Source organism: Microbacterium wangyouchuni, from assembly GCF_051546305.1.
Taxonomy (GTDB): domain Bacteria; phylum Actinomycetota; class Actinomycetes; order Actinomycetales; family Microbacteriaceae; genus Microbacterium.
Map to the genome: position 1 here is coordinate 393,135 of NZ_JBPTMA010000001.1, position 56,114 is coordinate 449,248.

Here is a 56,114-nt window from a genome sequence, read left to right on the forward strand (position 1 = left end):
ACTGTGGGTGTATCCGGTCGTGCTCGGTCGGGGCAAGAAGGTGTTTCCAGACGGCTCTGCCGCGGCGAATCTGACGCTGCTCGGTGCTGAGGTTGGCGAGAACGGAGCAGTGAGTCTGCGCTACGCGCCCGCTCCTGGTTCGGTGCGCACCGGCGTCATGGGGGAGTGATTCTGCCTCCCGTCGCCCAGCACAGTCCCGCACGCCGTTGCCCGCCCAGTCCTGCGGGCCGTTGAGCGACGCTTCGACCCGCTCCACTCGCTCAGTGCGGGCCCCGCGAGTCGAAGCCGGCCAGCTCTCACTGAGTTGCGGCGTGCAGCTCAGGGGCCGAGGGCAGTGATCGGAACGACCAGAACGCCGTCGGGACGCCGGTAGGTGAACCGTCCCGCGGTGATCACGATTAGGGCTGACGGATCCCCGTGGCGACTCGTATCGACCTTGCCTGCGAAATGTAGCAGGGACGCGGCGGCGGCATCGGCGGCGACTTCGCCCATCTTGACTTCGACGGCCGCCCAGTTCCCGTCGGGTAATTCGAGGATCATGTCGATCTCGGCGCCGGTCTGGGAATCTCGCCAGGAGGACAGGGTGGCGTTCAATGCCTGCGAGTAGATGCGTAGGTCGCGCAGAGCCAGCGACTCGAAGTGCAGTCCGGCGCCTTCCAGATCGGCGAGCAACTCACGGGCGCCGACGCCCAGGGCAGCTATGCCGATCGATGGATCGACGAAATGTTGCACAGCCGATGCGCGCAGCCTGCTTCGAGAGCGCATGTGCGGGCGCCAAGCTGGCAGCGGCTCGACCAACATCAGCCGGTTTAGCGCATCGAGGTAGTTCGACAGCGTCTCGGTTGCGATCGGTCCGCGCGCACCTCCGACTTCGCCCTCGAGGGCCGTGCCTTTCGTGGGTGTACCGGTTGCACGACCGAGCGCCGCGAGCAGCCGCATCACGTTGCCCGGATTCCTTCGAGGCCCGAGCCCTGGCACGTCGATCTCTGCGACCGTTCGAAGGTAGTCCTCCATCCACGCTCGAGCCTCTGGCTCGTCTTGGTCGAGGAGTGCCGGCCACCCGCCGATGACCATCCTCTCGATGATCTCGGGAACGGTCAGATCAGTCGGCGAGCCAGCAGGTGTATTTCCTTGTAGGAGAGCGGCGAGGCTGACTTCGCCGCTGGAGTGTCCAGTCTCGAACAGCGACATCGGACGCATGCGCAGGCGACCGATGCGGCCTGCACCGGAATGCATTGGCGCAGTGTCGCGAGGTCGCGCTGAGCCGGTGAGCAGGTAGAGGCCTTTGTCCGAGTGGTCGTCGACTGCTCGTCGCACCAGATTCCAGAGTTCCGGTCGCTCCTGCCATTCGTCGAAGAGGATTGGCGTCGGAGCAGTGAAGAGTTGCGCGGGGTGCACCTCCAGCGCTGCGCGAGCAGCACGATCCGTGTCGATGCGCACTACGGTTCGAGCGAGTTGAGAGGCGGTCGCCGTCTTTCCGACGGCCTTGGGGCCATCGATGAGTATCGCGCCCATAGCGGACATTCGCCGATCCAGCTCGGCGTCTACGACGCGGTTCCGATATGTGACCATGATCGAACTCTACACTTTGTCGATTCTGAACTCTACACTTTGTCGGATATGAGTTCTACGTATTGTCGGATCTGTGCCGACGCCCGCCTACGTCTGGCGCCGAGCGCAGTTCCCAGGGGGTGAACAAGGCGCCATTGCCGCACAGTGCCCACTCCTCGAAGCCCGCTCCGTCGGCGATCGCTGGCGATGAGCCGCGGCAGCCGAGTCACGCGAAGATCATCGGCATGTCATCGTCGTCATCGGTGCTGCCGAAGTCGAGATCAACGACCACCGGAACGTGATCGCTGGGCTGGACGCCCTTGCGCTCATCGCGATGGATGGATGCCCCGGTAACAGCGCCGGCGAGCGCGGGGGAGCCCAGCACGAAATCGATGCGGACGCCCTCGTTGCGAGGGAACTTCAGGCGCTGGTAGTCCCAGTAGGTGAAGCCCTCCGGCAGCAGCGGACGCACGACATCGGTGAGCCCAGCATCCTGAAACGCGAAGAACGCGGCGCGCTCTTCGGGTGAAACATGGGTGGAGACGCCCTCGACGATGTCGGGGTCGCCGTTGTCGGCGTCCAACGGGATGATGTTGAAGTCGCCGACCAGGGCCAAGGGCAGGTCAGGGTTCTTCTGCAGTTCGGATGCCGTGTGCTGGCGCAGCGCCTCGAGCCAGTGCAACTTGTACTGGTAGTGCGGATCGTCGAGCGAGCGGCCGTTGGGCACGTACAGGCTCCACACCTTCACACCCTCGATCGTGGCACCGAGCGCACGCGCTTCGAGCGGAGCATCCGGTCCTTCGTGGCCCTTGGCGAAGCCGGGCATCCCGGTGAACGCGGTGTCAATGTCGGTGATCGGCAGGCGGCTCGCGATCGCGACGCCGTTCCACTGATTCAGCCCGTGCACCTCGACGTGGTAACCCGCCTCTTCAAATGGCGCGTAGGGGAACTGCTCGGGCTTGCACTTGATCTCCTGCATCGCGAGCACGTCGATGTCTTCGCGCACGGCGAATTCCACCGTGCGGGTGACGCGGGTGCGGATGGAGTTGACGTTCCAGGTGGCCAGGCGCATATACCCAGCCTAATTGCGGGCAGGGACGTCAGTGTTCGGACGGGTCTGCTGTGCCCATCAGCACGCCGCGTGCCAGCGAATGGAAGTGCCGGTTGAAGCCGAGCACCGCAGGGGTCGATCCGCGTGCGATATCGAGGGTGGGAACGTCCAGGGCGTCGACGACGAAGAAGTATCGGTGCACACCGGTGCCCTCCGGCGGAGCAGCGCCGATGAACCGTTCCGTTTGGGATTCGTTCGGCAGGACTGTGGCGCCAGCGGGAAGGGCCGCCAGATCGCCGGCGCCGCTTGCCAGGGACGTGGTCGCGGCCGGGAGGTTGTATGCCGCCCAGTGCCAGAATCCCGATCCGGTCGGAGCATCCGGATCGAAGCAGGAAATCGCAATGCTCTTCGTGCCGGCAGGCGGCGTCGACCACTGCAATGCGGGAGATCGATCCTCGCCGCCACGATCGGCCGACCAGGCGAACAGCGGCAGCGCGCCATCGGGTTCGAAATCAGGGCTGGTGAGTTCCAGCGGCAGGAAGTCGCGCAGTGTGGCGAGTTCGGCATAGGGATCGTACGAGAACACGGAGGCTCCTTCACGTCGCGGGTTCCGATCAGGCTCGGCTCATCGCCACGATAGACGCTCGCATCCCGTGCTGGCCAAACGCTCGGGGCCGTCGCCGGTGCACAACTCCTGAAGAACCGGCCCGGTCGGCGCCAATTCGGGCTGAATCGACCGATCCGGTTGCATTCTTCAGGAGTTGTGCGCGGGCCGTGCGCCTTACACTGGATGCCGTGACTCTCGACGCCGACCGCCAGTCCCTGCTCGCCCTCATCAAAGATGAGGCGGTGTTCCATGGTGACTTCACGCTTTCCAGCGGCAAGCAGGCGACGTACTACGTCGACATGCGCAGGCTCACCCTCGATCATCGTGCCGCTCCCGCGATCGGCCGCATCATGCTCGATCTCATCGCCGACCTCGATGTCGCAGCCGTCGGCGGGCTGACGCTCGGCGCCGACCCGATCGCCAACTCCGTGCTGCACGCCTCAGTCGACACTGATCGCCCACTGGACGCGTTCGTCGTCCGCAAGGAGCCCAAAGACCACGGCCGCGGCCGTCAGATCGAAGGGGCCGATGTCGCGGGCAAGCGCGTCGTCGTACTGGAAGACACTTCCACGACCGGACAGTCCGCGCTCAAAGCCGTTGAGGTGCTGCGCCGCGAAGGCGCCGAAGTCATCGCCGTTGCCGTGATCGTCGACCGCAAGACCGGCGCGCAAGCCGCCATCGAGGCTGAGGGTCTGAAGTGGCTCGCGGCCTTCGACCTCGACGACCTCGGCCTCGACCCGCAGTGACCCGCTACGCCCTCGCCGTCGACGTCGGCGGCACCAAGATGGAGGCCGCGCTCGTCTCTGACGAGGGCGTGCTGGTCAACGGCAGCCGTTCGCGCAGCGCGACCGGACGTGCCGCGACGCCCGCGTCGTTGGATGCGGCCGTCGTGCAGGTCGTCACACACGCACTGGCGCAGCTTCCCGAAGGTGCCGGCCTCGTCGGAGCCGGTGTCGGCAGCGCCGGTCCGATCGATCGACCGGCCGGGCAGATCCTGCCGGTCAACATGCCTCAGGCGCTCGGCTACCCGTTGGCGGATGCGGTGCGCAACGCAGCATCCGAAATCATCGGAGCGGACGTCCCCACCGTCTTCGGGCACGACGGCGGCGCGCTCGCTCTCGCCGAATCGTGGCTGGGCGCCACCCGTGACGCGAAAGCGTCGCTGTCGATCGTCGTCTCCACCGGCGTCGGAGGCGGATTCGTCATCGGCGGTCAGTACATTCCCGGCGCATCCGGCAACGCCGGACACCTCGGCCAGGTGCGCCGCGAAGGTGGGCTGACGCTCGAGCAGATCGCCTCCGGTCCCGCGAGCGCGGCATGGGCGCAGACCCAGGGCTGGACCGGTTCGACCGGTGAAGATCTCGCTCGGGATGCGGCATCCGGCGATCGGATCGCGCGCGCGGCCATCGAACGCTCCGCGCGCGAGGTCGGTCAGGCGCTGGCGGATGCTGCGACGCTCGTCGACCTCGACATGATCGCCATCGGCGGCGGATTCTCGCGGGTGTCGGACGACTACATCGACCTTGTGCAGCAGGCGCTTGTCGCCAGCGCCGCGCACGACTACTCGCGTCGCGCACGAGTGGTGCGCTCGGGCCTCGGAGACGAGGGCCCGCTCATCGGCGCGGCCGCACTCGTGCTGCGTTAGGCGCCGCTCAGCGCACGCGGTGCAGTCACCGCCGATACCCGAAGGAAGTCGAGCTTCGCCGCGGCATCCGACCCGGTGGCGGCGGTGTACGCGACGATGCGCAGGTCGGTGCCGGCGACGGTGAACACGTCGCAGTCGAGTTCAATGTCGCCCACGGCCTCATGTCGAATCACTTTGCGCTCCGATTGGTGCTCTCCGACCGCGCCGCTATGCCAGAGGGCGCGGAACCGCTCGTTTGATTCGAGAAGCTCATTGACCAATGCCTTGACGCCTTGGTCGTCCGGATAACGCCCGCTCACTCGGCGCAAGTCGGCGACGAGCGATGCTTCGAACACTTCGGGGCTGCCGGACTGGCTGACGACCCTCTTCTTGTCATCGCACTGGGATGTGCCCGTGAAGTGCTGCCTCAAAAGGTTGGGTCGCCCGGTGGCCGTCGAGGAAGGATCGCCCAGCAGCGTCTTCCAGAGCGGGCTCGCGGAAATGAGATCCCATGATGCGCTGAACACTGCAAGTGGAGTCTCGCCGAGCCGGGAGATCAGCCGCTGGATGCTGGGAGAGATGTGCGTCGGGACCTGCCCTGGTGAGGGCGGGAGGAGCCCCGCGACGACGAAGAGATAGTCGCGTTCGGCGTCGCTCAGCTGAAGGGCGCGAGCGAGTGCCGCCGTCACCTGGGCAGAGGGATGCCGAGCCCGACCCTGCTCCAGCCGGACGACGTAGTCGACGCTCAGCCCTGCGAGTGCGGCGAGCTCTTCTCGACGCAGCCCCGCGGCACGGCGGTCATCGCCTGCGTACAGGCCGACATCGACAGGGGACAGTCGATCTCGCCACGCACGCAGCACCCCGCCGAGGTCCGAGATCTGCTTCTGCTGCATCCCATCAGTCTGACAGCGTCTGAAGGAGCTTGGGTGGTACTGCGGGTCCCCCCGCCCATCCGGGCCACGACAGCGCCGCACCGCATCCACAGACTGGAAATATGACAACAACACTGATCACCGGAGCCAACAAAGGCCTCGGATATGAAACCGCCCGTCGACTCATCGAAGCCGGACACACCGTGTGGATGGGGGCGCGCGATGAGACGCGGGGGAAGCAGGCCGCCGATGAGCTCGGCGGGCGCTTCGTCCAGCTCGATGTCACGGACGACGCATCCGTCGACGACGCCGTGCGAAAGATCACGGATGCCGGTGGCCTCGACGTGCTCATCAACAACGCTGGCATCTCGGGGCCGATGAAGCCCGCTGAGCAGCTGACCGCGGAGGATGCCGCTCACGTGTATTCAACGAACGTCGTCAGCATCGTGCGCACGACGTCCGCATTCTTTCCGATTCTGCGCGAATCCAGCGCGCCAACCATCGTCAACGTGACGAGCGGTCTCGGGTCGTTCGCCGCTGTGCATGATCCTGAACGCATCGAGTCGATGCTCGTCGCGCCGCTGTACACCTCATCGAAGTCGGCGGTCACCATGCTTACGGTGCAGTACGCCAAGGCGTTTCCCGAGATGCGGATCAACGCCGCCGACCCCGGTTATACGAAGACGGACTTCAACGGTAATCAGGGCACTCAGACGGTGAGCGAAGGAACCGATGCGATCGTCGAGCTCGCCACCAGCGGAGGTCAGGGTTCGACCGGCACGTTCATCGACCGCTCAGGAGTCGCTCTCTTCTAGAGCGCGACACCCCGGCCCCGTCGGCTGGAGTAGTTTGGTCAGCGTGACCGCTCCTATTGATGCCACCGCCACTTCCGCCTGGGCCGAACTCGAAGCCCGCAAGAGCGGGTTCGTCCCCGACCTGCGCAGCTGGTTCGACAGCGATCCCGGCCGAGTCGAACGGATGACGTTCGACCTCGCGGATCTCCGAGTCGACCTGTCGAAGAACCTCGTCGATGACGGCATCCTCGCCTCCCTCGTATCGCTCGCCGAGCAGACCGGCGTCGCCGAACACTTCGCCGCTATGCAGCGCGGTGAGCACATCAACACCACCGAGGACCGTGCTGTTCTGCACACCGCGCTTCGTCGGCCCGCCGGCATCCAGCCCGCCCTCACGGTGGATGGGCAGGACATCGACCATGATGTGCAGGAAGTACTGGGCGCCATGACGGCGTTCGCCGACCGGGTGCGGTCGGGTCAGTGGCAGGGCGTGACCGGCAAGAAGGTCACGCACGTGGTGAACATCGGCATCGGCGGCTCCGACCTCGGCCCCGTCATGATCTCGGCGGCGCTCGAGCCTTACGCGACCGCCGGCATCCAGGCGCGGTTCGTGTCGAACATCGACCCGTTCGACATCACGGAGAAGACCAAGGATCTCGACCCGGAGACGACGCTGTTCATCGTCGCATCCAAGACCTTCACGACGTTGGAGACCCTGACCAACGCGCGCCTCGCGCGCGACTGGTTGTGGGCCGGTCTCGCCGCCGCCGGCGCGATCGAAGACACAGAAGAGGCGAAGACGGATGCTGTCGCCCACCACTTCGCGGCTGTCTCCACTGCGCTCGACAAGGTGGCCGCCTTCGGCATCGACACCGACAACGCCTTCGGGTTCTGGGACTGGGTCGGCGGCCGCTACTCGGTCGATTCAGCCATCGGCCTGTCCGTGATGATTGAGGCAGGCCCCGAGGTATTCCGGGAGCTTCTCAGCGGATTCCACGCGGTCGACGAACACGTGGCATCCACCCCTCTCGAGCGCAACGTGCCGATCCTGATGGGCCTGCTCAACGTTTGGTACACGAACTTCCTCGGCGCGCAGTCGCACGCCGTACTTCCCTACGCGCAGCAGCTCAGCCGCTTCGCCGCGTATCTGCAGCAGCTGACCATGGAGTCCAACGGCAAATCGGTGCGCTGGGATGGCTCACCGGTCACCACCGACACCGGCGAGATCTTCTGGGGCGAGCCGGGAACCAACGGCCAGCACGCGTTCTACCAGCTGATCCACCAGGGCACGCGCCTGATCCCGGCCGACTTCATCGCCTTCGCGAACCCGGCCTATCCGCTCCAGGACGATGGGCGTGATGTGCACGGCCTGTTCCTGGCGAACTTCCTCGCTCAGACCAAGGCGCTCGCGTTCGGCAAAACCGCGGCAGAGGTCGAAGCCGAAGGCACCACGGGCCCGCTCGTGGCTGCGCGGACCTTCGCCGGCAATCGCCCGACGACATCGATCTTCGCGCCCGCGTTGACCCCGCGCGTGCTCGGCGAACTGATCGCCCTCTACGAGCACATCGTCTTCACGCAGGGCGTGATCTGGGGAATCAACTCGTTCGACCAGTGGGGCGTGGAACTCGGCAAGCAGCTCGCGTTGCAGATCGCCCCGGCGATCGAGGGGGATGCTGCAGCGCTCGACGCGCAGGATGCCTCGACCAAGGCGCTGCTGGCGTACTACCGGGAGCACCGGGCGTAACCCCAGGCGCACCGAACCACCGGGCAGGTGGCGCTTGGGGTCGCTTCGGAGGCGGCCGGGCGGCACGAAGCGACACCTGCGTGGCCCGAACCGGGCATAGGGAACGGCGCGGCGCGCCCGGCGCTCACTTCTTGCGGTCGTCGTCCCAGGGGCCTTCCCACCAGTTGCCGCGGCCGCCCTTACCGCGTCGTGACCTGACGAACTGCACGACGAAGACGACGAGCGTCGACAGCAATATCACGAACATCACCAGGAACATCACGTCGCGCTCACTCATGGCCGCTTCCCCTCTGCTGCGTCGCTGACGATCTTCGCGATGCGGGCGCTTCTGGTTTCAGCGCGCCTCGCCGTCGCGATGTGCGTCAGCCCGAGCTTCTTGACCGACTTCGGAAAGGCGTCCCAGGCCGCACGCGCAGCGGGGACGGCGTCCAGGGCGGCGGCGAGCTCGTCGGGTTCGATGCCGGCCTCTGGTCCGTCGAGCATCTCCCAGGTGCCGTTGGCCTTGGCGATCTCGATGACGCGGATGCCGGCAGGCGCGAGCTGGCCCTGCTGCTCCAGCTCCACGAGGCGTGCCTTGTTCGTCGCAGCCCAGCCGCTCGACGGTCGCCGTGGCGAGAACCACTGCCCCACGCCCTCGGGGAACGTGCGCACCGGTCCGTCGATCCAGCCGAAGCACAGCCCCTGCCGCACCGAATCCTCGTAGCCGACGCTGTCGCCCGTGGCGGCGCGGCGCACGTTCAGCAGCCACACGCCCGCCGAGTCCGCATGGTGTTCTTCGAGCCAGGCGCGCCACGCTGCGGCATCCACCGCCGTGATCCGCTCGCCCTCGTCGAGTACGCCCATGTCAGCCCTGTGTCGGGATCGCCCCGGTGATGGTCGGCAGCAGGTCAGCGACCGAATCGACGATCTCATCCGGGCGGAACGGGTACTTCTCGATCTCGGCCTGATCGCTGATGCCGGTCAGCACGAGCACTGTGTGCAGGCCCGCCTCGATGCCGGCGACGATGTCGGTGTCCATGCGGTCGCCGATCATGCCGGTCTTCTTCGAGTGGGCGCCGATCTTGTTCAGCGCCGAGCGGAACATCATCGGATTCGGCTTGCCGACGACATATGGCTCGCGTCCGGTGGCCTTGGTGATGAGTGCCGCGACAGCACCGGTCGCGGGCAGCGGGCCCTCGGCGCTGGGGCCGGTGGCATCCGGGTTGGTGATGATGAAGCGCGCGCCCTTGTTGATGAGGCGAATCGCCCGCGTGATCGCTTCGAAGGAATAGGTGCGGGTCTCACCGACGACCACGAAATCGGGATTGGTCTCGGTCATCACGAACCCGGCGTCATGCAGGGCGGTGAGGATGCCGGCCTCGCCGATGACGAACGCAGAGCCGCCGGGAACCTGCTGCTTCAGGAAGTCCGCCGTCGCCAGCGCCGAAGTCCAGATGCGCTCCTCCGGAACATGCAGCCCGCTGGAGCGCAGCCGCGCGGAGAGGTCGCGTGCGGTGAAGATCGAGTTGTTCGTCAGCACCAGGTACGGGATGCCGGCTGCCTCCCACCCGGCGAGCATCTCGGATGCCCCGGGGATGGCGTCGTTCTCATGGACGAGCACGCCGTCCATGTCGGTGAGCCAGCATTCGATGTCGTCGCGATGTGCCATGTGCTCAGCCTATTGGTTGGCGCCTCGCCCGTCGGAGCATGTTGCACCCGTCGGAGGTTCTGGTCGAATTCCTCCGACAGGCGTAACAGCCTCCGACAGGTGTAACAGTCAGTGGATGAACACGTCGCCGCTGGCGCGCACGGTGATGTCGCTGATGTTCACGCCCCAGGGCTGATTGATGACATAGACGACGTTCTCAGCGAGATCCTCGGGGGTGAGTGCCCAGTACTCGATGCTGTCGGAATCAGTCTGTTCCGCCGGCAACTCGCCCTTGATGAACTTCTCGGTGCTGTCGGAGTAGTCCTGAGCGTTCTGGCCGGCGAGCCCGGAGATGGCGGTCTCGTTCACGACAGCGCTGGCGAGGTTGGTGCCCGGAACGCCAGTGGGCTTGAGCGTCGTCACCTTGATCTTGCCGTGCGACTCGATGCGCAGCGAGTCGGAGATGATCTTCACCGCAGCCTTGGTCGCACTGTAGACGCCTGATCCCGGCATTCCTGCGTTGCCGTAGATCGAGGAGATGTTGACCACTTGGCCGCGTCCCTGCTCCATCATCTGGTCGTACACGGCGGTGATGCCGTTCACGACGCCCTTGATATTGATGTCGATCGCCTTGTCCCAGGCCTTCGAAGCCTTCTTGTGATCAGACCAGAAAGCCAGCGGCATGATGCCGGCGTTGTTGAGCATGACGTCGATGCGACCGAACTTCTCGACCGCGAAGGATGCCACAGCATCCATCTGCTCCTTGTTAGTCACATCGGCGACGATGTACTCGGCGCTCTGCCCCTTGCCCTGAATCTCGCTGACGACGGCCTTCAGGTTCTCCTCATTGATGTCAGAGGCGACGACGTGTGCTCCGAGTCCCGCGGTCATTCCGGCGACAAGCTTTCCAAAACCGCTGCCGGCACCGGTGATGATGATGACTCGGCCATCGACGTGATTCGTCATTTTCCAACCTCCAGATAAATATGCGTATGTATATAAATACGCTGGAGGGCAGAGAAATATTCCCGATGGGGAATGGGAGCGGATGCTACGCGCTCAGCCAGACGATATCGGCGGTGCCTTCTGCCAACACGACTGCGCGCCCGTCGAGCTCGATGCCACCCGCGGTCACGCGCACGTGAGAGGCCACGGACAAGCCAAGATTCTCCAATGAACGAAGCAGCTCCGGATCCGTGTCGGAAACCCGCAGCACGCGGCCTTCATGACCGACCGGCGCCTCCGCGAGCAGCACGAATGGGCAGCGCTCGACGTGGCCGGTGGCATCCGGAATCGCATCGCCGTGCGGGTCAAACCGTGGTCGGCCGAGCCGAGTATCGATGCCCTCCAGCAGGCGGTCGCTGATGGTGTGCTCGAGCACTTCGGCCTCATCGTGGACTTCATCCCAGGCGTAGCCGAACTCCTGCACGAGCCATGTCTCGATCAGGCGGTGGCGGCGCACCATGCCGAGGGCCCGCTGGGTGCCAGCATCCGTCAACCGCACGGCACCGTAGGGCACATGCGAGACGAGGCCGGCGGCGGCGAGCTTCTTCACCATCTCGGTGACGCTTGACGGCGCGATGCCGAGCTTCGCAGCCAGCGCGGACGGCGTGATGGGCGCATCCTGCCATTCGGTGTGCGCGTACACCGTTTTCAGGTAGTCGTCTGCTGCCGGGGATGCCACGGTTCCAGACTACGCTGACACAGTGACCGAGACTCCTGAACGCACCACCCACGGCCTCGGACCCTGGGTAGGCGACTGGCCGGAGGGCGAGCAGTACGACCCGGAGCTGCTCGAGAACGGCGACACGCGCAACGTCATCGACCGGTACCGCTACTGGCGGATGGAGGCGATCGTCGCCGACCTCGACACCCATCGGCATCCGTTCCATGTCGCCATCGAGAACTGGCAGCACGACATGAACATCGGGTCGATCGTGCGCAGTGCCAATGCGTTCCTCGCCGACACCGTGCACATCATCGGCCGCCGTCGCTGGAACAAGCGCGGTGCCATGGTCACCGACCGCTATCAGCACGTCGTGCACCATGAAGATGTCGCCGCGTTCGCCGCGTGGGCTGCGGGCGAGGGCATCCCGATCATCGCGGTCGACAACGTCGATGGTGCGGTTCCGGTGGACAAAGCCGATCTTCCTCAGCGCTGCGTTCTGCTGTTCGGTCAGGAAGGCCCTGGGCTCACCGAAGAGGCGATCGCCGCGGCATCCGGACACATCGAGATCACCCAGTACGGGTCGACCAGATCGATCAACGCGAGCGCGGCCGGAGCCGTGATCATGTACGAGTGGTGCCGCCGCTACGCGAGCTGAGTCGCGTGGTCATGCCGCCGCACCCAGCCACTTGCCCGTCTTCACACGCCAGCCCAACGTTGCCAACCGGGCGAGCAGGTAGACGCCGAAGAAGGCCACCGCGAGCCAGATGAGCCCGGCGGCGCCGCCGACCCCGATCATCGCGATGAGTAAGAGTGCTGGCAAGAACGGGACGAGGTTCAGACCACCGGCGATGGCCAGGTAGCGCACGTCTCCGGACCCCATCAGCACGCCGTCGAGGACGAACACGATGCCGGCGACCGGTTGTGCGAGGGCGAGCACGATCAAGGCCGGTTGGATGAGGGATGCCAGAGCCGGATCGCCCGTGAATGCGAGGCCGATCACTCCGGACAGCATCCCGATGAGAAGACCGACGGCGACTCCGAACCAGGCGCCCCACGCGACGGTGCGCGCAAGCACCTGCCGGACGCCGGCCATGTCGCCGGCGCCGAGTCCCTTGCCGATCAGTGCCTGCGCGGCGATGGCCAGGGCATCCAGAGCAAAAGCGGCAGCCGAGAAGATCGTGAACACGACCTGCCAACCGGCGAGCTCATCGGTGCCGATTCCGGTGGCCACGCCTACCGTCAGCAGTAGTGCCGCCCGCAGACTGACCGTGCGCAGGAACAGCCAACCGCCCGAGCGGGCAGAGCCCCGCACCCCCTCGCGTTGTGGGCGCACCGAGGCCTCGTGTTTGCGTGCGAGGCGTCCGACCACCACGACGTAGGCGGCGACCATGCCCCACTGAGCGGTGACGGTGCCGACGGCGGATCCGGCGATGCCCCAGCCGAAACCGTAGATGAACAGGAAGTTGAGCAGCGCGTTCGCGCCGAAGCCAGCACCGGCGATCCACAGCGGAGTCATGGTGTCCTGCATTCCGCGCAGAAGCCCGGTCGCGGCGAACACGATCAGCATCGCTGGCAATCCCCAGACGCTGATCACGAGATACGTGTCGGCTTGCTCGGCGACCTCAGCGGATGCCCCGAACAACGACACCAGCCATGGCGACGACATCGCACCCACCGCGGCCAGCACGGCGCCCAGCCCCAGCGCCAGCCAGAGGCCGTCGATGCCGACCGAGACGGCATCCTTGTGCTCGCCTGCGCCGAAGCGTCGCGCGACAGCGGGGGTCGTCGAGTACGCCAGGAACACCATCAGACCGACGATGGTCTGCAGTACCGCGCTGGCGATGCCGAGACCGGCCAGCGGAACGACACCGAGGTGGCCGACGAGCGCGGCATCCACCATCAGGAAAGCGGGCTCGGCGACCAACGCACCGAGCGCGGGGACCGCGAGCCGCAGAATCTCTCGGTTCAGGGTCACCCCGCGCGCACTCACAGTCCGAGCCTACGGGCAATGCCTCCGCCATCGAGAACACTCAGATCGCCGTTCCCGGCGCTGGTTGAGGGCGGTTTGCGCGTTCTCGACCAGAAGCGCGCGCGGGACAGCACCGACATAGGGTGGAGGCATGACAGATGTTCTCCCCGCAGGTCTTGCAACTGAAGAATTCAGCTCCGATGTCCGTCCGCAAGACGACCTCTACCGGTACGTCAATGGCGCATGGATCGATCGCACCGAGATCCCGGGGGACAAAGCCCGCTGGGGATCCTTCCACCTGCTCGCCGAGCAGGCAGAAGCCGACGTGCGAACGATTATCGAAGAGTCGCAGACAGCTGAAGTCGGCACCCTCGAGCGCAAGATCGGGGACCTGTTCGCCAGCTTCATGGACACCGAGCGCATCAACACCGATGGGATCACCCCGCTCGCCGAAACGTTTGCCGAGATCGATCGGATCGACAGCATCCCCGCTCTCCTCGCCGCCTGCGGCGCGTATGAGCGTGACGGTCGTGCGCACCTGATCGGGCTGTACGTCGACGGTGACCCCGGCAACCCCGAGCGTTATTTGCCCATCCTTGTGCAGTCTGCGCTCTCGCTGCCGGATGAGAGCTACTACCGTCTCGACAACTTCGCAGACACCCGCGCCGCCTACCGTGCGCATCTCGAGCGTCTGCTCGCGCTCGCCGAGGTTGCAGATGCCGCTGGCACCGCCGAACGCGCATTCGCGCTGGAGACCGAGATCGCCGGTTACCACTGGGACAACGTCGCCAGCCGCGATGCTGTCGCCACGTACAACCTCAAGAGCTGGGATGAGCTGCAGTCTCTTGCCGGTGTCGACCTCACGCCGTGGCGCGATGCTGTTGCGCCCGCTCAAGGCGCCAGCGCATTCGCTGAGACGGTCGTCGCCCAGCCCAGCGCCCTGGAAGGTCTCGGCACACTGCTGAGCGCCGAGCGGCTGGATGACTGGAAGGCGTGGCTGCGCGCGCAGGTCGTGCACGCAGCGGCGCCGTACCTGACCGACGACATGGTGCAGGAGAACTTCTCCTTCTACGGCACGGAACTCACCGGTGTGCCGACGATCCGTGAGCGCTGGAAGCGGGGCGTCTCCGTCACCGAGGGCGCCCTCGGCGAGGCGATCGGCAAGGTCTACGTCGAACGGCACTACCCGTCCACGGCGAAAGCGGCGATGGATGAGCTCGTCGCCAACCTCACCGAGGCGTACCGGCAGAGCATCACCACGCTGGAGTGGATGAGTCCCGACACTCGCGAGCGTGCGCTGGCCAAGCTCGACGCCTTCACGCCGAAGATCGGTCACCCCGAGGTGTGGCGCGACTACTCGACGCTCGAGATCGACGCGGCAGATCTGTTCGGCAACATCCGTCGGGCGTACATTTTCGAGCACGACCGCAACGTCGACAAGGTGGGTAAGCCGATCGACCGTGCCGAGTGGCACATGCCGCCGCAGATGGTCAACGCCTACTACAACCCGTCGATGAACGAGATCGTGTTCCCAGCGGCGATCCTGCAGTACCCGTTCTTCGACGTCTCGCGTGATGCCGCCGCCAACTACGGGGGCATCGGCGCGGTCATCGGCCACGAGATCGGACATGGCTTCGACGATCAGGGCAGCCGTTATGACGGCACGGGCAAGCTCGAGGACTGGTGGACGGATGCTGACCGCACCGCGTTCGAGCAGCGGACCAAGGCCCTGATCGCACAGTACGACGCCCTGGTCCCGGAGGGGCTGGCAGCGGAGCACCACGTCAACGGCGCTCTCACGATCGGTGAGAACATCGGTGATCTGGGCGGTCTGGGTATCGCCCTGAAGGCCTATGAGCTGTCGCTCGAGGGTGCCGAGGCTCCGGTCATCGACGGACTTACCGGTGTGCAGCGCCTGCTGCTGAGCTGGGCGCAGGTGTGGCAGCAGAAGAGTCGGGATGCTGAGACGATCCGATTGCTCACGATCGACCCGCACTCGCCGAACGAGTTCCGCTGCAACCAGATCGTGCGCAATATCGATGCCTTCTACGAAGCGTTCGACGTCACCGAGGCCGATGCGGCGTACCTGCCGAGTGAGCAGCGGGTGACAATCTGGTGATTGTTGCCGAAATCGCGTGACGCGGGCTCGGGGCGGGGGTTACGATGGCGGTGCCGCTGGGGAGCGCTCCCGTAGAGGCACTCCCGAAGAAGTGATCGTCCTGGGAAGGACTACGCGTGGGCACTCCCCCCGAGCCCGTTGAAGAGACATCGCCGCCAACGCTGCGCCGATCTCGTGGCACCACCCGGCGTTTGCCGCGCCGTGCGGCGATCGGCAAGCGCACGTTCACGTCCACGATGCGCGCTCTCGAGCAGTTAGCGGATGCCGGAGCTCGGGTCTCCGTGCATGTCAGCGACCTCGACAATGGTGGCGAAGTGCTCGCCGGAGATGACCACGTGACGCTGCCGATGGGTGGGGTCGGTGTCGTCCCGCTGCTGATCGAGGTCGCCGCGGGATTCGAATCGGGAGCACTCGATCCGCTGGAGATCATTGATCGGAACTCGGTTGAGGCGGTGGCAGGTTCCGGACTGTGGCGAAACCTTCGAGCACCGGCGCTGCCGCTCTCCGACCTGGCCGTGCTGGCCGCCGCTACGGGGGACCCGCTCGCGGCGAACATCCTGCTGCGCCGGGTCGGGCATCACCGCGTGCTCGCACGCCTGGATTCGCTCGGCCTGGAGCGCACCACCGTGCTCGATCAGTTCCGAGACGAACGCGGCCCGGATGACGCGCCGCATGTCGCAGTCGGCACGACGCGGGAGTTGGCCGCGCTCTTCTCAGCCCTGGTGAACGCTCAGGCGGTCGATGCCGCGGTCAGTTCGCAGGTCGCCGAGTGGTTGAGTCTGAACCACGACCTCACTTTGATCGCCGCGTCGACGGGCCTGGACCCCTTCGCGCATGAGCACGACCGGCACGGGCTGCTGTTCATCAACAAGACCGGCCGCGAGAGCGGAGTCAGGGCCGAGGCCGGGGTACTGGCCGGGCCTCGCGCCGGCATCGCCTACGCCATGATCGTTTGCTTCGACGACCTCTCCATCGCCCACCGGCTGCGCGCGCACGATGCGTTCCGGATTCTGGGGTTGGAGCTCATGGAGTACACCCACTGAGCTGGCCCCCGTGAGGCCCGGTTTCGGTCCCGTTCGGCCCGTTTCCGCCCGCTTTCAGTACAGATGCAGACTGATCGTACGGATGCAGGGGATTCCTCGGCGTTTCGCCCTGCATCCGTGCTTCGGCCCTGCAGGTGTGCCGGGCCGAAGCGCGCCGAACCGAAGCGCGCCGAACCGAAGCGCGCGGGCCCGGGCGCAGGGCCGCTGTCAGACGCGCACGCGCCGGGCGCCCTCGCCGAGCGATTCCAGCTTCGCCCAGGCGATGTCGGCGTGCACGCGTCCGCCCAGCCCGCAGTCGGTCGAGGCGATGACGCGCTCGGGGCCGACGATCTGTGCGAATCGTTCGATGCGCTGGGCGACGAGGTCAGGGTGCTCCACGACATTGGTGGCGTGGCTGACGATGCCCGGGACCAGGACGAGATCGTCCGGCAGGGCAGCATCCCGCCATGCGGTCCACTCGTGTTCATGTCTCACGTTCGCGGCCTCGAATGAGACCGATCCGACATTCGCCTTGAGGATCGCCGGCAGAATCTTGCCGACCGCGACGTCGGTGACGTGCGGACCGTGCCACGAGCCCCAACACAGGTGCAGGCGCAGCAGCTCCTTCGGCAGTCCTTCGATCGCGTAGTTGAGCGCCTCGATGCTCTTCGCGGTGAACGCGAGGTAGTCCTCGATGCTGGGCTCGGGATTGATCTGGTCCCAGTTCTCAGCGAGCGAGGGGTCGTCGAGTTGAACGATGAGTCCAGCGTCGGTGATCGCTTTGTACTCCTCGCGCAGAGCCTCGGCCCACGCCCACAGGTGCGCATCATGGTCGGAGTAGTGCTCATTCCACACCCGCGCGGCAGAGCCCGGTGCGATGGAGGTCAGAAAGCCCTGTTCGCCCTCAGCGAGTGACGCCTTCAGGTGGCGGATGTCGGCGGCGACAGCATCCTGTCCGCGATAGGCGAGCGGGCCGGTGGTGGTCGGGAACTCGGTTGCCGGCTTGCCCGCGAAGGCACCCGAATGCGGGTCACTGTAGACAGCGGGGAACAGGTGGCGGTCGCGACGGTCGGCGAAGCTGGTCAGCTTGATACTGCCGGGGGTGGATACCGCGGTGGGCTGCGTGAACAGGTTGTTCGCGGTGAGGGAGAGGCCACTCACGCGCTGGAACGAGTAGCTCCACCATGCTCCGTAATCGACAGCGTTCGACATCGCCTTACCGAACTCGCCGTCGCCGATCTGGGTGATGCCGGCGGCACGCTGACGCGCGACGACATCGGTCACGGCATCCGAGACCAGAGCTTCGAACTCGGGTGTGGACTCGAGAGTGAAACCATCCTCGGCCACGGTGCGGGCGGCATTCGCGGCGATAAGGGCTTCGGTGCGGGGCAGGCTTCCGGCGGTGGTGGTGGCGATCGTGCTCATGTTCGTGATGCTATCCAGCACCACCGGCACCGACCGATTCGCATGACGAACCGTGACAGGTCAGAACGGTCCGAACCGACGCTGCGGGTCGAGTGCTTCGACGACGGGCTCGAGCGCATCTGCCAGTGCGGTCAGCGCGTCGGGATCGAGGCGATCGAGCACGAGCTCGTGCACCGTTTCGAAGTGTTTAGGCGTCGCGAGCACCAGCTGTCGGCGTCCCCGCTTCGTGATCGTCAGCTGCACCGCACGTCGGTCTTCGGGGTTCTCCTCGCGCCCGACCAGCCCGCGGCGCTGCAATCTGCTGACGACTTTCGATGCGCGGGGGAGCGTCGCATTCGTCGCGGCGGCCAGATCGCTCAACCGCATCGCTCCGCTGCGCTGCAGTGCGCTGAGCAGGATGAACTCGTAATGCGTGAGGTCGGCATCGCGCTGAAGCTGGGCATCGAGAGCTGCGGGCAGCAGTTCAGCCGTGGAGATGAGCGCGAGCCAGGCGCGGGACTGCTGCGCGGTCATGCGGGTGAGGGGGACGGACATGGATCCATTCTGTCCGGAATAGTTGCCCAGGCAAGCACGCCGGCGCGGTGCGCGCGGCATGCGTACGATCGACGGATGGACGATTGGACACCGCACCGCCGCGACGATGGCGAGCTGCTCGGCTGGATCCACCCCGAAGGCGACGACTGGGTCGCCGTCGACGTGCTCGGCCGCCCCGTCTCGGGGGCCATAGAGTGGCTGGACGCCGAGGCCGCCTTGGAAGCGCACGGCCTTGCCTGGCTCGCTGATCCGTGGATGCTGGAGGGGGAGGCCGAACGCCCGCTCCGTGTGCGCATGGTCGAGGTCACCCCGGACGGTGATGGTACGCCTGGCCGTATTGTCGTGAAGATCGATGACTACGGTGACATGTCCGGGTATGCGCAGCAGCACGTATTGCCGTGGCCGTTGCCGGACCGGCTACGGCCATCGCGGGCTGGCGACCCGGACGGCTTCACCTTCTGATCGGCGGCGTCCGAGCCAGTGGTCGGTCAGCTCGGCAGCGACGGTCGCGGTTCGATCGAGCGGTTCTTCGGGATGAGCAGCGACAGCACCAGGGCGATGATCCCGGCGACGATCGCGAGCCAGAAGCAGACATCGAAGGCTTCCCGCGTGGGGATCGCGACACCGTCGACCTCGACGCTCATCGCTGCCAGCACCCCGCCCATGACAGCGGAGGCGCTGGAGGTGCCGACCGAGCGGAACAGGGCGTTGAGGCCGTTCGAGGCTCCCGTCTCACTAGCCGGCACCGAACGCATGATGATCATCGGCATGGCAGCGAAGGTGAACCCGATGCCGACGCCGATGATCGCATTGGCGATGAGGATGTGCATCCACTCGCTCGACCAGACCAGCACGAATACGTACGCGATGACGATCGCGGCCGCGCCGGCGGTGAACAGCGGTCGCGGTCCGATCGTCCGCTCGAGCCAGCCGGACAGCGGTGAGATCACCATCATGACCAGGCCTGCGGGCATGATGATGAACGCGGCGGTGACCATGTCGAGCCCGAAGCCTGAGCCCGTCTCCACCGGCAGCTCGAGCATCTGCGGGAACGTGACGTTGGACGAGAAGAGCGCGAAGCCCATCCCGATCGCGGCGATGTTCGTCAAGAGCACAGCGGGACGAGCGGCAACCCGCAGATCCAGCAGTGGGTCCTTCGTTCGTAGCTGATACCAGCCCCACAGCACGAGGACGGCGACACCGCCGATGACGAGGCTCAGCCCGACGGGTGAGGTCCAGCCCCACTCGGCCCCGCGCGATACATACAGCAGCAGGCCCGTGAGGCCTGCGGCAAGGCCCAGGGCGCCGAGAACATCCAGGCGTCCGGGCGCGAGCAGAACGTCCTCGGGGACGAAGAAGAAGATCAGCACCAGCCCGATCACACCGAGCCCGGCCGCGAGCCAGAACAGCGAGTGCCAGTCGGCATTGAGTGCCAAGTAGGCGGCCAGGGGCATCCCGAGTGCACCACCGACACCCATCGTCGCGCTCATCAGCGCGACGGCGGTGCCCAGATGATTCATGGGCAGGATGTCGCGCATGATGGCGATGCCCAACGGAATGACACCGGTGACAGCGCCCTGCAGCGCGCGGCCGATGATGACGCCGACGATCGACGTCGACAGAGCCGCGATCACGGAGCCGATGATCAGCAGTACCAGCAGGACGAACACGACGCGGCGCTTGCCATACATGTCGCCGAGACGCCCGGAGATCGGCGTGGCGATGGCGGCGACGAGCAGGGTGATCGTGACGACCCAGGTGGTGTCTTCGCGTGATGCGTTCAGCAGATGCGGCAGCTCGGCCTGCAGCGGCACGACGAGCGTGAACATGAACGCCGAAACCAGGCCGGCGAAAGCGAGCGCGGCAACCGTCAGAGCGCGATTCGGGGAGCGGGAGAGTCGCTTTCTCGCTCGCTCATCACCGTCTCGCATCATCTCAGGCTATCGGTGTCCGAAGCGGCGGCGGTCCGTGGCGCTGCAATCAGCTGATCAGTCCTGGCGCAGATTCGGTGGAGCGGTGGATGCGCGCAGGATGAGGGTCGGCTCCACGCGCGGCACTTCCCCCTGGGGCTCGGTGCCTTCGATCTCGGCGATGACACGGCGGGCCGCTGCCGCGCCCACCTCCTCGAAAGGCTGGCGCACCGTGGTGAGGGCGGGGGCCGCATAAGCGGCCAGCGCGATGTCGTCGACGCTCACAATCGAGACGTCCTCTGGTACGCGGCGTCCGGCCTCGTGGAGTGCGCGGATGACACCGAATGCCATCTCATCGCTGCTGACGAACACCGCGGTCGCGCCCGGGATCGCCGCGATCGTGCGTCCGGCGCGGTAGCCGGATTCGCTGGTCCAGTCCGCGGGGATCACGGGCGGGGGCTCGATGCCGTGGCTGCGCAGCACCTGCTCCCACGTCTCGCGGCGCTGGACGCTTTCGGTCCAGTACTCGTCGCCGGAGATGTGCCAGACGGTTTCATGACCGAGTTCCAGCAGATGCTCGACGGCCAGCCGGGCGACCTCGGTCTGATCGACGGCGAACGCGGCGTCTTCTTCGGGGGAGACGCGCACGTTGTGGGTCGATGGGGTGCGCTGTGTTCGCGCTCGCATTCCGGCATGATCGAGCGACACCGGAACGCCGAGGATGATGCCTTCTGCTCCCTGGCGCTCGAGGCGATCGAAGGCCGCGAGAATCTCTTCGATGGGGGCGTGATCCGACACGGATGCTGTGCTGACGGTGAAGTCGTTCTCGGCTGCGACGCGCTCGATCCCGACGCCGAGGGCGGCTGTGGAGTAGCGGTTCGTGCTCAGCACGATCACGCCGAGGACGCGGGTGCGGCCGGATGCGAGTGAGGCGGCTGCCGCATGTACGCGGTAGCCGAGTTCCTCCACGGCATTGAGAACTTTTCGTGCCGTGTCAGGGCGAACATTGCTCTGTCCCGACATGACGCGTGAAACGGTCTGCGCGGAGACGCCGGCGACACGGGCGACATCGTTCTGATTGGGAGCGCGATCAGCGGGATCCCGGCGGGGTGACATGCCCTCCATGCTAGTGATCGCGGGGCTCGAAGGCGAGGCGTTCCTTGGTCATTAGTGCAATAATGTGAACGCAAACAGTTTTTGTCATGCCAGACTGCGCAGTGACGCCTCTCGGGACGGAAGAGCTCTCCAGGTGTGTCGCGCGCAGCCTCGTGCGACAGGCATCCGTCCCCGCTTCGGAGAAATTCCGGATTGGGATAGTCACGCAGGAGTCCCTGATGAATCAAGCATTCTCGCCTTCCCCGGGTCTGAACCCGGCGATCGTCTGGCGGGACGGGCAGCTCTTCCGCAACGGACAGCCGCACCGCATCCTCTCCGGCGCAATGCACTACTTCCGCATCCACCCGGACCAGTGGGAAGACCGCCTCCGTCGACTCGCCGCTATGGGCGCAAACACTGTGGACACTTACGTGGCCTGGAACTTCCACGAGCGCGTCGAGGGCGACATCCGCTTCGACGGCTGGCGCGATCTGGAATCCTTCATCCGTCTGGCGGGAGACGTGGGCCTCGACGTCTTCCTGCGTCCGAGCCCGTACATCTGCGCGGAGTGGTCAAACGGTGGCCTGCCGTTCTGGCTCACCGGGCGCACCTCGGCGATCCGAACCAGCGACTCCGCGTACATCGCCGCAGTCGACCGCTGGTACGACGAACTGATCCCGCGGATGGTCCCTCTGCAGGCGGCCCACGGTGGACCGATCGTCGCGGTGCAGATCGAAAACGAGTACGGCTCGTTCGGCAGTGACAGTGAGTACATCCGCCAGCAGCGCGATGCGCTGACCTCGCGCGGCATCGTCGAGATGCTCACCACCGCCGATGGCACGCAGCGTGACATGGTTACGCACGGAGCTACCGAGGGTGCGATGACCACATTCACCTTCGGCACCGGCGTCGCCGAGGCTGAAGCCCTCCTTCCCGCCGGCCACTCACTGATGTGCAGTGAGCTGTGGGGTGGATGGTTCGATCACTGGGGCGAGCAGCATCACGTGCGTTCGGCCGACAGCATGATGAGCACAGTCGACGAGCTGCTTGCAGCCGGGGGCTCGGTCAGCATGTACATGGCGCACGGGGGCACAAACTTCGGTTTGTGGGCTGGCGCGAACTACGACCGCGTCGTGCAGCCGACGATCACGAGCTACGACTCGGATGCTCCGATCGGCGAAGACGGATCGACCAACGCGAAGTTCGACGCGCTGCGCGCCGCCTTCGCGCCGTTCCACGACGAGGAACTGCCTGCCGTTCCCGCGCCGAACCCGGTGCAGCCGGCACAGGCCGTCGCGCTGACGGCGGCCATCGGCCTGCGCGCGATGCTCGAGACTCTGCCCGCAGTCGGCGGGGCCTCCCCGATGCCGCAGACGTTCGAGCAGCTGGGCGTCGAGGACGGCATCGTCGTCTACCAGGCGCAGATCGACATCCCCGCGGACAGCAAGATCGACATCGACGGCCTGCGAGACCGTGCTGTCGTCTTCATCGATGACGAGCGGATCGGCGTCATGGAGCACGACGGTGAGCACGTGCTCACGGTTCCTGGCGGCGCGCGTCGCGGCATCCTGACGATCCTCGTCGAGAGCCTGGGACGCATCAACTACGGTCCTCTCACGGGCGAGCACAAGGGCATCCTGCGCGGCGTTCGCGTCAACGGTCGCCGGTACATCCACGGCTGGACGCACCGCGCGCTTCCGCTCGAGGTGCCGACGGCGACCGGAACCCCAGACATGGCTGGCGTCGCGACCGCGACCGTCGAGGTCGAGGCCCCGGCCGACTCCTGGCTCGCCTTCCCCGGCGGAGTCAAGGGCATGGTGTGGCTGAACGGCTTCCTGCTCGGCCGCTACTGGTCGCGAGGTCCTCAGCTCACGCTGTACGCACCCGCTCCGCTGTGGAAGGCCGGCGCGAACGAGATCGTCGTGCTCGACACGGATGCGCTCCCGACCGCCGTCGAGCTGCGCGAGACGCCGGAGTACGGCCCTGTCGAGGAATTCATCGGTTCCTGACCGGACACACATAAAGAGGGGGAAGACGCCAGCACGGCATCTTCCCCCTCTTCTGTGTTCTGGCGATCAGCCCTTGACCGCACCGGCGGCCAGGCCCGAGCGCCAGTAGCGCTGCAGGCTGAAGAACAGGATGATCAGCGGGATGACGCCGAGCAATGCGCCCAGCATGACCGCGCCCTTCTCCGGAGCGAAGTAGCTCATCATGCCGTACAGCCCCAGAGTCACCGGCTTCAACTCGGCGCTGGAGATCATCATCAACGGCAGTAGGAAGTTGTTCCAGGTGGCTACGAAGATGAACAGGAAGATCGTGACCATCGCGGGCGACAGCAGGCGCAACACGATGGTGAAGAAGATCCGGGCCTCGCTCGCGCCGTCGATGCGCGCAGCCTCGAGCAACTCGGTCGGCACCGAGGACTCGGCGTAGACCATGCCGAGGAATACCCCGAACGGTGAGACGGCCGAGGGGATGATGATCGCCCACATGGTGTTCGTCAGGCCCAGGGCATGGAACTCCATGTACAGCGGCACGGTCAGCAGCGCGACGGGCAGCAGCAGACCCGCCATGATGACGGTGACAGCGATCTTCTTACCCGGGAAGACGAACTTGGCGATCGCATAACCGGCCATGATCGCAAACAGGGTGCCGATGACACCGGCCAGGGTCGAGTACAGGATGGAGTTTCCCACCCAGCGCCAGAACAGGTCCTGCGTCCAGCTCATGAGGCTGGCGTAGTTGGTGTCGAGGTTCCAGTTCGCGAACCAGAATCCGAACGTGTTCGTCAGGTCGGCGTTGCTCTTGGTAGATGCGACGAAAACCCAGTAGACCGGCATCAGGAAGTACACCAGGGCGAAGACGAGCGCGATGATGCCGAAGGTCTTGGCGACCGGGCCCGGAGCGATTGAACGCGGCGGCATGTCGCCGGACGTCGCCTTCAGCGGCTTGCGCTTGACCGGTGCGGTGATCAGAGAAGTAGTGCTCATATCAGTTCGCCTTCTTACGCTGCGCGAAGGAGTACACGACGGCGAGTGCGCCGGCGATGACTGCCATCAGCAGGGAGTATGCGGATGCGGGACCGCTGCCTGACGGCGAAATCTCGCCCATCATCGAGTTGTAGGTCAGCATCATGGGGGTGTAATCCAGGCCCATCCAGGAGTTCGCGCCCTCCATGATCATCGGCTCGTTGAAGAGCTGGATCGTGCCGATGATGGAAAGCAGGACGGCGAGCAACGCGGCGCCGCGCACCATAGGGACCTTGATCTTCATGGCGATCTGGAACCCGTTGGCGCCGTCGAGGCGGGCGGCTTCGTACAGCTCGCGCGGGATCGACTGGAGGGCTGCGAGGAAGATCAGCATGTTGTAACCGGTGAACGTCCACGTCGTCATGTTCGCCATCGACGCGAGGATCGTGCCCGGGGCCATGAAGTTCGTTCCCTCGGGCAGGAACTGCATGAACGGCGACACCTCGGGGGTGTACATGTACAGCCAGATCATGGCGGCGATGACGCCCGGGATCGCAAAGGGGAGGAAGAAGGCGAGGCGGAAGAACGCCGGGCGCCGCACGATGAATGAATCCAGCAGCAGCGCCAGCGCGAGGGCGACGATGATCATCACCGGGATCTGGAATGCGGCGTACAGGACGACGCGCCCCATGCCTGCCCAGAATGCGCCGTTGGTGGCAGCCGCGGCCAGGTTGTCGAACCCGACGAACGTGTCGACCAGCTCGCCGCCACCGAACAGGCCACCACCGGAGGGAACCTGCGAGAAGAACGCCGAGCGCACCGAGATGATGATCGGAATGAGGAAGACCACGGTGAACAAGATGGCGAACGGGGCCATGAACAGCCAGCCGTTGCGCGCCTCCTGCCGAGCGCGGAAGCCCTTTCTCGTAAGCGGCCGTTGGCCGATGGTCTCAGCGGTAGTGGTCACGGCGTGATCTCACCTTTCGGAAGAAATAGGTCCGGCGGAGGACACACTATCGTCGTGTCCTCCGCCGGAACTGGCTGCTCAGAGAGCGGGGGAGTTACTCGGCGACTGGCAGACCGAGGTCTGTCAGAGCCTTGACCGCGGTCTGCTGCGCGGTGGTGAAGATGTCCGCGACCTGCGCGTCGCCGGCGACGACGGCGGCTGCCGTCTCGTTCATGGCGGCGAGGGTGGAGAATCCGGGAGCGTAGGGGAAGTCCGGGTTCATGTTCGCGGTGGCCGTGGCAAGCTCAGCGAGTACGTCCTGGTCGCCGAACTGGCGCAGCATCTTCTCGCTGGTCTCGGGCGTGCCCTCGGCCGCGACGACGAGACCCTGCGAGGAGAGGTCGTCGATCTGCGTGTTGAACCAGTTGTTGTACTCCATGGCCTCGGCCGGGTACTCGCAGCCCTTCAGGACTGCAACGCCGGATCCGCCGTCGGGGCCGGTCATGGCGCCGGCGCCAAAGTCGGGCAGCTGGGCGATGCGCCACTGGCCTTCGGCCGGGGTGCCATCGAGCGAGTCGAGCAGGAAGCCTGCCTCCCACGCTGCGCCGATGTGGCCAATCAGGCTGCCGTCGTTGAGCGCGATCGTGAAGGGCTCGCCCCAGCGGTCGGCCTTGAGGGTCTGGTTGGTGTCGAGCAGGTTCTGCCAGAAAGCGGCGACCGTCTGCGAGCCTTCGCCCTCAGCGTTGACGACCCACTCGTCGCCCTCGGTCGAGAACCAGGTGTCGCCGGCGGCAGCGGACTGCGCGGCGAGCCAGTGCGTGGCCTCGTCCGGCGAGAAAGCGGTGAGGTACTTGCCAGCGGCAGCTGCCGTGACCGAGTCAGCGGTGAGCTCTTCGATGTTTGCGGGAGCATCGAGGCCGAGAGCCTCGAACTCTGCCGCGTTGTAGAAGTAGACCAGCGGGCCGACATCCTGGGGCAGGCCCACGACGACGTCGCCGACGCGCATGCCGGCGTATGCTCCGCCGGAGAAGTTGTCTGCGTACTTCTCCGCCTCGGCGGTGACGTCTTCGAGAAGACCCTTCACGTAGAGCTGAGGAGCCTCGGAGTAACCGACCTGCGCGAGGCACGGGGCGTTGCCGGCCTTCACATCGGTTTCCAGCTTGAGGATCATGTCGGTCGCGGCACCATCGAACTTGGTCGTCTTGACCTGGATATCGGGGTGCTCTTCGTTCCAGCGCTCGGTGATCTCAGCGACGGTAGCCATGTCAGCGCCGTTGTCGAGGCGGTGCATGTACTCGATCGTGATCGATTCGCCTTCGGCGGTGTTGCCACCGGAGCCGTTACCGGTGTCGGCCGAGCTGCACGCAGCGAGCCCGAATGCCGACATCGCGCCGACGGCGACGACGGCGGCCGTGCGTGTGATTCGTGTGGTTGCCATGAGGTGTTCTCCTCTTTGAGGGTCATGTGACTGACGGTCGAGACGGATGCTGTGACACAAGCGCCGTGGAACCATTAAACCTCGAAATGTTTGCGTTCACAAGCGAGGATTGCCGTGCTGTGACTGGACTGTAATCCAAAGATGTCGTGCGCTGACATTGCTGCCGCGGCGCCGGGATGAGCAGTTCGGGGTCTGTATTGGGTTTTGCGGGGCAGACTGGAGGCGTGCGAACCATACGTGATCTAGACACCGTTGAGCTCATCATTGAGGCGCAGTCCCTGCTGGATGCCATCCGCGGGCCGGAGCGCGTGATCGATGCGGGAACCCTCCGTGCGCTGGAGCAGTCCGGAAACTACGTCGTCGGATTCTTCGACGACGAATCCGGCGTGGAGCGCATGGTCGGAGCATCCATCGCCTTCTTCGGCGTTCCCGGCCAGCGCACGATGCACTCGCACATCACCGCGCTGCTGCCCGACTATCGCGGCCGCGGGTGGGGGCGTGAGCTCAAGGAACACCAGCGGCAGTGGGCGTTCTCGCGTGACGTCGGCAGAGTTACCTGGACGTTCGATCCGCTCGTTGCGCGCAACGCTCACTTCTTCCTCACGGTGCTCGGCGCACGGGTGACGGGATATTCCGTGAACAACTACGGCATCTTCGGCGGCGGCGACGCCGGCGACGAAAGTGACCGTCTGGACGTCGAGTGGATGCTGGCCGACATCGCCAAGCGGCCCGCCGATGACACCATCGCTGCGACGCTGGAGATTCCCTCGGACGTCGAGACGATGCGCGCATCAGATCCGGATGCCGCCCACGAATGGCGTCTGCGCCTGCGCGGGGAGATGGAGGAGCTGCTCGGACGCGGACTTACCCTCTCCGGCTTCGACGCCGAGCGCGGGTACCTGTTCACCGATCCGTCCTGACGGCTTCTGCTTATATGGACGGATGACATCTGACGCGGAGTCCATGCAGCATCCAGCTGACACCGACTGGCATCGTTGGGCGCCGATCGGGCAGACGCTCGACACGAGCGGTGTACCGGGCAGCGGTCCCGCACCGAGCATCGCGGCGTTCGAACTGCTGGAGCTTGCGCCGATGCTGGTTCCCGAGAATCCGCGCCATGGCGAACTCGACCCCTCGCAGTGCCATCACTGCCGACCGTCCGAGTACACGATCTGGCAGGACGATGAGTGGCAGGTCGGCGGAGGCATGCAAGGGCCTACCGGGCTGCCGTTCGTCGGCGCGATCTCGCCGCGGCGGCACGTGACGCTCGAGGATGCCCCGCTCGAGGTGCTCGCCGGACTCGGACCTGTCCTGCGGCGGGTATCCGAGGCTACCAAGGCGATTCCCGCCGTGGCACGCTGCCACTTCTCGCGTTGGAACGACGGCTCGGCGCACCTGCACCTGTGGGCGTATGCGCGTCCGGCCGGCATGATGCAGGGACGAGGGGCGATCCTGCCCTACTGGGAGCAGAGCATGCCGGCGATGCCACAGCAGATGATGAATCAGTACCTTGCCATCGTCGCGAACGCGCTCGCTGCTGGCGGTGGAGAGGCTTTCCCGAACCGCTGAACACCCGGGGCTGATCGTCAGCGACAGCGCGGATAGGATTGAATCGCCCGTATTCACGGGCGCAACCCCCGCCGCATCCGACCATTGGAGCCACCGTGGCCGAACAGTCCCGTCTTGACAAGGTCATTAGCCTCGCCCGCCACCGCGGGTTCGTCTTCCAAGCGGGTGAGATCTACGGCGGCTCCCGTTCGGCTTGGGACTACGGTCCTCTCGGAACCGAACTGAAGGAGAACATCCGCCGCCAGTGGTGGCAGACCTTCGTTCGCGGCCGCGGCGACATGGTGGGCCTGGACTCCTCGATCATCCTCCCGAAGCGCGTCTGGGAAGCCTCCGGGCACGTCGCCACTTTCAGCGACCCGCTCGTGGAGTGCCTGCAGTGCCACAAGCGTCACCGCGAGGATCACCTGCTCGAGGCGTTCGAAGCCAAGAAGGGCCGCCAGCCCGAGAACGGGATGGCCGACATCGCGTGCCCCGATTGCGGCACGCGCGGCAAGTGGACCGAACCGCGGTCGTTCTCCGGTCTGGTCAAGACCTACCTCGGCGTCGTCGATGACGAATCGGGCCTCTATTACCTGCGCCCCGAGACCGCACAGGGCATCTTCGTGAACTTCGCGAACGTGCTCACCGCCAGCCGGAAGAAGCCCCCGTTCGGCATCGGCCAGGTCGGCAAGGCATTCCGTAACGAGATCACGCCCGGAAACTTCATCTTCCGCACGCGCGAGTTTGAGCAGATGGAGATCGAGTTCTTCGTCCCGCCAGCTGACGCGCAGGAGTGGTTCGAGCACTGGGTCGAGGCGTGCTGGGCATGGTTCGTCGACCTCGGAATCGATCCGACCAACATGCGTCGTTTCGATGTTCCCGACGATGAGCGTGCGCACTACTCGGCTGGCACCATCGACTTCGAGTACCGGTTCAACTTCCCCGGCTCCGAGTGGGGCGAGCTCATGGGCGTCGCCAACCGCACCGACTTCGACCTCAGCAGTCATTCCGAGGCATCCGGTCAGAGCCTGTCCTACTTCGATCAGGCATCCGGTGAGCGCTACACGCCGTACGTGATCGAGCCCTCGTTCGGTCTGACGCGCTCGATGATGGCGTTCCTCGTCGACAGCTATGTCGAAGAAGAGGTGCCCAATGCCAAGGGCGGCACCGACACCCGCACGGTGCTCAAGCTCGACCCGCGCCTGGCTCCGGTCAAGGTGGCCGTTCTCCCGCTGTCGCGCAACGAGAAGCTTTCGCCGCTCGCACGCGAGGTGGCCGATTCTTTGCGCGGCCGTTGGGCGATCGACTTCGACGACGCCGGCGCCATCGGCCGCCGCTACCGTCGTCAGGACGAGATCGGCACCCCGTTCTGCGTCACCGTCGACTTCGATTCGCTCGACGACAACGCCGTCACGGTCCGTGACCGCGACACGATGTCGCAGGAGCGCGTTCCGGTTGCCGAGCTGAACGATTACCTCGCCGAGCGGCTGAAGGGCGCCTGACCTCGACAGCATCGTGGGACGATGGCGGGATGGAGACGACGACTTTCGCCGCGACCGACGGCTTCCCGCATACAGCCCTAATCGGCGTTACCGGCCCCGAGGCGACCCTGGCTGTGCAGGGGGATTCGCACACGGTGCTGCCTTTGGCATCCGTATCCAAACCCATCTCGGCCTGGGGCGTGCTCATCGCCGTCGAGCGCGGGCTCGTCGACCTCGATGAACCAGCCGGGCCGGAGGGTTCCACACTGCTGAACCTGCTCGACCACACCAGCGGGCTGCCGTTCGAGGGTGAGCAGACGCAGGCGAAGCCCGGAACGCGACGCATCTATTCGAATGCCGGGTTCGACGCGCTCGGCGCGCACGTGGCCGAGGCCGTGGGCATGCCGTTCGATGAATGGATGACTCGTGAGGTCACAGGGCCCCTCGGGATGACTGACATTGAAGTGGTCGGCCGGCCGTCGGCGGGTTACCGGGCATCGATCGCCGATCTACTGATCTTCGGTCGCGAGGTGCTGCGACCGAAGCTGGTTCCCGTCGAGCTGCGCGACCTCGCGCTCATGGTGTCGAGGCCCGGGCTGCACGGCGTCGTGCCCGGTTACGGCTCGTTCGACGACAACCAGTGGGGACTGGGATTCGAGATCAAGGGTTCCAAGAGTCCGCACTGGCTGAGCGACACGATGCCGCCCGAGACAGCCGGACATTTCGGGGGGCAGGGCAGCTTCTTGTTCATCGACCGCTCCCGAGACATCGCCGCGGCATTCCTCTCGGGGGTCGCCTTCGGTGACGACCATAAGCGCATCTGGCCCGCGCTCACCGAAGAGATCGTTGCACGCTACGGCGGACGCTGACCGGCTTTCGCGCCGGTGAACGGCGGCGGGCGCGTCAGCCGGTGATAGTCAGCTCAACCTCTTCGCTGCCCCCGGATTCCGTCCAGGCGAGCACATTCTCGAGGATGCCACGCAGGACCGTGAGGTCGACCGCCTCGAGATCTTTGATGTACAGGCACCCCTTGCCTGTAGTGTGCGGGCCCAGAATCGCGAGCGCCTCGCCGTGCCGAGAGGTGTCATCGAGGTAGAGCGTCGATGCCGTCTTGCGCGGCGCGAAGGCAAGCACGGGCATATCGCCTTCGCTGCCGGTCGGATAGCGGTAGTGGCAGCTGCCGAAGCCGATGATCGTTCCCCACAGCTCGGGCTCGCGTCCGGAGATCTCCTGCAGCACGGCCGTGAGTGTTTCGGCATCCCGGCGTCGTCCAGCTGGCGTGACATCTGCGATGAAGGCGCCGATGCTGCCTCCGGTCTGCTTCACTTCGCTGCCTTCGCGGCAGCCTTCATCGCTTTCTTGTTCTCGCGCACTTTCGTCAGTGACTCGACCGAGACGATATCGGCGACGCTGCGGAGCGAACCCTCCACACCGTAGTCGCCAGCCGCTTCGCGCCAGCCCGCGCCAGTGAAGCCGTACTGCTTGCCCAGAAGTGCGAGAAAGATCTTCGCCTTCTGCTCTCCGAAGCCGGGGAGCTTCTTCAACCGCTTCAGCACCTCGGGGCCATCAGGGTCGCCCGTCGTCCACAGTGCCGCAGCATCCCCACCCCACTCCTCAACCAGTACCTGGCAGAGCGTCTGCACCCGCGTCGCCATCGAACCGGGGAAACGGTGAACAGCTGGCGTCTGACGGAATGCTTCGAGAAAGGCCTCGGGATCCATGCTGGCGATGGCGGCGGCATCCACAGCGCCGGTGCGCTGCTCGATCTTCAGCGGGCCGGCGAACGCGGTCTCCATCGGAACCTGCTGGTCAAGGAGCATCCCGACCAGCAGCGCGAGGGGGTTGTCTGTCAGCAGCGAATCGGCGGCGGTGTCTCCGGTGATGTGAAGGGCCATGCATCCAGTCTGCCAGGGGTGACCGCCGCCAGACCCCATGGCCTGATGCGCGTGATGGCGCTTCGTACATTGCAAGCGGGCGATGCTGCAGGGGGTGCTCGATGCCCGATTTCTCCCCTTTCCCGGAATCCTTCGGCGCGATATCATCATGATATGAGTGAAGTGTTGCGCGATTTGCGCGAGCGAGCTGGGCTCAGCCAAGCGCAGCTCGCATTGCGCAGCGGTGTTGCGCAGCCAAACATCGCCGCTTATGAGTCAGGGCGGCGGAATCCGTCGGCGGCAATGGTCGATAGGTTGCGGTCGGCCATGCGCCCTTTCCCTCACGAGGCGCTCGAACAGCATCGTGACGAACTCAAGGAGCTCGCTGCGGAGTACGGGCTGAACAACGTGCGCGTGTTCGGCTCCGCCGCGCAGGGCACGGACACTGCGCTGAGCGATCTCGATATCCTTGTCACCCGCTCGCCGAACGTCGGATTGCTGACGATCGCTGAGTTCGCCTTCGCCGCCGAACAGTTGCTCGGCGTTCCGATCGACGTGGTCACAGACGGAGGGCTCCCCGCTGATCATCCGATCCTCCGGACAGCGGTGGCCGCGTGAGCGATAGGGACGAACGGTCGTTGCGTGAGATCGTGCGGTTGTGCGACAACGGCACCCGACTCGCCGGTCGAGGCCGCGAGTGGTACGTCTCGGATGATCTCAACACACCGGGGCTTGCGGCCGAATCGATCATCATCAAGATTGGTGAGAATGTCGCGCGGTTGAGCGATGAAACGATCGTCGCGAACCCGCAGGTGCCCTGGTCGAGCATCAAGCGCATGCGCGATCGGCTCGCGCATCACTACGAGGCGACCGATTATGACGCAGTGTGGGCCACCCTCAACGTCGATCTTCCCCGCGTGCGTGAAGCGATCGCATCGCTTCTCGCCGAAGCGGTCGATGATTGACCAGAGATCTGCATCGCCGGACGATCCCCGTGGTCAGCGCACCTGCTGGTCGAGGACATCCCCTCCAACAGCATGAACGGGTCGTCGATCAGTGGCGAATTGGCGGCGGTGATGTGTAGGACCGTGCATCCGGTGTTGCACTCGGCCGCGCTGACCGCAGGTCAGAATGAATACGGCGGCAGATCCCCCTCGCGGACGACGGCCTCGGTGCCTTCGTCCCAGGTGAAGGTCGAGGCTGCGGACTCGTAGGGTCCGGCGCCCGAGCCACCATCGGGAACCCACGACCGGATGATCTCGATCTCGTCCTCGGAGATGCGGGTGATCTCCGGAGCGCGTCCGTAGACCTCCTCGGTAGCTGTCTGCACGAACTCGCCCTTGTGGAAGAGCATGACCTCGTACGGGTAACCGCCCAGGCAGCAGCCCGTGAGCGGGACGACAATCCACGACAGCGTCGCGCAGGCATCGTAAGTCTCATCTGCCCAGCCCATCTCGTCCTTCAGATCCCACGTTCCGTTGGGAGCTGCGGCCAGTTCACCGCCCCAGGCAGCCAGCGCCTCACCGGCAGTGACGTCCGCGCAGGTTGCTGCGGTGATCTCCGGTGTCGCGACGCGCACGAGCATCGTCCCACTCTGTCCGTTCCAGACGCGGTCCGCGTCGGGCAGATCGGTGCCGGGGTAGTAATCCGGAGTGCCGCCAGCGATCTCTGTGCCCGCCGGGTAGTAGGTGCCGAACGGGGCATCGACGGTTGAGAATGAAAACCCGCCGTCCTCGGTTTCGGCGGGTGAACCGTGCTGAGCGATGTCGATGACGAAACCATCGTCACGGGTGGCGTTCGGGAGTGCGATGGTCACGCAGGGCTCGGTCGCGGGGCTCTCCGCTGTCGGGCACCAGCGGCCGTTGATGTCCTCTGCCGTGGGAGTCGGCTCCGCGGTGGGCTCGGGAGTCGCGGCCGCGGACTCAGCGGCGGGAAGCTTCTCTTCGGTCGCTGGGGGCGCGGCGCAGGCCGACAGGCTCAGAGAGAACACTCCGACGGCAACGAGGGCGAGCAGGCGGGACGCGGGCGAGATCAAAGGCACGTGTTTCACTTCCATACGAGGTTCCGGTCGCAATTGGTGTCGCTCTAACCGCGGAATAGCGACATAAAGTGCGACCGGAGCGGTGGGGTGGTCAGGGGGAGTGCGTTGACCGGAGCGGTGGGTGGTTGACCGGAACGGCGGGGGCGGTCAGGCGGATGCCGCGGCCGCAGGGCCGGCGCCCGCAGCCCCAGCCGCAGCGGGGCTGATGCCGTAAACCGTCTCGAGGGCTGCGATGAACTCCGCACCACGCCCGTCGGCGGCGAGTTCGTGCGCCCTCGTCGTGGGGGTGTGGGTGAGCACTCCGGCCAGATGGCGCATGGCCTGCTCGACCCTGCCATCCTCGTCACCGCGGGCTCGGGCACGTTCGATCTCGGATTCCATGAGCGAGAGGATGTGCGTGCGGAACGCGACCACTGCCGGCGTCACACTCTGTCGGTCGCCGACGACGTTGAAGGTGTCGGCAGCTTCTCGCACGACGCTGCGCGCAGCATCCGTCGCCTGCAGTTCTTCCAGCGGTGCGTGCAGTCGAATGGTCTCGAGGTCGAGCAAGGCGACGCCCTCGAGGTGCGCCACTGCGGGGTCGACGTTGCGCGGCATGCCGAGGTCGATGACGAGTTGCGACGACTGAGCGGCAGCGCCCACCGGGCATCCGCCCGCGACAGCACCGGCTTGTGCTTGCAAATGCTCGGGACCGAGCACAGGCTCGGTCGCCGTGGTGCAGGTGATCAGCAGGCTCGATTCCATGGCGACGCGGGTGTAGTCCCGTTCGGCCACCGCGACGATGTCGTGCTTCTTCGCGAAGAGTTCCGCGCGTCCTGATGGCGAGTACACCGAGATGTTCGTTGCGCCCCGTTCGCGGAGCGTGGCCAGGGTGACGGCCGCGTAAGCGCCGGTGCCGACGAGGAGAACGCGCTCAGCAGTCCAGTCCGCGATGCGGCTGTCGGCAAGTTCCAGCGAGAGGCGCACGAGTGAGCGGCCGGCGCGGCCGATCGCGGTGACGTTCTTCACTTTGCGCTGCGCCTGGCTCGCACGCTGGAACAGGCGCTCCAGCTCCGGAGACGTGGTGCCGTCCTCGCGAGCGACCTTCAGCGCACGCCGGACCTGACCGGCGATCTCGCCTTCGCCGGGGACGACGGATTCGAGACCGGATGCCACGGCGAACAGGTGCTCGGCGACCCGGCGACCCGAATGCACGGCGTACGCACCCTCAAGATCGGATGCCGTGATGCCCGTGGACTGCTCGATCGCCTCGAGCACCGCTTCCACGCCCACGGCGCCGGCAGCAGTCACCGGCTCATCGACTTCGACATACGCCTCGAAGCGGTTGCAGGTCGACACCACGACAGCACCCTGCACGCACGGCGCAATACGCAGAAGATTCGGCGCAAGGTCGTCGGGGGTGCGGCTCAGTCGCTCGAGCATTTCAAAGGAGGCGGTCTTGTGACTCGCCGTCACGCACAGCAGCACACCAGCAGTTTACGTCGCGTGCTGAGGAGTCTGCTGAAAGGGCGGTTCGTGCCGGCTGGTGGGACAATAGCAGCATGCCTTCACCCACAGCCCCGCTGCTGCGCGCGCTCGCCGGAGATCGACCCGAGCACGCCCCCGTCTGGTTCATGCGCCAGGCCGGCCGTTCACTTCCGGAATACCGCGAGCTCCGCGTCGGCACCCGGATGCTGGATGCCTGCCTCACCCCGGATCTTGCCGCCGAGATCACGCTGCAGCCGGTGCGCCGTCACGGCGTGGATGCCGCGGTGTTCTTCAGTGACATCGTCATCCCGCTGCGTCTGGCCGGGGTCGACGTCGAGATCGTTCCAGGGCGTGGCCCGGTGTTCGCCGAGCCCGTGCGCACACGCGCCGATGTCGACCGCATCACGGCGATCGACCCGGAGGATCTCGATCACACCGCGATCACCGCGGCCGTGCGCATCGTCATCGATGAGCTGGGGGAGACGCCGCTGATCGGTTTTGCCGGAGCACCCTTCACCCTGGCTGCTTACCTGATCGAGGGTGGTCCCTCGAAGGAGCACCTGCGCGCTCGGGCGATGATGCACGCCGACCCTGAGGCGTGGAACCGACTTGCCGACTGGCTCTCGCGCGTCTCCCGTCGATTCCTGCAGGCGCAGCGCGATGCCGGAGCATCTGCGCTGCAGTTGTTCGACTCCTGGGCAGGTTCGCTCAACCCCGCTGATTACCGTCAGCACATCGCCCCGCACTCGAAGGCAGCTGTGGTCGATCTCGACGTGCCGGTCATTCACTTCGGTGTCGGCACCGGCCCCTTCCTCACCGACATGCGTCTGGACGGCATAGCATCCGCTGTCGGTGTCGACTGGCGTCAGCCGCTGGACGAAGCCGCCAGCATCCTGGGCCCCGACGTCACCGTGCAGGGCAATATCGACCCGGCCATGCTGCAGGCTCCGTGGGAGGTGCTCGAGCAGCACGTGCTCGACGTGCTCGCGCGCGGCCGTGCTGCGCGTGCGCACATCGTGAACCTCGGACACGGGGTGCCGCCCGAAACCGATCCCGACCAGCTCACCCGAATCGTGGAGCTTGTGCACCGCACGGCGTCATGACCACTGACCGAGACAAAGAAGCAACCGCTGAGCTGGCCGAACGGGCAGCCGAGCGCCACGTCGTCGTCGTCGGCGGCGGGATCGGCGGCCTGGTCGCCGCGCGGGAGTTCGCGAAGGTCGGCATTCGGGTGACCCTGCTCGAGTCGGCAGAAATGCTCGGCGGTGCGATCCGTCGCGCGGATCTCGCCGGACTGACAGTGGATGCCGGTGCCGAGAGCTATGCGACCCGCGGCGGGCACGTGCGCGATCTGATCGCCGAGCTCGGTCTCACCGACCGCATCGTGACTCCGAACCCTGCTGGTGCGTGGCTTGCCGGTGTTCCCGGAGTGAACCCGGCTCCACTTCCCAAAGGCGGCATCCTGGGCATCCCGGCGAACCCATTCGCTGAGGACGTGCGCCGGATCATCGGCTGGAGCGGGGCATGGCGTGCGTACGTCGACCGCTTGCGCCCGCCGCTGACGATCGGCAAGGAGCACAGCCTCGGCAAGCTCGTCGAATCGCGCATGGGGGCGAAGGTGCGCGATCGGTTGGTCACGCCGGTGACGGCGGGCGTGTACTCCGCTCACCCGAACGACGTGGACGTCGAAGTTGCCGCTCCCGGACTGAACGAGGCGCTCACCCGCACCGGCTCGCTCTCCGGCGCCGTCGCACAGTTGGTCGCCGACCGCGCTGATCGCGCGAAGTCCGCTCCCGGCTCGGCCGTCGAGGCATTGGCTGGCGGCATGAGCACGCTGGTGGATGCCCTGGCAGCTGATCTGGTCGATCTGGGTGGAGTCATCCGAACCGGCGCTGCCGTCACAGCCCTCGATCGCACAGGCGACGGCTGGGTCGTGTCGTTCACAACTGCGGACACCGACCCGGATAGTGACGAGTCCGAGTCCGAGCCCGAGCCCGAGCCCGAGCCCGAGCCCGAGCCCGAGCCCGAAATCATTGCAGCGGATGCCGTCATCATCGCCACGACCGAATCGGATGCTCGCGCGCTGCTGCGTGAGCAGATCGATCTCGGTGCGGCTCCCGAGGCGCCGCAGATCGAGATCGTGAGTCTGCTCCTGGATGCGCCGGCGCTGGATGTCTTCCCGCGCGGGACGGGAGTGCTGACCGCACCGGGCAGCCTCGTCGCCAAGGCGCTGACGCATGCGACGGCGAAATGGTTCTGGTTGCGGGAGGCCGCTGGAGGCCGCCACATCGTGCGTGTTTCCTTCGGCTCGCAGGGTGAGCTGCCGGCAACCGCGGAGCTTGACGAGGAGTCCGCGGCCCGCCTGGCGTTGCGGCAGGCTTCGGCGATGCTCGGCGTAGCGCTGCCCTCATCGGCCCTCATCACCGCTCACCGGGCGCGTTTCACCCAGTCTCAGCCGTCATCCCTGATCGGGGCAGGTGAGCGGCGTCGCGCCGTGCGGGCTGCTGTGGAGCAGATCGATGCTCTGGCGGTCGTCGGTGCCTGGGTCGCCGGAACCGGGCTCGCACAGGTCATCCCCGATGCGAAGCTCGAGGCTGACCGCCTGCGCCGCGCTCTGATCTGGGTGTGAATGCTGGGTTGTCAAGCCCCGCTGTTGTAGATGCCGATTTCGGCATATAGCGTTACGCTGGAAACCCTGGCCGACGGCGGCAACGCCAGCGGCTCGACCGGAACAACGTGAGGAGACCCCATGAAGGGGAAGATCGGACTCGTCGTCGGGCTCGGCGTCGGATACGTACTCGGCACACGAGCCGGACGTGAGCGTTACGAGCAGATCAAGACGCAGTGGTTGAAGGTTTGGCACCTCGATCCAGTGCAGGAACAGGTCACCAAGGTCAAGGGCTACGTCGGCGACAAGGCCGCCGCGGTTCCGGGCGCAGTCTGGAACGGTCTGGTGAAGGTTGCGAAGGCCGCAGGCAACGCAGACACCCCGGGCAAGAAGCTCGATTCGGCGATCGCCACCGGCCGCAAGGTCGCGGATGATCTTGAGGATGCCGTAGAAGACGCGGTGGACGAGGCCAAAAAGAATGCCGCGGCCGCGAAGAAGACCTCCACCGGTTCGACCAGCAAGGCCAAGCCGGCTGCCAAGAAGCCCTCGACGAACGGAAAGTGACATGGTTCGCGGCTATCGTGACCGTGCCGATGACAGCCTTCTGACGCTGCTCGGCGATCTTCCGGAGCTCGTCAGCAAACTCGTCAAGGCAGAGATCGACGCGGCGAAGGCCTGGGTGTCTCGCACCGCGAAGGACGCCGGCATCGGCAGCGTATGGTTCCTCATCGCGCTGTTCTTCCTGTTCTGGCTCGTACCGATGATTCTCGTCTTCGCCGTTGCGGGACTGTCATCATGGTGGCCGGTCTGGCTGTCCGCACTGGCGGTGCTCGGGTTGCTGCTGCTGTGCATGGCACTGTGCGTCCTCCTGGGACTGCTGAAATTCCGTAAGGCACTGCGTCGGGAGAACCCCGGGCAGGCCGTTGCTACCGATATTCGACTTGTGAAGGAGGCCGGTGATGACACTGTCTGAGCAGAGCCTGCCCCGTACCGCTGTTCCCGCCGGAATCACCGATCCCGTGGCATCCGCGCGGGCAGAGCTGAAGGCTGCGCTGGCAGCAATCGAGATCAAGGGCAACGTCCCGCGCCGCATCGAGAAGGCGTCCGTGCGTGGAGCCGCCCGGGCTCGTGCGTTCGCCGATCGGAACCCGCTGGGGGCGGTTGCAGCATCGGTCGGCGTTGCCGCCGTGGCCGGTGCGCTGGTGTGGGCGATCGCTCGCGCGATCTCTCGCTGACCCCGCTCGGTCGCACGTTTCGCTCCCGCCTCCAGAAAGAGGCACACTGGAAGCATGTCCGATGCAACCGAACAAAACCCTTCTGGCTTCACACTCTGGGCGGTCTGGCGCCGTAATCCGGACGCGCCCGTCACCGAGACTGATGCGACCGAGCTCGAGACGATCTCCGGTCACATCGAAGACTCCGGAGTCACGATCCGCGGCTTCTACGACGTCTCCGGTCTGAAGGCTGACGCGGACCTGCTGGTCTGGCTGCACGGCGACACCGCCGAAGACCTGCAGAAGGCGCTGCGTCGCCTGCGCCGCACCGAGCTGCTGCGCACCCTGCTGCCGGTGTGGAACGTCATGGGCGTGCATCGCGATGCCGAGTTCAACCGTGCTCACGTTCCCGGGTTCCTCCGCGGCGTCGAGCCCAAGGGCTGGCTGTGCCTGTATCCGTTCGTGCGCACCCCCGAGTGGTACCTCGCACCGGAAGAAGAGCGCCGCGCGATGCTCGCTGATCACGGTCGGAAGGGCGCCGCCTTCACGGGCGTCATCGCGAACACCGTGGCATCCTTCGCCCTGGGCGATTACGAGTGGCTGCTGCCGCTGGAAGCAGACGATGTCACTGAACTCGTCGACCTCATGCGCGACCTTCGCTACACCGAGGCTCGCCGTTACGTGAAAGAGGAAGTGCCGTTCTACACGGGTCGGCGCTTGCGCTTCGACGAGATCGCGGACGTTCTGCAGTAGGTCATGATGAACACTCCTATTCGTCTCGGCACTCGCCGCAGCGCCCTTGCCCAAGCCCAGTCCGGACACGTCGCCGCAGCGTTGGAGAAGATCTCCGGCCGGAAGGTCGAGCTCGTCCCGATCGTCTCGGAGGGTGACACGAACCGTGCATCCCTCTCGGAGATCGGTGGGCTCGGCATCTTCGCCACCCGCTTGCGCGAGGCGCTGCTCGCCGGTGAGTGCGACATCCTCGTCCACTCCCTCAAAGACCTTCCCACGGCCATGCCAGCCGGGCTCGTGATCGGCGCGACCCCGGTCCGGGAGGCGGCGCATGATGTCGCCATCACGCGCGACGGCACACCGCTGCATCAGTTGCCCGCGGGCGCGAAGGTCGGTACCGGCTCGCCCCGCCGCATCGCGCAGGTGCATCGCCGTGCACCCCAGGCCGAGGTGGTCGACATCCGCGGGAACGTCGATTCGCGCCTGGCGAGGGTCGAATCCGGCGAGCTGGATGCTGTCATCCTCGCGGCAGCCGGCCTCTCGCGACTGGGATCTGACACGCCACTCTCCCGTGAAGAGCTGGATCTGACCACCTGGCCCACGGCTCCTGGCCAAGGCTCGCTCGCGGTGGAGACGACCTCCGACGCGCCCGCCGAGCTGCGCGGCTTCCTCGCCCGGCTCGACGATGAAGACACTCGTCTGGCGATCTCCGTGGAGCGCGGAATCCTCGAGGGATTGGATGCCGGATGCCAGGCACCGATGGCCGCTCACGCGGTCGTCGCCGGTGATGCTGTTCGAGTGCGAACGGCTGTCTACGCAGCCGAAGGAGAGCGTGTGATCGACCTCGACGTCACGGAATCCCTGAACCGGGGGTATATTCGTGTGAACGGCAGTGGCAACGGAGCGGATACTGCCGATGGTGCGGACCCGAATCACGCAGCACGCGAGATCGGACTTTCTGTCGCCCGTCGGCTGCTCGATCAAGGGGCGGCCGGACTCGTCTCCTGAGAGCAATTCAATGATCAGCACACCCGAAACGAAGCAAGATAAGCCGTTGACCGGCTGGCGCGTCCTCGTTCCGCGAGGGGGCCCCTGGGGCGACGGTGTCGCCGCGAGCCTGCGTGCGCAGGGAGCAGTCCCTGTCGTCGCGCCACTGATCAACTTCGGCCCGACCAACGACCAGGCAGCGCTTGACGCTGCACTCGCGAAGCTGGCTGCCGGAGAGTTCGACTGGCTGACCGTCACCAGTGCGACGACGGTGGACGTTCTCTTCGCGCACCGCGCCGAGGTTCCCAAGTCGACCAAGATCGCCGCAGTGGGTGAAACCACGGCCGCAGCTCTCCAGGCGGTCGGATACGAAGTCACCCTGGTACCCGAACGCGACAATTCCGCGGCCGGCATGGCACAGCAGCTGATTGCCCTCGAGCCCGAGCCGCGCCGGATCCTGACGCTGCGCAGCGAGATCGCGAAGCCCGTACTCACCCGCTCGTTGATCGAAGCCGGGCACGACGTATCGAGCGTCGTCGCGTACCGCACCGTGGGCGTGCCGGTCACCGATCGCATCCGTCGTGACGTCGACAGCGGGCGCATCAACGCGATCCTCATCACGAGCGGATCCGTCGCGCAGCAGGTGCGCGAGCAGTTCCCTGACATCCCTGATGACACGCTGCTCGCCGCGATCGGACCGCGCACCGCAAGTGATGCTCGTAAGGCCGGTCTTCCGATCACCGTGGTGGCCGACAAGCAGACGGTTGACGCGCTGATCGACGCGGTCTCGCACTTCACGCTTCCGCATGCCGCTGACGAGTTCGCACCGTGAGCTTCCCCGAGATTCGTCCGCGTCGGCTTCGCACCAGCCCGGCCGTTCGTGCTCTCGTTCGGGAGACTTCGCTGGAAGCGCGACAGCTGGTGCTGCCGATGTTCGTGCGCGAGGGGATCGCTGAGCCGACGGCGATCTCATCGATGCCTGGCATCGTCCAGCATTCGATGGACTCGCTGCGCCGAGCGGCAGTGGAGGCGGCTGAAGCGGGCGTCGGCGGGGTGATGCTGTTCGGCGTTCCTGCGGTGCGTGATGCTCAGGGATCCGGAGCGGATGACGCCAACGGCATCCTGAACCGCGCCACCGCCGCGCTGATCGACGAGGTCGGCGACGCGCTCGTCGTGCAGACCGACCTGTGCCTGGACGAATTCACCGACCACGGTCACTGCGGCGTGCTCCGCCCTTCGACCAGCTCAGGGGGCGATCCCGTCATCGACAACGATGCGACGCTGGAGCGCTACGTTTCGATGGCGCTTGCGCAGGCTCGCGCAGGCTCCCACCTGCTGGGACTGTCCGGCATGATGGACGGCCAGGTCACGGCGATTCGGCAGGGGCTGGATGCTGCCGGCTTCACCGACACGCTGCTGCTCGGGTACGCGGCCAAGTACGCCAGCGCGTTCTACGGCCCGTTCCGCGAAGCCGTCGACTCGCAGCTGCAGGGCGACCGCCGCACCTACCAGCTCGATCCCGGCAACCGCCGCGAGGGGCTGCGCGAGGCGCTGATCGATGAAGCCGAAGGGGCTGACGTCGTGATGGTCAAACCCGCGATGGGCTTCCTCGACGTGCTGCGCGAGGTGCGCGATGCCGTGCACGTTCCGGTCTGGGCGTACCAGGTCTCCGGCGAGTACGCGATGATCGAGGCCGCGAGTGCGAACGGATGGATCGATCGCCGGGCCGCCGTGCTGGAATCGCTGCTGTCGATTCGCCGCGCGGGCGCCGATGCGGTTCTGACGTATTGGGCAACCGAGGCCGCTGAGTGGCTTCGGAACTGATCCGGTTTCCTGGCTGAGGAGCTTCTGATGACTGATCGCAACGATGACCTCTTCACCGCCGCGCAGGCGGTCACTCCCGGAGGGGTGAACTCACCGGTACGCGCCTACGGTTCCGTCGGCGGGACGCCCCGGTTCCTGGCATCCGCACAGGGCCCCTATGTAACGGACGCCGCCGGCACCGAATACGTCGACCTCGTCGCCTCGTGGGGTCCGGCCCTGCTCGGGCACACGCATCCAGAGGTCGTCTCCGCGGTGCAGGACGCCGCCACGCGCGGCCTGTCGTTCGGTGCGCCCACCGCGGGTGAGGTCCAACTCGCCCGCGTCATCGCCGAGCGCGTGCGGCTGGGTGACCTCGCACCGATCGAGCGGGTGCGTCTGGTCTCCACTGGCACCGAGGCCACGATGACGGCGATCCGATTGGCTCGGGGCGTTACCGGACGCGACCTGCTGGTGAAGTTCGCCGGTCACTATCACGGGCACTCCGACGGCCTGCTTGCCGAAGCAGGATCTGGTGTTGCGACCCTGGCGCTTCCTGGGTCGGCCGGAGTGCCGGCGCCGATCGCCGCGCAGACGCTGGTGATCGAATACAACGATCGGGATGCCCTCACCGCCGTCTTCGCCGAACACGGCGACCGCATCGCCGCCGTCATCGTCGAGGCTGCCGCGGCCAACATGGGCGTCGTGGCTCCTGACCCGGGGTTCAACCGCTTCATCGCCGACACTGTGCACGCGCATGGCGCACTGATGATCCTGGACGAGGTGCTCACCGGCTTCCGGGTGCATCACGCCGGGTTCTGGGCATTGCAGGCCTCGCTGGGCGAGGAATACCTTCCCGACATCATCACCTTCGGCAAGGTCGTCGGCGGAGGGATGCCATTGGCCGCCCTCGGCGGACGTGCCGAGGTCATGGACCAGCTCGCGCCCGTGGGCCCGGTCTATCAGGCGGGAACGCTGTCGGGGAACCCGCTGTCGGTGGCCGCGGGGCTGGCCACGCTGCGGCTGGCAACCCCGGCCGTTTATGCGCGGGTGGATGCCGCGGCGACACGCATTGCGAACGCTCTGGATGCGGCCCTCACCGACGCCGGAGTCATCCACGCGGTGCCGCGGGCCGGCAACCTGTTCGGGGTCGCCTTCGCGCCTGCGCCTCCGCGCACCTACGCTGAGGCGCTGGCGCAGGAGTCGTTCCGGTACCCGCCCTTCTTCCACGCCATGCGTGAGCAGGGCGTTGCGCTTCCGCCGAGCGTTTTCGAAGCCTGGTTCCTTACCGCGGCACATGATGACGCGGCACTGTCTCGCATCGAGGCAGCGTTGCCCGCGGCAGCGGCGGCAGCAGCATCCGCTCGTCCCTGACTGATTGTTGTGGCACTGTGAGCAAGTTGCCGACAGATTTGCGGCTACCGCTGGCAGACTGGATGCATGGTGACGCTGCTTCTGGATCAGACACAGCTGGAAGTTGTGCTCTCCCCGCTTGAGCGGGCCGCGACGTTTCACCGTGACAACCTGCGGATCTCTCGCGAGACGATCCAGAAGGTTCAGTTGACCGACGACGCCTGGACGTGGTTGCGTGGCGTGCCGGGCCCCGGCACGCACATTCCCGGAATCGTCGCCGCCGGCACCTGGAAGGCCGCGGCCACCACCGACTTCGTCATGGTCCGTGGGCGTCGCCCGAGCGTGGTCATCGACCTGCACGGCGATGAGCAGTTCCACCGGCTGATCCTCACCACCCGGCACGGCCTCGCCCTCACGCAGGCGCTGCGGCTCGATGTCTCAGAAGATCCCGTCGATGTCGTCGAGATTGCCAGCACCGCACCGATTCCGGTGGTGAAGGGGCGTCAGCGTCCGGTGATCCGGCCGCGCCCGGCCTGAGGTCAGCGCTGCTCGGCCGCAGAATCTTCTGCGGCTGGTTCGTCTGAGGCGGGTTCGTCTGCCGCGGGTTCGTCTGGAGTCTGCTCGGCGGACACAGTTTTGTCGTGGCCCGGGGCATCGCTCTCGGGTACTGCGGCCGGCTCTGGCGTGTTGAACGCGCTGGCCATCGCGGCGAGACCTGCGAGGCCGGGGAGCGGACGATCTTCTTCTGCGGGGGCGACCGCAGGCGCTTCGACCGGTTCGGGCTCGGTGACCGGGGCTGGTTCGGCGACGGGCTCGGGTTCGGCGACAGGTTCGGGTTCGGTGACCTGCTCGGGTTCGGTGACCTGCTCGGGTTCGGTGACCGGCTCGGGCTCGGTGACCGGGGCGGGTTCGGCGACGGGCTTGGGTTCGGCGACCTGCTCGGGCTCGGCGACCGGAGCCGCCAGCGGGGCCGGGGCCTGGTAGCGGTCGTTCACGAGGTCGAGGAAGACGTCCTCGAGTGTCGGTCCCCGCTGCTGCAGCGTGGTCAGTGCGACGCCGGCACGGGCCGTCAAGCTGCCGATGGTGGCGGCATCGCTGCCGCGCACAGTCAGACCGGAGCGCAGCACCTCGAACTCATAACCCGCGCCGCTCAGGGTCTCCGACAACGCGGAGCGGTCTTCAGCATCCACTACGACCGGACCGGTCCGCGGGTCGGCGAGATTCTCCATGGTGTCGGCGAATTTCAGCTTGCCGTTCGCGATGACGAGGATCTCGTCGGCCGTCTGCTCGATCTCGGAAAGGACGTGCGATGACACCAGCACGGTGCGTCCCTCAGCGGCCAGGCCGCGGATGAGCGTACGCATCCACCGGATGCCTTCGGGATCGAGGCCGTTGGCCGGCTCATCGAGAATGAGGACGCCCGGGTCGCCGAGCAGAGCGGTGGCCGCGCTGAGCCGCTGGCGCATGCCGAGCGAAAGCGCCGAGATGCGTGTGTCGACGTCGCCGCCGAGACCGACGAAAGCGATGAGTTCGGCCACCCGCGAGGAAGAGATGCCGTTGGCCTTGGCCGCAGCGGTGAGATGACGCTCGACCGTGCGCCGAGGGCGGAAGCCGGGATCCTCCAGCATGGCGCCGACCACGCGAGCGGGATTTCGCAGTTCCGCGTAGCGCGTGCCGCCGAGGGTGGCGGTTCCCGAGGTGGGCTTCTCGAGTCCGAGAAGTACGCGCAGAGTGGTCGTCTTGCCGGCACCGTTCGGGCCGAGGAACCCTGTCACGACACCGGGATTGACGCGCGCGGAGAAGTCGGAGACGGCGGCGACAGCGCCAAAGCGCTTTGTCACGTGGTCGAACTCAATGAGCTGTCCGTCGGGCATCCGAGGCCTTTCCTGCATGGTCGTTCCCCCTATCCTGCCGGAAAACGCACAGAATCTCGCCTTTCGTGGGTGCAGAACGACCAGATCAGCCGTTGTAACGTGGCTTTCGTGACTGACATCGACGAGGCATCCGCCGTTCTGATCCGCACTGAGGGATCGCTGGGGTGGCTCACCCTGAACCGGCCGAGGCCGATCAACGCACTCAATCTCGCCATGATCCAGCAGCTCACCGCGGCACTCGAGGCCTGGCGGTACGACTCCGACATCGACATCGTGCTCATCGACGGAGCCGGCGAACGGGGCCTGTGCGCCGGGGGTGACGTGCGGATGCTGTACGACGAGATCACCGCGGGGCGACCGGAGAGCACCGCCACGTTCTTCCGCGCCGAATACACCCTCAACCGGATGATCGCCGAGTACGCGAAGCCGGTCGTGGTCTTCGCCGACGGCATCACGATGGGCGGCGGCATCGGCCTTGCCGGCCATGCCGCGATCCGAATCGTTACCGAGCGCAGCCGCCTGGCGATGCCCGAGACCCGAATCGGCTTCACCCCCGACGTCGGCGGCACGCTGCTGCTCGGCCGGGCCCCGGGACGGCTCGGCGAGTATCTCGGACTGACCGGCACCACGATGAGCGGAACGGATGCCATCTACGCCGGGTTCGCCGATCACTTCGTGCCCTCACAACACCTGCCCGAGCTTCGCGAGGCCCTGGGCAAGCGCGCCGATCCGACCAGCCCGTCTGAGCTCGTCCTCCTGTTCGACGAGACGCCGGAGCCGTCAGCGCTCGCCGATGAACGGGCCTGGATCGACGAGGTGTTCGCGGCCGACTCCGTCGGAGAGATCATGCAGCGGCTGTCCGAACGGTCTGAGCCCGCGGCATCCGCCACAGCCGAGACACTTCGAGAGCTGTCACCCACGGGTCTCGCCGTCACGCTCGACGCCGTCCGTGAGGCCCGCGAGGGCGACCTGCGCGACGCGCTGCGCGGCGAGTACCGCCGGGTGATGTGGTTCGCTCACGAGCACCCCGATCTCGTCGAGGGAATCCGAGCGCAGCTGGTCGATAAGGACCGCACGCCGAAGTGGCAGCCGGCCACAATCGATGAGCTCGAGACCGATGCCGGAGCGGCCGCTCGGGCGTATGCTCCCGAGCAGGCGCTGTGGGAATAATCAGACCGTGACCTGCGAATCGTTCGCCCTGAGCGGATAATCGCACGCGGGTATTTCGAATGTCTGAGGTTCGTGACAACCTGTGTTGTGGCCGATTCGGCCCCTCTCTGTCAAGGACACTTTCATGCTCGGAAAACTTCTCTTCCGTTACCTCCGCAAATACCGCTGGCTCCTCGTCGGCGTACTTGTTTTTCAGTTCGCCAGCGCACTGGCAACCCTCTATCTGCCGCGCCTGAACGCCGACATCATCGACAAGGGCGTCGCTCAGGCCGATACCGGCTATATCTGGCGCACGGGCGGCTTCATGCTCGTGGTGTCGCTCGGCCAGATCGTCTGCTCGGTCATCGCGACGTACTTTGCGGCGAAGGCGGCGATGAGTGTCGGTCGTGACATTCGCGCCGACGTCTTCTCGCGGGTGAGTGGCTTCTCCGAACGCGAGGTTTCGCAGTTCGGCGCGGGGTCGCTGATCACCCGCAACACGAACGATGTGCAGCAGGTGCAGATGCTGGCGATGATGGGGGCGACGATGTTCGTCACCGCGCCGCTGCTGGCCATCGGCGGCATCATCATGGCCGTCCAGCAGGACGTCGGGCTCAGCTGGCTGATCGGCGTCTCGGTGCCGGTGCTGCTGGTGGTTGCCGTGATCATCATCAGCCGGATGGTGCCGCTGTTCCGGCGCAACCAGGCCAAGCTCGATGCGATCAACCGGATCATGCGCGAGCAGCTCACCGGCGTTCGCGTCGTGCGGGCATTCGTGCGCGAGCGGATCGAAGAAGAGCGATTCCGCGGTGCGAACACCGACCTGATGATTCTGGGCCGCAAGATCGGGTCCCTCTTCGTGCTGCTGTTCCCGCTGTTCATGCTGATTCTGAACGTCACGGTCGTCGCGGTGATCTGGTTCGGCGGCATCGAGATCAACGCCGGGAACGTCGAGGTCGGCACGCTGTTCGCGTTCATGCAGTACATCGGCCAGATCATGATGGGCGTCATCATGTCGAGCTTCATGGCGATGATGATCCCCCGCGCTGCTGTTTCCGCTGAACGCGTGGGCGAGGTGCTGGATGCCGAATCAGGGTTGGAGCGCCCCGAGAACGGTGTCGTGGATTTCCCGGCACCCGGCACCATCGACCTGAAGGATGTCGAGTTCACCTATCCGGGCGCCGAAGCGCCAGTGCTCTCGGGGGTGACGTTCTCCGCAGTCAAGGGGGAGACCCTCGCGATCGTCGGCTCGACCGGCTCCGGAAAGACGACGCTGGTATCGCTGCTGCCGCGGCTGTTCGACGTGACGGGCGGCTCGGTCAGTGTCAATGGCACCGACGTTCGTGCCGCTGATGTCGAAGCGCTGTGGAAGAGCATTGGCCTCGTGCCGCAGCGGCCGTTCCTCTTCACCGGCACTGTCGCATCGAACCTGCGGTACGGGCGCGAGGAAGCCACCGATGAAGAGCTGTGGCATGCGCTCGAGATCGCCCAGGGTCGTGACTTTGTCGAAGAGATGCCCGATGGGCTCGAATCCAGGATTTCGCAGGGCGGGACGAACGTGTCCGGAGGTCAGCGTCAGCGCCTGGCGATCGCCAGGGCCATCGTGCACCAGCCAGAGATCCTCGTGTTCGATGACTCGTTCTCCGCGCTGGACCTCACCACCGATGCCCGGTTGCGACAGGCACTGTGGCGAGAGCTGCCAGAGGTGACGAAGATCGTCGTTGCGCAACGTGTTTCGACAATCGCCGATGCTGATCGCATCGTCGTCCTCGAGGGCGGCACCATGGTCGGCGTCGGCACACACGACGAGCTACTGGAAACCAGTAAGACCTACCGCGAGATCGTTGAGTCGCAGCTGGGAGTGGACGCATGAGCGATGCGACGAACGAAGCGGCCGTTTTGACCGCCGAAGAGCAGTACGAGGCAGAACTCGCCGACGCTGCGCGCCTGGAGGCCGGTGGTTGGGATGCTCCCACCCCCGGCAAGGCCGATAACTTCGGCAAGAGCTTCGGCCGGATGCTGGGGCTGCTGAAGCCGTCGGCGATCTGGCTCGTCATCGTCTCGATCCTCGGTGCGATCGGTGTCGTGCTCATGGTCGCAGCACCCAAGGTGCTCGGCGAGGCGACCAACATCATCTACGAGGGTTTCATCTCGCGGATGCTCGCCGACAACGGCGTTCCGGCTGGTACGTCGCAAGCCGATGTCGTTGAGTTGCTGCGCTCGCAGGATCAGAACGACTTCGCCAACATGGTCGCAGCCTTCAGCGACTTCGAGGTCGGTGCCGGTATCGACTTCGAACGCCTGCGGTGGATCATCATCGGCGTTCTGGCCATCTATGTCGGTGCGGCGCTGCTGAGCTGGATTCAGGGCTACGTCATCAACGTGATCATGGTCCGCGCGATGTGGCGGCTCCGCGAAGACGTTGAGGCGAAGATCAACCGGCTGCCGCTGGCGTACTTCGACAAGGTGCAGCGCGGTGAACTGATCTCGCGCGTTACCAACGACATCGACAACATCACCCAGACGATGCAGCAGTCCCTCTCTGGGGCATTGACCTCGGTTCTGACCGTGGTCGGCGTCCTCGTGATGATGTTCTCGATCTCTTGGCAGCTGGCGCTGGTGGCTCTTGTCGCACTGCCGCTCATGGGCGTGATCTTCGGGGTCATCGGACCGCGCTCGCAGAAGGCCTTCGGCATGCAGTGGCGCAAGGTTGGCCGTCTCAACGCTCGGGTGGAGGAGGCTTTCTCCGGCCACGCACTGGTCAAGGTCTACGGCCGCGAGCAGGATGCTCTCGACAAGTTCCAGGCCGAGAACGAAGAGCTGTTCCAATCGAGCTTCAAAGCACAGTTCCTGTCCGGCATCATCATGCCGGCGATGACGTTCATCGGCAGTCTCACCTACGTCGGCATCGCGGTTCTTGGCGGTCTGATGGTCGCCAGCGGACAGCTGCGCCTCGGTGATGTGCAGGCCTTCATCCAGTACTCACAGCAGTTCACACAGCCGCTGAGCGAACTGGGCGGCATGGCAGCAATCGTGCAGTCGGGTACGGCCTCCGCAGAGCGGGTGTTCGACTTCCTCGATGCTGATGAGCAGGAGCCCGACGCCGAAGACGCGCCGACTCTGCCACGGGGTGAGGCGGCTCAAGGCGTCATCGAGTTCGAAAATGTGTCGTTCTCGTACACGCCGGAGCGTCCGCTGATCAACGACCTCTCCTTCCGGGTGGAGCCGGGGCAGACCGTTGCGATCGTGGGCCCCACCGGGGCCGGCAAGACGACACTGGTGAACCTCATCATGCGGTTCTACGAGCTGAACTCGGGCCGGATCCTTCTCGATGGGCAGGACATCGCCGAGGTGACGCGTGATGATCTGCGCTCCCGCACCGGGATGGTGCTGCAGGACCCGTGGCTGTTCGCGGGATCGATCCTGGAGAACATCCGCTACGGGCGCGCAACAGCCAGCGATGAGGAAGTGCTCGACGCCGCCAGGGCGACCTACGTCGACCGATTCGTGCACGCGCTGCCGGATGGCTACGACACCGTGCTCGAAGAAGACGCCGCCAACGTGTCTGCGGGTGAGCGACAGCTCGTGACGATCGCGCGTGCGTTCGTGGCGAAGCCGTCGATCCTCATCCTGGATGAGGCCACCAGCGCCGTCGATACCCGCACGGAGCTCTTGCTGCAGCATGCGATGGCCGCGCTCAGACAGGGCCGCACATCGTTCGTGATCGCGCACCGGCTGTCCACGATTCGCGATGCCGACCTCATCCTGGTGATGGAGCATGGTGACATCGTCGAGAAGGGCACGCACGATGAGCTCATTGCGGCGCAGGGCGCCTATTGGCGGCTCTACCAGTCGCAGTTCGAGCAGGCCGCGACCGACATCGACGCTGAAGAGGCGATGACCGGCGCTATCGGTGTGGTCGCCTCGGAAGAAGCCGAGGTCGTGGTCGACGAAACACCGTGAGCAAGAGATGAGGGCCGGCTGCATGGGTAGCCGGCCCTCGTCGTCTGCTGGCCCTCTTTATCTGCGGGCGAAGATCAGTTCGCGGAGTCGAGCCCGAGTAGTTCGAGCGGATGCGTCAGCCGCCACAGCGGACTCGGGCCGGACAGCTCCTCGGCCAGCGAAACACTGATCTCTTCAGCATCCACGGGGCCGGTGACTGTCAGCGTGCCGATCTCGCCGGTGCGCTGATCGGTCAGATCAAAAACCACGTTCGAGGCCGCGGCGGCGCCGTTCCACAGCACCACCTCGGCATCGGCATCCGTGATGACATCGACGCTCGCGCCCCACGGCGTGCTGACTGCGCCGACGACCGTGCCCTTCGCGACAGCGGGGGAAGCCGCAGCCAACGAGGCTTCCACGCCGGAGAACAGCGACCGCGTCACGGCAAGTCGTTCGTCGTTGTCGCCCTGGTTCAGCACCGCGGCGTACAGGCGAACCGTTGTGCCATTGACCGTGATGTCCTTCGCGGTGAGCAGGCTCCAGCCGACGAGGGTTCCGGTCTTGATCCCGACGACACCCGGGTCCGCCAGCATCCCGTTGGTGTTCTCGACGAGTCCGGCGCCGGGCAGTTCTACGCTCGGGGTACCGACGATCTCGGCGAAGACCGGGTTCTGCATCGCCCGCTCGGCGAGCCGCAAGAGAGCCTCCGGGGTGGCGACGTTGTCCTCATCGAAGCCCGACGGCGTCACGATCGTGATGTCGTCCAAGCCGCGGTCCGCGAGCCACTTCTCGGCAGCTTCGGCGAATCGACGATCGGAACCCCAGATCTCACGGGCAAGACGGTCGATGTAGTTATTGGCTGAACCCAGCAGCGTGCCCTGAAGCAGCTGGTATTCGTTCAGCACGCCGCCGACAGGAACATCCAGTGCCGACTGATTGGCGCGGCGGTAGTCCCAGTAATCGACGGTGTCGCTGTACCTGAAACCGTACTCCGGCCCGGTCTCGCCCGGCTGCAGCGGCAGCGCGTCCAGCACCATCAGACTGCTGACGACCTTCGTCACGCTGGCGATCGGCACGGCGGCCGCATCAGAGGCCATCGATGAGACTCCGGCCACGCTCACACCGGCACTGCCGATGGTCGGCCAGGACACTGTCGCCGGCTCGGACGCCACCGGCTGGAAATCGGCTGCCTGCACGGTCGGTGCCACCTCGTGCAACGGCCACAGCAGCATGGTCGCCGAGTAGGCCACCGCGAGAGCGGCCAAAGCGCCCAGAGGCGGCAGCCAGGTGCGTGCCGCACCGGAGCGAAGCGCAGCGCCGGCGAGCAGATCCGGACCGGGCTCGTGCATCGTTACCGCATCGAGATCGGCTGGACGGGTCCCCGCCGCCACGGCTTCGGAATCGAGCCAGGTGAGAGCGGAACCCGAACTGCCGGCGTCAGCCCACCGCGCCTGCGGCGATGGCTCCGCCAGAGCAGTTTCGATCGCGTTCAGCTCAGCATCGAAATCGAAAAGACCGACCGGAGGTGCCGGCGGCTTTTGAGCATCCGTGGACGGTGACTGCGTAGCATCCGACAGTATCGGCGCGGAGACGGACCCCTGTTCTGTACTCTCGCTGGGCGGCTCCGTGGGGGAGTGTTCAGCATCGCGCTTGTGGGCGCGTGCACGCAGTGCTCGGCGGCTGAGCGTGCCCGTCTCGGGCGTGGCATCGTCAGGGGTCACCCATCTACGCTACCGAATCCGCTCGCACTCTGCGCTGAGTCCGGCTGCGGTTGCAGACGGGTATGATCATCAGCACAACCACGGGAGCCCGAATGTCGGGCTGAGAGGGAGCGAACCGCGCTTCGACCGTCGAACCTGATCTGGGTAATGCCAGCGCAGGGAGGAGTTCAAATGAGTACATCCATGTCCACTTCAGGATCTGTCGGATCGGCCACGTCCACAGCCACGGGATTGCGCCGCTCGGAGCTGTGGCGTTGGCGCGTCGTCGACATCGTCGTCGCCAGTGTGATCGCCGTCGCCTGCGCCGTCATCTTCCTGCTCTGGAACGTCGGCTATGAGGCACCGAGCGCGCTGCTGAAGCCGCTGCTTCCCGGCGTGCAGGGGCTTCTCGCGGGCCCCTGGCTGCTCGCCGGCGTGCTCGGCGGGCTGATCATCCGCAAGCCGGGCGCCGCGATCTACACCTCGGTCGTCGCGTCGGTCATCTCCGCTCTCATCGGCAACCAGTGGGGGCCGCTGACCATCGCGTCCGGCATCGTGCAGGGATTGGGCGCGGAGATCATCTTCCTGCTGTTCCTCTACGGCGTCTGGCGCCTGCCGGTGGCTGTTCTCGCCGGTGCCGGTGCCGGTGTGGCCTGCGGCATCAATGACCGCATCCTCTGGTACCCCGGCGCCGATGTGCTGTTCACTAGCGTGTACATCGCGTCGACCACGATCTCCGGCGCCGTCATCGCCGGCCTCGGCGGATGGTTCATCGCTCGCGGGCTCGCCGCTACCGGTGCGCTGGGCCGTTTCGCCTCTGGGCGCGCGGCAACCCCGCGGGTGTGACGATCGGCACCGGTGTGACGTCGACCCCAGCCGCGCTTTCGGCGTACGGCTGGGGTTGGCGTTACGCCACACGCCGACGCTGGGCGTTGCGCGATGTCACTCTGAACATCTCCGCCGGCGAGCGGGTTCTGTTGCTGGGCGCATCCGGATCGGGGAAGTCGACCCTGCTGCAGGCGTTCGGCGGTGTGCTCGGCGGCGCCGACGAGGGCGAGGAGATCGGCGAGCTGCACGTGGACGGCCTGCCTGCGGCACAGGTGCACGGCCGGGTCGGGATGGTGCTGCAAGACCCCGATACCCAGACGATCCTGGCGCGTGTCGGTGACGATGTGGCTTTCGGATGCGAGAACCTCGGAATACCGCGCGAGGAGATCTGGCCGCGAGTGGATGCTGCGCTCGATGCGGTCGGCCTCGATCTGCCGCGGGACCGCTCAACCGCCGCGCTCTCGGGCGGGCAGAAGCAACGGCTCGCACTCGCCGGTGTGCTGGCCATGCGCCCCGGGGCGATCCTGCTCGATGAGCCGACCGCGAACCTTGATCCCGCCGGGGTCGAGGAGGTGCGCGATGCGGTCAAAAACGTGCTGGATGCAACCGGAGCGACGCTCGTGGTCATCGAGCACCGCATCGATGTGTGGCTGCCGCTCGTCGATCGCGTGATCGTGCTGGGCGTGGAAGAGGACTCGACGGTCGTTCTCGCCGACGGCACACCGGAGGCTGTGCTCGGCGCCCGCGGCGAAGAACTCGCCGCGGCGGGCGTGTGGGTTCCCGGGCATCCGCCGGCCTCTCCGCCGGCGCCCGTCGCGGCGCCGGGTGGCGAGCTGCTGCAGGCGCAGCAGCTCGTAGTTTCACGACGTCGGGGCATGCCAGTCGCCGGCCCTGTCGATGTCGGCGTGCGCGCGGGTGAGGTGCTCGGAATCGTCGGGCGCAACGGCACGGGAAAGTCCACGCTCGGGCTGACGCTGGCCGGGCTCATCGATCCCGAAAGCGGGCGGGTCACGGCATCCGCTTCGCTGGCATCCGGTGAAAAAGCCAACCCCGGGAAATGGTCTTCGCGCGCGCTGCTCACCCGCATCGGTGCGGTGCTGCAGAGCCCGGAGCATCAGCTGCTCGCCAGAACCGTGCGCGAAGAGCTGTCGATCGGGCCGCGCGCCCTTGGCCTCGATGAGGGCGAGGTCACGGCCAGGGTTGATGACCTGCTCGTCCGGTTGCGGCTGAACGCGCTGGCTGAGGCGAACCCGTACACGCTCTCCGGCGGCGAGAAGCGACGACTGACGGTGGCCGCCGCGCTTGCCACCCGGCCGCACGTGCTCATGCTCGATGAGCCGACATTCGGACAGGATGCCGTGACCTGGGCGGAGCTCGTCGCGATCATCGCGGGCCTGCGCGACCAGGGCGCGGCGATCATCGTTGTCTCGCACGATGAGGACGTGATGAAGGCTTTGCATGCGCGTCGGATCGAGCTCGGATCGTGAGCGCGTTCGCCATTGATACCGGCCGGGTGCCGAGAACCGGGCCCATCGCTCCGCGCAGTGCACTGGCGAAGTTGGCGACGGCGTTGCTGATCAGCGTCCCGCTGATCCTCACGATCGATGTGCTGTCGGCTGCTGTCGCGCTGGTGCTGGAGATTCCGCTGCTGCTGCTCGCCGGGCTGAAAGCGCGGGAGTTCTGGATGCGCACCGCGGTGCTGTGGATTGCCGCGCCGCTCAGCGCCGTAACGATCGCGCTGTATGGCGAGGCGAGCGGAACCGTCTATTTCGAGTGGTTCGTCATGCGCGTCAGCGATGGTTCATTGGCGCTCGCGGCGGCGACGGCGGTGCGCGTGCTGGCCATCGGGCTGCCAGCGATCGTGCTGTTCGTCACCGTGGACCCCACCGATCTGGCCGATGATCTGGCGCAACGAGCGCATCTTCCTGCCCGCTTCGTGATCGGCGCGCTCGCCGGAATGCGGATGCTCGGATTACTCGCTGATGACTGGCGTGCGCTGGCGCTGGCCCGTCGAGCCCGCGGCGTCGCCGATCAGGGGCGGATCCGGCGGGGGATCGGGATGGCGTTCGCCCTGTTCGTCCTGGCGATCCGGCGCGGGTCATCGCTGGCGACCGCGATGGAGGCGCGCGGCTTCGGCGGCCCGGCAGCGCGTACCTGGGCTCGCCCGTCGCCGTGGGACCGCGGCGATACGGTGCTGCTCATCATCGGGATGCTGATTCCCACCGCTGCGCTGACCGCCGCCGTGGTCTTCAACACCTGGAACTTCATCCTGGGCCCCACCTCTTAACCGGCTTGCGAGTGGCCGGTTGTGGCTCAGTTTCCGCGCGAAATCGAGCCACAACTACCCACTCGCAATCAGGGGGTGTGGGTCATATGCTCGCCATTTTGGGGGAGTGCGCGGACCTTTTCTGCAGCATCTGCGAGGGAGATTCCGGTGAAGGCCATCGGAATACCGATCCCTGTCCATGGCGAGGCGCGATCCATGAGCTGAGCATGCACATGAGGCTCGCTGGTGTTACCGGAGTTGCCGCAGCTTCCCAGCTGCTGACC

General features: G+C 66.0%; 57 protein-coding genes and 1 riboswitch (2 of these 58 cut by a window edge). Of the genes, 33 read left to right on the forward strand and 24 right to left on the reverse strand.

The genetic code is table 11. The features are described from left to right. Positions 1–169, forward strand: the end of a protein-coding gene (locus tag ACSS7Z_RS01920; RefSeq protein ID WP_438252741.1) for a dihydrofolate reductase family protein. 455 nt of this gene lie to the left of the window's left edge; the window shows 169 of its 624 coding nt (coding positions 456–624); the start codon falls outside the window, past its left edge; its stop codon occupies positions 167–169. Positions 170–318: 149 nt separating this feature from the next. On the opposite strand, the gene ACSS7Z_RS01925 is transcribed toward ACSS7Z_RS01920, so the two are convergent. From ACSS7Z_RS01925 to ACSS7Z_RS01935, 3 genes are all read right to left on the reverse strand, one after another. Then, positions 319–1,572, reverse strand: a complete 1,254-nt coding sequence (locus tag ACSS7Z_RS01925) for an ATP-binding protein (protein ID WP_438252743.1) — start codon at positions 1,570–1,572, stop codon at positions 319–321. A 205-nt stretch (positions 1,573–1,777) separates the two neighbouring features. Then, entirely contained in the window at positions 1,778–2,623 is an 846-nt protein-coding gene (locus ACSS7Z_RS01930) for an exodeoxyribonuclease III (protein WP_438252744.1), read from the reverse strand. A 28-nt stretch (positions 2,624–2,651) separates the two neighbouring features. Then, positions 2,652–3,188 (reverse strand): YbhB/YbcL family Raf kinase inhibitor-like protein, encoded by a 537-nt coding sequence (locus ACSS7Z_RS01935; RefSeq protein WP_438252745.1) that lies wholly within the window; start codon positions 3,186–3,188, stop codon positions 2,652–2,654. 209 nt (positions 3,189–3,397) lie between these two features. Here ACSS7Z_RS01935 and pyrE point away from each other — a divergent pair, with 209 nt between their 5' ends. Both pyrE and ACSS7Z_RS01945 read left to right on the forward strand, forming a co-directional pair. Continuing rightward, a complete protein-coding gene (pyrE, locus tag ACSS7Z_RS01940; RefSeq protein WP_438252747.1) occupies positions 3,398–3,955 on the forward strand; it encodes an orotate phosphoribosyltransferase in 558 nt (185 codons plus the stop codon). Then, on the forward strand, positions 3,952–4,854 hold the full coding sequence (locus ACSS7Z_RS01945) for an ROK family protein (RefSeq protein ID WP_438252748.1): 903 nt from the start codon (positions 3,952–3,954) through the stop codon (positions 4,852–4,854). Before pyrE ends, ACSS7Z_RS01945 begins: the two co-directional genes overlap by 4 nt. On the opposite strand, the gene ACSS7Z_RS01950 is transcribed toward ACSS7Z_RS01945, so the two are convergent. Next, a complete protein-coding gene (locus ACSS7Z_RS01950; RefSeq protein ID WP_438252749.1) occupies positions 4,851–5,726 on the reverse strand; it encodes a helix-turn-helix transcriptional regulator in 876 nt (291 codons plus the stop codon). The genes ACSS7Z_RS01945 and ACSS7Z_RS01950 overlap by 4 nt on opposite strands. A gap of 101 nt (positions 5,727–5,827) precedes the next feature. Here ACSS7Z_RS01950 and ACSS7Z_RS01955 point away from each other — a divergent pair, with 101 nt between their 5' ends. Together ACSS7Z_RS01955 and pgi are read left to right on the forward strand one after the other, a co-directional pair. After that, positions 5,828–6,520, forward strand: a complete 693-nt coding sequence (locus ACSS7Z_RS01955; protein ID WP_438252750.1) for an SDR family NAD(P)-dependent oxidoreductase — start codon at positions 5,828–5,830, stop codon at positions 6,518–6,520. Between the two features lie 43 nt (positions 6,521–6,563). Then, the gene (gene pgi / locus ACSS7Z_RS01960) at positions 6,564–8,243 is read left to right on the forward strand and encodes a glucose-6-phosphate isomerase (RefSeq protein ID WP_438252751.1); all 1,680 of its coding nucleotides are present in this window, start codon (positions 6,564–6,566) and stop codon (positions 8,241–8,243) included. A gap of 124 nt (positions 8,244–8,367) precedes the next feature. Here pgi and ACSS7Z_RS01965 read toward each other — a convergent pair whose 3' ends face one another. The 5 genes from ACSS7Z_RS01965 to ACSS7Z_RS01985 all read right to left on the reverse strand — a co-directional run bounded on the left by ACSS7Z_RS01965 (position 8,368) and on the right by ACSS7Z_RS01985 (position 11,554). Next, the gene (locus ACSS7Z_RS01965) at positions 8,368–8,520 is read right to left on the reverse strand and encodes a hypothetical protein (RefSeq protein WP_438252752.1); all 153 of its coding nucleotides are present in this window, start codon (positions 8,518–8,520) and stop codon (positions 8,368–8,370) included. Continuing rightward, on the reverse strand, positions 8,517–9,086 hold the full coding sequence (locus ACSS7Z_RS01970) for a YdeI/OmpD-associated family protein (protein WP_438252753.1): 570 nt from the start codon (positions 9,084–9,086) through the stop codon (positions 8,517–8,519). Before ACSS7Z_RS01970 ends, ACSS7Z_RS01965 begins: the two co-directional genes overlap by 4 nt. Before the next feature lies 1 nt (position 9,087). Further along, the gene (locus ACSS7Z_RS01975) at positions 9,088–9,891 is read right to left on the reverse strand and encodes an HAD-IIA family hydrolase (RefSeq protein WP_438252754.1); all 804 of its coding nucleotides are present in this window, start codon (positions 9,889–9,891) and stop codon (positions 9,088–9,090) included. 108 nt (positions 9,892–9,999) lie between these two features. Next, positions 10,000–10,836 (reverse strand): SDR family oxidoreductase, encoded by an 837-nt coding sequence (locus ACSS7Z_RS01980; protein WP_438252755.1) that lies wholly within the window; start codon positions 10,834–10,836, stop codon positions 10,000–10,002. 85 nt (positions 10,837–10,921) lie between these two features. Then, complete coding sequence (locus ACSS7Z_RS01985) at positions 10,922–11,554, reverse strand: metal-dependent transcriptional regulator (protein ID WP_438252756.1); 633 nt, start codon at positions 11,552–11,554, stop codon at positions 10,922–10,924. A gap of 22 nt (positions 11,555–11,576) precedes the next feature. Here ACSS7Z_RS01985 and ACSS7Z_RS01990 point away from each other — a divergent pair, with 22 nt between their 5' ends. Next, complete coding sequence (locus ACSS7Z_RS01990; protein WP_438252757.1) at positions 11,577–12,194, forward strand: TrmH family RNA methyltransferase; 618 nt, start codon at positions 11,577–11,579, stop codon at positions 12,192–12,194. A 9-nt stretch (positions 12,195–12,203) separates the two neighbouring features. On the opposite strand, the gene ACSS7Z_RS01995 is transcribed toward ACSS7Z_RS01990, so the two are convergent. Further along, positions 12,204–13,529: an MATE family efflux transporter gene (locus tag ACSS7Z_RS01995; RefSeq protein ID WP_438252758.1), complete on the reverse strand. Its 1,326-nt coding sequence runs from the start codon at positions 13,527–13,529 to the stop codon at positions 12,204–12,206. Between the two features lie 130 nt (positions 13,530–13,659). Here ACSS7Z_RS01995 and ACSS7Z_RS02000 point away from each other — a divergent pair, with 130 nt between their 5' ends. After that, complete coding sequence (locus ACSS7Z_RS02000) at positions 13,660–15,627, forward strand: M13 family metallopeptidase (RefSeq protein WP_438252759.1); 1,968 nt, start codon at positions 13,660–13,662, stop codon at positions 15,625–15,627. A 116-nt stretch (positions 15,628–15,743) separates the two neighbouring features. Continuing rightward, positions 15,744–16,670: a serine hydrolase gene (locus tag ACSS7Z_RS02005; RefSeq protein WP_438252760.1), complete on the forward strand. Its 927-nt coding sequence runs from the start codon at positions 15,744–15,746 to the stop codon at positions 16,668–16,670. Positions 16,671–16,877: 207 nt separating this feature from the next. Here ACSS7Z_RS02005 and ACSS7Z_RS02010 read toward each other — a convergent pair whose 3' ends face one another. Next, positions 16,878–18,074, reverse strand: a complete 1,197-nt coding sequence (locus ACSS7Z_RS02010; protein ID WP_438252761.1) for a cobalamin-independent methionine synthase II family protein — start codon at positions 18,072–18,074, stop codon at positions 16,878–16,880. A gap of 60 nt (positions 18,075–18,134) precedes the next feature. Beyond that, complete coding sequence (locus tag ACSS7Z_RS02015; protein ID WP_438252762.1) at positions 18,135–18,608, reverse strand: MarR family winged helix-turn-helix transcriptional regulator; 474 nt, start codon at positions 18,606–18,608, stop codon at positions 18,135–18,137. A 75-nt stretch (positions 18,609–18,683) separates the two neighbouring features. On the opposite strand from ACSS7Z_RS02015, the gene ACSS7Z_RS02020 reads away from it, so the two are divergent. Next, positions 18,684–19,070: a hypothetical protein gene (locus tag ACSS7Z_RS02020; RefSeq protein WP_438252763.1), complete on the forward strand. Its 387-nt coding sequence runs from the start codon at positions 18,684–18,686 to the stop codon at positions 19,068–19,070. A gap of 26 nt (positions 19,071–19,096) precedes the next feature. Here the strand turns inward: ACSS7Z_RS02020 and ACSS7Z_RS02025 are convergent, their stop codons facing one another. Next, complete coding sequence (locus ACSS7Z_RS02025) at positions 19,097–20,539, reverse strand: MFS transporter (protein WP_438252764.1); 1,443 nt, start codon at positions 20,537–20,539, stop codon at positions 19,097–19,099. Between the two features lie 57 nt (positions 20,540–20,596). Continuing rightward, positions 20,597–21,634, reverse strand: a complete 1,038-nt coding sequence (locus tag ACSS7Z_RS02030) for a LacI family DNA-binding transcriptional regulator (protein ID WP_438252765.1) — start codon at positions 21,632–21,634, stop codon at positions 20,597–20,599. A gap of 218 nt (positions 21,635–21,852) precedes the next feature. Between ACSS7Z_RS02030 and ACSS7Z_RS02035 the strand changes: the two genes are divergently transcribed. Then, complete coding sequence (locus tag ACSS7Z_RS02035; protein WP_438252766.1) at positions 21,853–23,622, forward strand: glycoside hydrolase family 35 protein; 1,770 nt, start codon at positions 21,853–21,855, stop codon at positions 23,620–23,622. 66 nt (positions 23,623–23,688) lie between these two features. Here ACSS7Z_RS02035 and ACSS7Z_RS02040 read toward each other — a convergent pair whose 3' ends face one another. The 3 genes from ACSS7Z_RS02040 to ACSS7Z_RS02050 form a co-directional block, all read right to left on the reverse strand. Further along, positions 23,689–24,603, reverse strand: coding sequence for a carbohydrate ABC transporter permease (locus ACSS7Z_RS02040; RefSeq protein ID WP_438252767.1), 915 nt, complete (start codon positions 24,601–24,603; stop codon positions 23,689–23,691). A 1-nt stretch (position 24,604) separates the two neighbouring features. After that, entirely contained in the window at positions 24,605–25,549 is a 945-nt protein-coding gene (locus ACSS7Z_RS02045) for a carbohydrate ABC transporter permease (RefSeq protein ID WP_438252768.1), read from the reverse strand. A 94-nt stretch (positions 25,550–25,643) separates the two neighbouring features. Then, positions 25,644–26,966: an ABC transporter substrate-binding protein gene (locus ACSS7Z_RS02050; protein WP_438252769.1), complete on the reverse strand. Its 1,323-nt coding sequence runs from the start codon at positions 26,964–26,966 to the stop codon at positions 25,644–25,646. Positions 26,967–27,190: 224 nt separating this feature from the next. Here ACSS7Z_RS02050 and ACSS7Z_RS02055 point away from each other — a divergent pair, with 224 nt between their 5' ends. The 4 genes from ACSS7Z_RS02055 to ACSS7Z_RS02070 all read left to right on the forward strand — a co-directional run bounded on the left by ACSS7Z_RS02055 (position 27,191) and on the right by ACSS7Z_RS02070 (position 30,864). Beyond that, positions 27,191–27,886, forward strand: coding sequence for a GNAT family N-acetyltransferase (locus ACSS7Z_RS02055; RefSeq protein ID WP_438252770.1), 696 nt, complete (start codon positions 27,191–27,193; stop codon positions 27,884–27,886). A 22-nt stretch (positions 27,887–27,908) separates the two neighbouring features. Further along, positions 27,909–28,535 carry a hypothetical protein gene (locus ACSS7Z_RS02060; RefSeq protein WP_438252771.1) on the forward strand — a complete coding sequence of 209 codons (627 nt, stop codon included), beginning with the start codon at positions 27,909–27,911 and terminating at the stop codon, positions 28,533–28,535. 95 nt (positions 28,536–28,630) lie between these two features. Continuing rightward, complete coding sequence (locus ACSS7Z_RS02065) at positions 28,631–30,016, forward strand: glycine--tRNA ligase (protein ID WP_438252772.1); 1,386 nt, start codon at positions 28,631–28,633, stop codon at positions 30,014–30,016. A 29-nt stretch (positions 30,017–30,045) separates the two neighbouring features. After that, the gene (locus tag ACSS7Z_RS02070) at positions 30,046–30,864 is read left to right on the forward strand and encodes a serine hydrolase domain-containing protein (protein ID WP_438252773.1); all 819 of its coding nucleotides are present in this window, start codon (positions 30,046–30,048) and stop codon (positions 30,862–30,864) included. Between the two features lie 34 nt (positions 30,865–30,898). Here the strand turns inward: ACSS7Z_RS02070 and ACSS7Z_RS02075 are convergent, their stop codons facing one another. Beyond that, entirely contained in the window at positions 30,899–31,321 is a 423-nt protein-coding gene (locus ACSS7Z_RS02075; protein ID WP_438252774.1) for a DUF1801 domain-containing protein, read from the reverse strand. Continuing rightward, positions 31,318–31,890, reverse strand: a complete 573-nt coding sequence (locus ACSS7Z_RS02080) for an HhH-GPD-type base excision DNA repair protein (protein ID WP_438252775.1) — start codon at positions 31,888–31,890, stop codon at positions 31,318–31,320. The genes ACSS7Z_RS02075 and ACSS7Z_RS02080 overlap by 4 nt, the downstream gene beginning before the upstream one ends. A 153-nt stretch (positions 31,891–32,043) precedes the next feature. Here ACSS7Z_RS02080 and ACSS7Z_RS02085 point away from each other — a divergent pair, with 153 nt between their 5' ends. Beyond that, positions 32,044–32,487, forward strand: coding sequence for a helix-turn-helix domain-containing protein (locus ACSS7Z_RS02085; protein WP_438252776.1), 444 nt, complete (start codon positions 32,044–32,046; stop codon positions 32,485–32,487). After that, positions 32,484–32,834, forward strand: coding sequence for a HepT-like ribonuclease domain-containing protein (locus ACSS7Z_RS02090; protein WP_438252778.1), 351 nt, complete (start codon positions 32,484–32,486; stop codon positions 32,832–32,834). Before ACSS7Z_RS02085 ends, ACSS7Z_RS02090 begins: the two co-directional genes overlap by 4 nt. A gap of 161 nt (positions 32,835–32,995) precedes the next feature. Here the strand turns inward: ACSS7Z_RS02090 and ACSS7Z_RS02095 are convergent, their stop codons facing one another. Next, complete coding sequence (locus ACSS7Z_RS02095; RefSeq protein ID WP_438252779.1) at positions 32,996–33,910, reverse strand: LppP/LprE family lipoprotein; 915 nt, start codon at positions 33,908–33,910, stop codon at positions 32,996–32,998. A gap of 147 nt (positions 33,911–34,057) precedes the next feature. Then, positions 34,058–35,365: a glutamyl-tRNA reductase gene (locus ACSS7Z_RS02100; protein WP_438252780.1), complete on the reverse strand. Its 1,308-nt coding sequence runs from the start codon at positions 35,363–35,365 to the stop codon at positions 34,058–34,060. Between the two features lie 86 nt (positions 35,366–35,451). On the opposite strand from ACSS7Z_RS02100, the gene hemE reads away from it, so the two are divergent. The 11 genes from hemE to ACSS7Z_RS02155 all read left to right on the forward strand — a co-directional run bounded on the left by hemE (position 35,452) and on the right by ACSS7Z_RS02155 (position 44,608). Then, positions 35,452–36,480 carry a uroporphyrinogen decarboxylase gene (gene hemE, locus ACSS7Z_RS02105; RefSeq protein ID WP_438252781.1) on the forward strand — a complete coding sequence of 343 codons (1,029 nt, stop codon included), beginning with the start codon at positions 35,452–35,454 and terminating at the stop codon, positions 36,478–36,480. After that, on the forward strand, positions 36,477–38,006 hold the full coding sequence (locus tag ACSS7Z_RS02110) for a protoporphyrinogen/coproporphyrinogen oxidase (protein WP_438252782.1): 1,530 nt from the start codon (positions 36,477–36,479) through the stop codon (positions 38,004–38,006). Before hemE ends, ACSS7Z_RS02110 begins: the two co-directional genes overlap by 4 nt. Positions 38,007–38,126: 120 nt before the next feature. Then, complete coding sequence (locus ACSS7Z_RS02115) at positions 38,127–38,549, forward strand: hypothetical protein (RefSeq protein ID WP_438252783.1); 423 nt, start codon at positions 38,127–38,129, stop codon at positions 38,547–38,549. Between the two features lies 1 nt (position 38,550). Beyond that, positions 38,551–38,958 carry a phage holin family protein gene (locus tag ACSS7Z_RS02120; protein ID WP_438252784.1) on the forward strand — a complete coding sequence of 136 codons (408 nt, stop codon included), beginning with the start codon at positions 38,551–38,553 and terminating at the stop codon, positions 38,956–38,958. Next, on the forward strand, positions 38,945–39,220 hold the full coding sequence (locus ACSS7Z_RS02125) for a hypothetical protein (RefSeq protein WP_438252785.1): 276 nt from the start codon (positions 38,945–38,947) through the stop codon (positions 39,218–39,220). The genes ACSS7Z_RS02120 and ACSS7Z_RS02125 overlap by 14 nt, the downstream gene beginning before the upstream one ends. 54 nt (positions 39,221–39,274) lie before the next feature. Then, positions 39,275–39,952 (forward strand): hydrogen peroxide-dependent heme synthase, encoded by a 678-nt coding sequence (hemQ, locus tag ACSS7Z_RS02130; RefSeq protein ID WP_438252786.1) that lies wholly within the window; start codon positions 39,275–39,277, stop codon positions 39,950–39,952. A 3-nt stretch (positions 39,953–39,955) separates the two neighbouring features. Further along, entirely contained in the window at positions 39,956–40,939 is a 984-nt protein-coding gene (gene hemC, locus ACSS7Z_RS02135; protein ID WP_438252787.1) for a hydroxymethylbilane synthase, read from the forward strand. Between the two features lie 10 nt (positions 40,940–40,949). Beyond that, positions 40,950–41,750: a uroporphyrinogen-III synthase gene (locus ACSS7Z_RS02140; protein ID WP_438252788.1), complete on the forward strand. Its 801-nt coding sequence runs from the start codon at positions 40,950–40,952 to the stop codon at positions 41,748–41,750. Continuing rightward, positions 41,747–42,742 (forward strand): porphobilinogen synthase, encoded by a 996-nt coding sequence (hemB, locus tag ACSS7Z_RS02145; protein ID WP_438252789.1) that lies wholly within the window; start codon positions 41,747–41,749, stop codon positions 42,740–42,742. The genes ACSS7Z_RS02140 and hemB overlap by 4 nt, the downstream gene beginning before the upstream one ends. Before the next feature lie 27 nt (positions 42,743–42,769). Next, entirely contained in the window at positions 42,770–44,092 is a 1,323-nt protein-coding gene (gene hemL / locus ACSS7Z_RS02150; protein WP_438252790.1) for a glutamate-1-semialdehyde 2,1-aminomutase, read from the forward strand. Between the two features lie 66 nt (positions 44,093–44,158). Next, on the forward strand, positions 44,159–44,608 hold the full coding sequence (locus ACSS7Z_RS02155; RefSeq protein WP_438252791.1) for a hypothetical protein: 450 nt from the start codon (positions 44,159–44,161) through the stop codon (positions 44,606–44,608). A gap of 2 nt (positions 44,609–44,610) precedes the next feature. Here the strand turns inward: ACSS7Z_RS02155 and ACSS7Z_RS02160 are convergent, their stop codons facing one another. Further along, entirely contained in the window at positions 44,611–45,963 is a 1,353-nt protein-coding gene (locus tag ACSS7Z_RS02160) for an ABC transporter ATP-binding protein (RefSeq protein ID WP_438252792.1), read from the reverse strand. Between the two features lie 90 nt (positions 45,964–46,053). Here ACSS7Z_RS02160 and ACSS7Z_RS02165 point away from each other — a divergent pair, with 90 nt between their 5' ends. From ACSS7Z_RS02165 to ACSS7Z_RS02175, 3 genes are all read left to right on the forward strand, one after another. Then, positions 46,054–47,115 (forward strand): enoyl-CoA hydratase/isomerase family protein, encoded by a 1,062-nt coding sequence (locus ACSS7Z_RS02165; RefSeq protein WP_438252793.1) that lies wholly within the window; start codon positions 46,054–46,056, stop codon positions 47,113–47,115. 124 nt (positions 47,116–47,239) lie between these two features. Further along, the gene (locus tag ACSS7Z_RS02170; protein ID WP_438252795.1) at positions 47,240–48,967 is read left to right on the forward strand and encodes an ABC transporter ATP-binding protein; all 1,728 of its coding nucleotides are present in this window, start codon (positions 47,240–47,242) and stop codon (positions 48,965–48,967) included. Next, the gene (locus ACSS7Z_RS02175) at positions 48,964–51,057 is read left to right on the forward strand and encodes an ABC transporter ATP-binding protein (RefSeq protein WP_438252796.1); all 2,094 of its coding nucleotides are present in this window, start codon (positions 48,964–48,966) and stop codon (positions 51,055–51,057) included. Before ACSS7Z_RS02170 ends, ACSS7Z_RS02175 begins: the two co-directional genes overlap by 4 nt. A gap of 74 nt (positions 51,058–51,131) precedes the next feature. On the opposite strand, the gene ACSS7Z_RS02180 is transcribed toward ACSS7Z_RS02175, so the two are convergent. After that, positions 51,132–52,757, reverse strand: coding sequence for a D-alanyl-D-alanine carboxypeptidase family protein (locus ACSS7Z_RS02180; RefSeq protein ID WP_438252797.1), 1,626 nt, complete (start codon positions 52,755–52,757; stop codon positions 51,132–51,134). Between the two features lie 70 nt (positions 52,758–52,827). Then, positions 52,828–52,938: riboswitch (TPP riboswitch) on the forward strand. Here ACSS7Z_RS02180 and ACSS7Z_RS02185 point away from each other — a divergent pair. The 3 genes from ACSS7Z_RS02185 to ACSS7Z_RS02195 all read left to right on the forward strand — a co-directional run bounded on the left by ACSS7Z_RS02185 (position 52,929) and on the right by ACSS7Z_RS02195 (position 55,851). Further along, a complete protein-coding gene (locus tag ACSS7Z_RS02185) occupies positions 52,929–53,582 on the forward strand; it encodes an ECF transporter S component (RefSeq protein ID WP_438252798.1) in 654 nt (217 codons plus the stop codon). (Overlaps the previous riboswitch by 10 nt.) Then, complete coding sequence (locus ACSS7Z_RS02190; RefSeq protein WP_438252799.1) at positions 53,501–55,051, forward strand: ABC transporter ATP-binding protein; 1,551 nt, start codon at positions 53,501–53,503, stop codon at positions 55,049–55,051. Before ACSS7Z_RS02185 ends, ACSS7Z_RS02190 begins: the two co-directional genes overlap by 82 nt. Further along, the gene (locus ACSS7Z_RS02195; protein ID WP_438252800.1) at positions 55,048–55,851 is read left to right on the forward strand and encodes an energy-coupling factor transporter transmembrane component T family protein; all 804 of its coding nucleotides are present in this window, start codon (positions 55,048–55,050) and stop codon (positions 55,849–55,851) included. The genes ACSS7Z_RS02190 and ACSS7Z_RS02195 overlap by 4 nt, the downstream gene beginning before the upstream one ends. Before the next feature lie 68 nt (positions 55,852–55,919). On the opposite strand, the gene ACSS7Z_RS02200 is transcribed toward ACSS7Z_RS02195, so the two are convergent. After that, positions 55,920–56,114: the 3' portion of a M23 family metallopeptidase gene (locus ACSS7Z_RS02200; RefSeq protein ID WP_438252801.1), read on the reverse strand. 660 nt of this gene lie beyond the right edge of the window; the window shows 195 of its 855 coding nt (coding positions 661–855); the start codon falls outside the window, past its right edge; its stop codon occupies positions 55,920–55,922.

Coding starts and splice junctions, on each gene's coding strand:
- ACSS7Z_RS01925 (WP_438252743.1), bottom strand. CDS start 1,572: ATGGTCACATATCGGAACCGCGTCGTAGACGCCGAGCTGGATCGGCGA.
- ACSS7Z_RS01930 (WP_438252744.1), bottom strand. CDS start 2,623: ATGCGCCTGGCCACCTGGAACGTCAACTCCATCCGCACCCGCGTCACC.
- ACSS7Z_RS01950 (WP_438252749.1), bottom strand. CDS start 5,726: ATGCAGCAGAAGCAGATCTCGGACCTCGGCGGGGTGCTGCGTGCGTGG.
- ACSS7Z_RS01955 (WP_438252750.1), top strand. CDS start 5,828: ATGACAACAACACTGATCACCGGAGCCAACAAAGGCCTCGGATATGAA.
- ACSS7Z_RS01965 (WP_438252752.1), bottom strand. CDS start 8,520: ATGAGTGAGCGCGACGTGATGTTCCTGGTGATGTTCGTGATATTGCTG.
- ACSS7Z_RS01970 (WP_438252753.1), bottom strand. CDS start 9,086: ATGGGCGTACTCGACGAGGGCGAGCGGATCACGGCGGTGGATGCCGCA.
- ACSS7Z_RS01975 (WP_438252754.1), bottom strand. CDS start 9,891: ATGGCACATCGCGACGACATCGAATGCTGGCTCACCGACATGGACGGC.
- ACSS7Z_RS01980 (WP_438252755.1), bottom strand. CDS start 10,836: ATGACGAATCACGTCGATGGCCGAGTCATCATCATCACCGGTGCCGGC.
- ACSS7Z_RS02000 (WP_438252759.1), top strand. CDS start 13,660: ATGACAGATGTTCTCCCCGCAGGTCTTGCAACTGAAGAATTCAGCTCC.
- ACSS7Z_RS02010 (WP_438252761.1), bottom strand. CDS start 18,074: ATGAGCACGATCGCCACCACCACCGCCGGAAGCCTGCCCCGCACCGAA.
- ACSS7Z_RS02015 (WP_438252762.1), bottom strand. CDS start 18,608: ATGTCCGTCCCCCTCACCCGCATGACCGCGCAGCAGTCCCGCGCCTGG.
- ACSS7Z_RS02020 (WP_438252763.1), top strand. CDS start 18,684: ATGGACGATTGGACACCGCACCGCCGCGACGATGGCGAGCTGCTCGGC.
- ACSS7Z_RS02025 (WP_438252764.1), bottom strand. CDS start 20,539: ATGCGAGACGGTGATGAGCGAGCGAGAAAGCGACTCTCCCGCTCCCCG.
- ACSS7Z_RS02030 (WP_438252765.1), bottom strand. CDS start 21,634: ATGTCACCCCGCCGGGATCCCGCTGATCGCGCTCCCAATCAGAACGAT.
- ACSS7Z_RS02035 (WP_438252766.1), top strand. CDS start 21,853: ATGAATCAAGCATTCTCGCCTTCCCCGGGTCTGAACCCGGCGATCGTC.
- ACSS7Z_RS02040 (WP_438252767.1), bottom strand. CDS start 24,603: ATGAGCACTACTTCTCTGATCACCGCACCGGTCAAGCGCAAGCCGCTG.
- ACSS7Z_RS02050 (WP_438252769.1), bottom strand. CDS start 26,966: ATGGCAACCACACGAATCACACGCACGGCCGCCGTCGTCGCCGTCGGC.
- ACSS7Z_RS02060 (WP_438252771.1), top strand. CDS start 27,909: ATGACATCTGACGCGGAGTCCATGCAGCATCCAGCTGACACCGACTGG.
- ACSS7Z_RS02070 (WP_438252773.1), top strand. CDS start 30,046: ATGGAGACGACGACTTTCGCCGCGACCGACGGCTTCCCGCATACAGCC.
- ACSS7Z_RS02080 (WP_438252775.1), bottom strand. CDS start 31,890: ATGGCCCTTCACATCACCGGAGACACCGCCGCCGATTCGCTGCTGACA.
- ACSS7Z_RS02085 (WP_438252776.1), top strand. CDS start 32,044: ATGAGTGAAGTGTTGCGCGATTTGCGCGAGCGAGCTGGGCTCAGCCAA.
- hemE (WP_438252781.1), top strand. CDS start 35,452: ATGCCTTCACCCACAGCCCCGCTGCTGCGCGCGCTCGCCGGAGATCGA.
- ACSS7Z_RS02110 (WP_438252782.1), top strand. CDS start 36,477: ATGACCACTGACCGAGACAAAGAAGCAACCGCTGAGCTGGCCGAACGG.
- ACSS7Z_RS02115 (WP_438252783.1), top strand. CDS start 38,127: ATGAAGGGGAAGATCGGACTCGTCGTCGGGCTCGGCGTCGGATACGTA.
- ACSS7Z_RS02120 (WP_438252784.1), top strand. CDS start 38,551: ATGGTTCGCGGCTATCGTGACCGTGCCGATGACAGCCTTCTGACGCTG.
- ACSS7Z_RS02125 (WP_438252785.1), top strand. CDS start 38,945: ATGACACTGTCTGAGCAGAGCCTGCCCCGTACCGCTGTTCCCGCCGGA.
- hemQ (WP_438252786.1), top strand. CDS start 39,275: ATGTCCGATGCAACCGAACAAAACCCTTCTGGCTTCACACTCTGGGCG.
- hemC (WP_438252787.1), top strand. CDS start 39,956: ATGATGAACACTCCTATTCGTCTCGGCACTCGCCGCAGCGCCCTTGCC.
- ACSS7Z_RS02140 (WP_438252788.1), top strand. CDS start 40,950: ATGATCAGCACACCCGAAACGAAGCAAGATAAGCCGTTGACCGGCTGG.
- hemL (WP_438252790.1), top strand. CDS start 42,770: ATGACTGATCGCAACGATGACCTCTTCACCGCCGCGCAGGCGGTCACT.
- ACSS7Z_RS02155 (WP_438252791.1), top strand. CDS start 44,159: ATGGTGACGCTGCTTCTGGATCAGACACAGCTGGAAGTTGTGCTCTCC.
- ACSS7Z_RS02160 (WP_438252792.1), bottom strand. CDS start 45,963: ATGCAGGAAAGGCCTCGGATGCCCGACGGACAGCTCATTGAGTTCGAC.
- ACSS7Z_RS02170 (WP_438252795.1), top strand. CDS start 47,240: ATGCTCGGAAAACTTCTCTTCCGTTACCTCCGCAAATACCGCTGGCTC.
- ACSS7Z_RS02175 (WP_438252796.1), top strand. CDS start 48,964: ATGAGCGATGCGACGAACGAAGCGGCCGTTTTGACCGCCGAAGAGCAG.
- ACSS7Z_RS02185 (WP_438252798.1), top strand. CDS start 52,929: ATGAGTACATCCATGTCCACTTCAGGATCTGTCGGATCGGCCACGTCC.
- ACSS7Z_RS02190 (WP_438252799.1), top strand. CDS start 53,501: ATGGTTCATCGCTCGCGGGCTCGCCGCTACCGGTGCGCTGGGCCGTTT.